This is a genomic window from Porphyromonas uenonis DSM 23387 = JCM 13868 (assembly GCF_000482365.1).
In the GTDB taxonomy this organism is placed as follows: domain Bacteria; phylum Bacteroidota; class Bacteroidia; order Bacteroidales; family Porphyromonadaceae; genus Porphyromonas; species Porphyromonas uenonis.
The window spans coordinates 12,343-70,013 of sequence record NZ_KI535308.1 but is presented as its reverse complement, the minus strand read 5'-3'; the positions used below and the strand labels follow the sequence as shown (position 1 = coordinate 70,013).

Annotated in this window: 54 protein-coding genes, 1 tRNA gene and 1 pseudogene (1 of these 56 running past the window's edge); 34 read left to right on the top strand and 22 right to left on the bottom strand. The window is 49.9% G+C overall.

What is annotated here, in order from left to right:
- The 5 genes from L215_RS09635 to L215_RS0106895 form a co-directional block, all read left to right on the top strand.
- A protein-coding gene (locus L215_RS09635) for a DUF7222 domain-containing protein (protein ID WP_025882737.1) crosses the window boundary here: on the top strand, positions 1–184 show its end. Its footprint begins 860 nt before the window's first position; only the last 184 of its 1,044 coding nucleotides appear in the window; its start codon lies off the left edge, out of view; its stop codon occupies positions 182–184.
- 11 nt (positions 185–195) lie between these two features.
- The gene (locus L215_RS0106905; RefSeq protein ID WP_027451537.1) at positions 196–1,647 is read left to right on the top strand and encodes a DUF3945 domain-containing protein; all 1,452 of its coding nucleotides are present in this window, start codon (positions 196–198) and stop codon (positions 1,645–1,647) included.
- 12 nt (positions 1,648–1,659) lie between these two features.
- Complete coding sequence (locus tag L215_RS0106900) at positions 1,660–2,625, top strand: hypothetical protein (protein WP_025882734.1); 966 nt, start codon at positions 1,660–1,662, stop codon at positions 2,623–2,625.
- Positions 2,626–3,037: 412 nt separating this feature from the next.
- Positions 3,038–3,367, top strand: coding sequence for a DUF6922 domain-containing protein (locus tag L215_RS10220; RefSeq protein ID WP_081780298.1), 330 nt, complete (start codon positions 3,038–3,040; stop codon positions 3,365–3,367).
- A complete protein-coding gene (locus tag L215_RS0106895; RefSeq protein WP_025882732.1) occupies positions 3,322–4,119 on the top strand; it encodes a nucleotidyl transferase AbiEii/AbiGii toxin family protein in 798 nt (265 codons plus the stop codon). Before L215_RS10220 ends, L215_RS0106895 begins: the two co-directional genes overlap by 46 nt.
- Positions 4,120–4,203: 84 nt before the next feature.
- Here L215_RS0106895 and mobC read toward each other — a convergent pair whose 3' ends face one another.
- The 3 genes from mobC to L215_RS0106880 are packed head-to-tail and all read right to left on the bottom strand — an operon-like array spanning position 4,204 to position 7,863.
- Positions 4,204–6,243: a conjugal transfer protein MobC gene (gene mobC / locus L215_RS0106890; RefSeq protein ID WP_025882730.1), complete on the bottom strand. Its 2,040-nt coding sequence runs from the start codon at positions 6,241–6,243 to the stop codon at positions 4,204–4,206.
- Between the two features lie 20 nt (positions 6,244–6,263).
- A complete protein-coding gene (locus L215_RS0106885) occupies positions 6,264–7,472 on the bottom strand; it encodes a relaxase/mobilization nuclease domain-containing protein (RefSeq protein WP_025882729.1) in 1,209 nt (402 codons plus the stop codon).
- Positions 7,447–7,863, bottom strand: coding sequence for a plasmid mobilization protein (locus L215_RS0106880; protein ID WP_025882727.1), 417 nt, complete (start codon positions 7,861–7,863; stop codon positions 7,447–7,449). The genes L215_RS0106885 and L215_RS0106880 overlap by 26 nt, the downstream gene beginning before the upstream one ends.
- A 795-nt stretch (positions 7,864–8,658) precedes the next feature.
- Here L215_RS0106880 and L215_RS0106870 point away from each other — a divergent pair.
- From L215_RS0106870 to L215_RS09620, 16 genes are all read left to right on the top strand, one after another.
- A complete protein-coding gene (locus L215_RS0106870) occupies positions 8,659–9,243 on the top strand; it encodes a DUF3575 domain-containing protein (RefSeq protein WP_025882725.1) in 585 nt (194 codons plus the stop codon).
- 23 nt (positions 9,244–9,266) lie between these two features.
- Positions 9,267–10,655: a DUF3868 domain-containing protein gene (locus L215_RS09425; RefSeq protein ID WP_025882723.1), complete on the top strand. Its 1,389-nt coding sequence runs from the start codon at positions 9,267–9,269 to the stop codon at positions 10,653–10,655.
- 11 nt (positions 10,656–10,666) lie between these two features.
- The gene (locus L215_RS10435) at positions 10,667–10,978 is read left to right on the top strand and encodes a DUF3408 domain-containing protein (protein WP_025882722.1); all 312 of its coding nucleotides are present in this window, start codon (positions 10,667–10,669) and stop codon (positions 10,976–10,978) included.
- A 4-nt stretch (positions 10,979–10,982) separates the two neighbouring features.
- On the top strand, positions 10,983–11,489 hold the full coding sequence (locus L215_RS09420) for a hypothetical protein (RefSeq protein ID WP_044111877.1): 507 nt from the start codon (positions 10,983–10,985) through the stop codon (positions 11,487–11,489).
- Between the two features lie 16 nt (positions 11,490–11,505).
- The gene (locus L215_RS0106855) at positions 11,506–11,844 is read left to right on the top strand and encodes a DUF4134 domain-containing protein (RefSeq protein WP_036871648.1); all 339 of its coding nucleotides are present in this window, start codon (positions 11,506–11,508) and stop codon (positions 11,842–11,844) included.
- Positions 11,841–12,164 carry a DUF4133 domain-containing protein gene (locus L215_RS0106850; protein ID WP_025882716.1) on the top strand — a complete coding sequence of 108 codons (324 nt, stop codon included), beginning with the start codon at positions 11,841–11,843 and terminating at the stop codon, positions 12,162–12,164. The genes L215_RS0106855 and L215_RS0106850 overlap by 4 nt, the downstream gene beginning before the upstream one ends.
- Positions 12,143–14,656 (top strand): TraG family conjugative transposon ATPase, encoded by a 2,514-nt coding sequence (locus tag L215_RS0106845; RefSeq protein ID WP_025882714.1) that lies wholly within the window; start codon positions 12,143–12,145, stop codon positions 14,654–14,656. Before L215_RS0106850 ends, L215_RS0106845 begins: the two co-directional genes overlap by 22 nt.
- A 15-nt stretch (positions 14,657–14,671) precedes the next feature.
- Positions 14,672–16,435: an InlB B-repeat-containing protein gene (locus L215_RS09630; RefSeq protein WP_027451536.1), complete on the top strand. Its 1,764-nt coding sequence runs from the start codon at positions 14,672–14,674 to the stop codon at positions 16,433–16,435.
- A gap of 46 nt (positions 16,436–16,481) precedes the next feature.
- The gene (locus L215_RS0106835) at positions 16,482–17,837 is read left to right on the top strand and encodes a hypothetical protein (protein WP_025882711.1); all 1,356 of its coding nucleotides are present in this window, start codon (positions 16,482–16,484) and stop codon (positions 17,835–17,837) included.
- A 103-nt stretch (positions 17,838–17,940) separates the two neighbouring features.
- The gene (locus L215_RS0106830; protein WP_027451535.1) at positions 17,941–18,543 is read left to right on the top strand and encodes a hypothetical protein; all 603 of its coding nucleotides are present in this window, start codon (positions 17,941–17,943) and stop codon (positions 18,541–18,543) included.
- Positions 18,543–19,556 carry a TraJ family protein gene (locus L215_RS0106825; RefSeq protein WP_025882708.1) on the top strand — a complete coding sequence of 338 codons (1,014 nt, stop codon included), beginning with the start codon at positions 18,543–18,545 and terminating at the stop codon, positions 19,554–19,556. The genes L215_RS0106830 and L215_RS0106825 overlap by 1 nt, the downstream gene beginning before the upstream one ends.
- 6 nt (positions 19,557–19,562) lie before the next feature.
- The gene (gene traK / locus L215_RS0106820; protein ID WP_025882707.1) at positions 19,563–20,186 is read left to right on the top strand and encodes a conjugative transposon protein TraK; all 624 of its coding nucleotides are present in this window, start codon (positions 19,563–19,565) and stop codon (positions 20,184–20,186) included.
- 176 nt (positions 20,187–20,362) lie between these two features.
- On the top strand, positions 20,363–21,613 hold the full coding sequence (gene traM / locus L215_RS09410) for a conjugative transposon protein TraM (RefSeq protein ID WP_025882705.1): 1,251 nt from the start codon (positions 20,363–20,365) through the stop codon (positions 21,611–21,613).
- 122 nt (positions 21,614–21,735) lie between these two features.
- Positions 21,736–22,665 (top strand): conjugative transposon protein TraN, encoded by a 930-nt coding sequence (traN, locus tag L215_RS0106805; protein WP_025882703.1) that lies wholly within the window; start codon positions 21,736–21,738, stop codon positions 22,663–22,665.
- 17 nt (positions 22,666–22,682) lie between these two features.
- Positions 22,683–23,309 (top strand): conjugal transfer protein TraO, encoded by a 627-nt coding sequence (locus tag L215_RS09890; RefSeq protein ID WP_244869677.1) that lies wholly within the window; start codon positions 22,683–22,685, stop codon positions 23,307–23,309.
- An 11-nt stretch (positions 23,310–23,320) separates the two neighbouring features.
- Positions 23,321–24,946: a TraQ conjugal transfer family protein gene (locus L215_RS09620; protein ID WP_052343477.1), complete on the top strand. Its 1,626-nt coding sequence runs from the start codon at positions 23,321–23,323 to the stop codon at positions 24,944–24,946.
- A 245-nt stretch (positions 24,947–25,191) separates the two neighbouring features.
- Here L215_RS09620 and L215_RS0106790 read toward each other — a convergent pair whose 3' ends face one another.
- The 12 genes from L215_RS0106790 to L215_RS10100 all read right to left on the bottom strand — a co-directional run bounded on the left by L215_RS0106790 (position 25,192) and on the right by L215_RS10100 (position 34,563).
- Positions 25,192–25,782, bottom strand: a complete 591-nt coding sequence (locus L215_RS0106790; protein WP_025882699.1) for a hypothetical protein — start codon at positions 25,780–25,782, stop codon at positions 25,192–25,194.
- A 31-nt stretch (positions 25,783–25,813) separates the two neighbouring features.
- Positions 25,814–26,377 (bottom strand): hypothetical protein, encoded by a 564-nt coding sequence (locus L215_RS0106785; RefSeq protein ID WP_025882698.1) that lies wholly within the window; start codon positions 26,375–26,377, stop codon positions 25,814–25,816.
- A gap of 9 nt (positions 26,378–26,386) precedes the next feature.
- Positions 26,387–26,584 carry a hypothetical protein gene (locus L215_RS10105; RefSeq protein ID WP_154657861.1) on the bottom strand — a complete coding sequence of 66 codons (198 nt, stop codon included), beginning with the start codon at positions 26,582–26,584 and terminating at the stop codon, positions 26,387–26,389.
- 665 nt (positions 26,585–27,249) lie between these two features.
- On the bottom strand, positions 27,250–28,434 hold the full coding sequence (locus L215_RS0106780; RefSeq protein ID WP_027451533.1) for a universal stress protein: 1,185 nt from the start codon (positions 28,432–28,434) through the stop codon (positions 27,250–27,252).
- Between the two features lie 121 nt (positions 28,435–28,555).
- Positions 28,556–28,816: a hypothetical protein gene (locus L215_RS0106775; protein WP_007365048.1), complete on the bottom strand. Its 261-nt coding sequence runs from the start codon at positions 28,814–28,816 to the stop codon at positions 28,556–28,558.
- 96 nt (positions 28,817–28,912) lie between these two features.
- A complete protein-coding gene (locus L215_RS0106770) occupies positions 28,913–30,859 on the bottom strand; it encodes a glycoside hydrolase domain-containing protein (protein WP_027451532.1) in 1,947 nt (648 codons plus the stop codon).
- On the bottom strand, positions 30,856–31,146 hold the full coding sequence (locus tag L215_RS0106765) for a DciA family protein (RefSeq protein WP_025882697.1): 291 nt from the start codon (positions 31,144–31,146) through the stop codon (positions 30,856–30,858). The genes L215_RS0106770 and L215_RS0106765 overlap by 4 nt, the downstream gene beginning before the upstream one ends.
- 142 nt (positions 31,147–31,288) lie before the next feature.
- Positions 31,289–31,372 (bottom strand) — tRNA-Leu (locus L215_RS0106760).
- Between the two features lie 44 nt (positions 31,373–31,416).
- Positions 31,417–31,770: a hypothetical protein gene (locus tag L215_RS0106755; protein ID WP_025882696.1), complete on the bottom strand. Its 354-nt coding sequence runs from the start codon at positions 31,768–31,770 to the stop codon at positions 31,417–31,419.
- A complete protein-coding gene (locus L215_RS0106750; protein WP_025882695.1) occupies positions 31,754–33,295 on the bottom strand; it encodes an AMP-binding protein in 1,542 nt (513 codons plus the stop codon). The genes L215_RS0106755 and L215_RS0106750 overlap by 17 nt, the downstream gene beginning before the upstream one ends.
- On the bottom strand, positions 33,292–34,143 hold the full coding sequence (locus L215_RS09400) for an SDR family NAD(P)-dependent oxidoreductase (RefSeq protein ID WP_238296162.1): 852 nt from the start codon (positions 34,141–34,143) through the stop codon (positions 33,292–33,294). Before L215_RS09400 ends, L215_RS0106750 begins: the two co-directional genes overlap by 4 nt.
- Before the next feature lie 222 nt (positions 34,144–34,365).
- Positions 34,366–34,563 carry a hypothetical protein gene (locus L215_RS10100; RefSeq protein ID WP_154657860.1) on the bottom strand — a complete coding sequence of 66 codons (198 nt, stop codon included), beginning with the start codon at positions 34,561–34,563 and terminating at the stop codon, positions 34,366–34,368.
- 17 nt (positions 34,564–34,580) lie between these two features.
- Between L215_RS10100 and L215_RS0106740 the strand changes: the two genes are divergently transcribed.
- From L215_RS0106740 to panC, 12 genes are all read left to right on the top strand, one after another.
- Positions 34,581–35,624, top strand: a complete 1,044-nt coding sequence (locus tag L215_RS0106740; protein WP_025882693.1) for a transcription antitermination protein NusB — start codon at positions 34,581–34,583, stop codon at positions 35,622–35,624.
- 27 nt (positions 35,625–35,651) lie between these two features.
- Positions 35,652–37,703: an LptF/LptG family permease gene (locus tag L215_RS0106735; RefSeq protein WP_238296161.1), complete on the top strand. Its 2,052-nt coding sequence runs from the start codon at positions 35,652–35,654 to the stop codon at positions 37,701–37,703.
- Between the two features lie 30 nt (positions 37,704–37,733).
- Entirely contained in the window at positions 37,734–38,954 is a 1,221-nt protein-coding gene (locus L215_RS0106730; RefSeq protein ID WP_025882691.1) for a bifunctional 3,4-dihydroxy-2-butanone-4-phosphate synthase/GTP cyclohydrolase II, read from the top strand.
- Positions 38,955–38,984: 30 nt separating this feature from the next.
- Positions 38,985–39,791: a hypothetical protein gene (locus L215_RS0106725; protein WP_025882690.1), complete on the top strand. Its 807-nt coding sequence runs from the start codon at positions 38,985–38,987 to the stop codon at positions 39,789–39,791.
- Positions 39,792–39,892: 101 nt separating this feature from the next.
- Positions 39,893–40,693, top strand: a complete 801-nt coding sequence (locus L215_RS0106720) for a DUF6263 family protein (protein WP_027451531.1) — start codon at positions 39,893–39,895, stop codon at positions 40,691–40,693.
- A 100-nt stretch (positions 40,694–40,793) separates the two neighbouring features.
- Positions 40,794–41,594 carry a DUF6263 family protein gene (locus L215_RS0106715; RefSeq protein WP_025882689.1) on the top strand — a complete coding sequence of 267 codons (801 nt, stop codon included), beginning with the start codon at positions 40,794–40,796 and terminating at the stop codon, positions 41,592–41,594.
- Between the two features lie 217 nt (positions 41,595–41,811).
- A complete protein-coding gene (ybeY, locus tag L215_RS0106705; protein WP_025882687.1) occupies positions 41,812–42,336 on the top strand; it encodes an rRNA maturation RNase YbeY in 525 nt (174 codons plus the stop codon).
- A gap of 21 nt (positions 42,337–42,357) precedes the next feature.
- Complete coding sequence (tsaD, locus tag L215_RS0106700) at positions 42,358–43,386, top strand: tRNA (adenosine(37)-N6)-threonylcarbamoyltransferase complex transferase subunit TsaD (RefSeq protein WP_025882686.1); 1,029 nt, start codon at positions 42,358–42,360, stop codon at positions 43,384–43,386.
- Positions 43,367–43,888, top strand: coding sequence for a CinA family protein (locus L215_RS0106695; protein WP_238296159.1), 522 nt, complete (start codon positions 43,367–43,369; stop codon positions 43,886–43,888). The genes tsaD and L215_RS0106695 overlap by 20 nt, the downstream gene beginning before the upstream one ends.
- Before the next feature lie 35 nt (positions 43,889–43,923).
- Complete coding sequence (locus L215_RS0106690) at positions 43,924–45,345, top strand: PDZ domain-containing protein (RefSeq protein ID WP_025882684.1); 1,422 nt, start codon at positions 43,924–43,926, stop codon at positions 45,343–45,345.
- A 30-nt stretch (positions 45,346–45,375) separates the two neighbouring features.
- Complete coding sequence (locus L215_RS0106685) at positions 45,376–46,653, top strand: S-adenosylmethionine:tRNA ribosyltransferase-isomerase (protein ID WP_027451530.1); 1,278 nt, start codon at positions 45,376–45,378, stop codon at positions 46,651–46,653.
- Positions 46,654–46,698: 45 nt separating this feature from the next.
- On the top strand, positions 46,699–47,559 hold the full coding sequence (gene panC / locus L215_RS0106680) for a pantoate--beta-alanine ligase (RefSeq protein ID WP_025882683.1): 861 nt from the start codon (positions 46,699–46,701) through the stop codon (positions 47,557–47,559).
- Positions 47,560–47,935: 376 nt separating this feature from the next.
- On the opposite strand, the gene L215_RS0106675 is transcribed toward panC, so the two are convergent.
- The 7 genes from L215_RS0106675 to L215_RS0106645 form a co-directional block, all read right to left on the bottom strand.
- Positions 47,936–49,594 (bottom strand): leucine-rich repeat domain-containing protein, encoded by a 1,659-nt coding sequence (locus L215_RS0106675; RefSeq protein ID WP_025882682.1) that lies wholly within the window; start codon positions 49,592–49,594, stop codon positions 47,936–47,938.
- A 154-nt stretch (positions 49,595–49,748) separates the two neighbouring features.
- Positions 49,749–50,963 carry a type IX secretion system ring subunit PorN/GldN gene (gene porN / locus L215_RS0106670; RefSeq protein WP_025882681.1) on the bottom strand — a complete coding sequence of 405 codons (1,215 nt, stop codon included), beginning with the start codon at positions 50,961–50,963 and terminating at the stop codon, positions 49,749–49,751.
- A 38-nt stretch (positions 50,964–51,001) separates the two neighbouring features.
- On the bottom strand, positions 51,002–52,552 hold the full coding sequence (porM, locus tag L215_RS0106665; RefSeq protein ID WP_025882680.1) for a type IX secretion system motor protein PorM/GldM: 1,551 nt from the start codon (positions 52,550–52,552) through the stop codon (positions 51,002–51,004).
- A 54-nt stretch (positions 52,553–52,606) separates the two neighbouring features.
- A complete protein-coding gene (porL, locus tag L215_RS0106660; protein ID WP_027451529.1) occupies positions 52,607–53,641 on the bottom strand; it encodes a type IX secretion system motor protein PorL/GldL in 1,035 nt (344 codons plus the stop codon).
- Between the two features lie 53 nt (positions 53,642–53,694).
- On the bottom strand, positions 53,695–55,059 hold the full coding sequence (gene porK, locus L215_RS0106655; RefSeq protein ID WP_373852449.1) for a T9SS ring complex lipoprotein PorK/GldK: 1,365 nt from the start codon (positions 55,057–55,059) through the stop codon (positions 53,695–53,697).
- A 197-nt stretch (positions 55,060–55,256) separates the two neighbouring features.
- A complete protein-coding gene (locus tag L215_RS0106650; protein WP_244869676.1) occupies positions 55,257–56,303 on the bottom strand; it encodes a PorP/SprF family type IX secretion system membrane protein in 1,047 nt (348 codons plus the stop codon).
- 89 nt (positions 56,304–56,392) lie between these two features.
- On the bottom strand, positions 56,393–56,614 hold the full coding sequence (locus L215_RS0106645) for a DUF2795 domain-containing protein (RefSeq protein WP_004331394.1): 222 nt from the start codon (positions 56,612–56,614) through the stop codon (positions 56,393–56,395).
- 726 nt (positions 56,615–57,340) lie between these two features.
- Here L215_RS0106645 and L215_RS10270 point away from each other — a divergent pair.
- A pseudogene (locus L215_RS10270) lies at positions 57,341–57,671 on the top strand (hypothetical protein); the annotation flags it as partial.

Sequence of the window (57,671 nt, the reverse complement as noted above, 5' to 3'; positions counted from 1 at the left end):
GAATCAAGACAACCAGCTTGATACAACCTCTGAAGCGCAAAAGACAAAAATCGTTGTCCCCAGCTCGCCTGTACAGGAGCAAGCACAAGCAATACTTGATGGGCGAGGCGAGCGCAATGACAAGACGCTCAAGAATGCTCAGGAGGAGCAGGTAGAGCGCAAATCCCAATCTCATAAACTATAAACATACTATCTATGTCTGCTATAGAAACTGATAATAGAGAGCTTATAGACTCTCCCGACAATCCGTCAACGCTTGACGAGCGAGCCGCAACGGAGCAGTTATCTTACGATGCTGACAACTATATCCTAGTTGCCGAAGACCGCTCACAGGTGTCTTTTGGCGATGACGTGGGCGAGATGCAAGTTGTTCGCTCTATTGCGGACGGTGGAAGCATTGATGGAGTGTCTGTATCGGACTTAACGGACGATACAGCACAGACTGTGCCTAAGTTTGAGAAAGAGCAGTTTGGTCAGTCTGCGAAGACGGGCAAATCAGGCAAGCCTAAGCCTACTATTGATAAAGACTACGACATACCGCTATTGGAGCCATTTTTACGCAACTTTGTGCGCTTTGCTAGGTCAGGCGACTACCGTTTGTGGCTTGTGCCTGTGCTATCTCAGGGCATTAAGGGCATATCTGCTGGCATAGATAATCTCCGTCAAGCTCTCCACGATCCAAAAAATCACGGGGAGTATATAAAGGATAGTAGGGTGCGTCCGCAAGACTATCTAGAAGCTCCTAAGGTTACAGATGGGCTAGAGGCTAAGCTGGCAAGCTTAGGGTTGTCTAAACAAATACTGGAGGAGCGAGGACAGCTGGAAAACCTCCTATCCTTTAAGCCTACCGACCTCTTACCTGTTCGCATCAAGACTGGCGACATTGATATTAGAACGGAGGGGCGACTAACCCTCCGTACTCAACCCGATGGTAGCGAGAGTCTCTCTGTTCGTTGCGTACGCAAGGAGTTGAATCTAGAAGCTCCCTATATGTGTTGTTCCTTTACCGAGCAGGATAAGGAGAGTTTGTTAGAGACAGGTCACTTGGGAAGAGTAGCACAACTTAAAGGAGCTGATGGGCGAGAGTTTTCTGCTTACGTCTCTGTCGATGAAGATACCAATACGCTTGTGTACGTTCCGACCGCTAGAGTTTATATACCTCAAACGATTAGTGGTGTAGACCTCTCTCCCGACCAGCGAGCCACACTACGTGCTGGCGAGCCTTTATCCTTCTCAGGTGTAAGTGCGAAGGGCAAAGAGTACACAGCCACTATACAGGTTGACGCTTGTAAGCGAGCTCTGTCGTTCACATTCCCGACAAACGAAGTGAAGCAAGTCTTAGGTACGAGGCAAGCCGATGGTGTTCCGACGATACTTAATGGTCAAGTGTTGACCAAGGAGGCGCAAGACAAGTTAGCTAAGGGCGAGACGCTCTATCTAGAGGGCTTGAAAAACTCTCGAACGAAGAAGAGCTTTAACAGCTATGTCTCTTACGATGCGTCTACTCAGAGAGTTCGATACAGTAAGTACGACCCGACCGATTTGACCAAGCAAGCTCAAAAGAGAGAGGTTCGGTTAGTCCCAAACGATAAAGAAGCTCCTAAGCAGAAGCTGTCTAGGGAGCAGACTAAAGGTCACAAAGTCTAATCAAGCTACATTATGGAGGAGAATATCCTATTGCCCTTTCCGTCCGATTACGACGAGAAATTGAAAGTCTCTAGCTTAGACCCTAATACTGAAGTTATGGTCGTACAAAGCAATCCCAATCTTGATATCAATTACTTTGATGCAAGGGATATGATTGCGGAATTGCCACGAATACTTCCCGAATCTGAAACTCCCGAAGGTGTTGGAGAAGTTCGGATTAGCAACAAGTCTAGAGACAAGCTATTCCATTCAATTAGCAACTACGAAATAGGACTTCAAAAGGCTTATATCAAAGCCATTCCTTATGTTGTTCCTCTAATAAAATCGTCGTTACTTTTAGAGGAACATCGTGATCGAAAAAAGGTAGAAGATAATAATCGAATAGCTACATCTCCAAGTGATCCTGCAATAGAGAAAGTTCAAAGGCTTTATGGGTGTTTGTCTATAAACTCTACTTTGTATCGAGTAAAAACCACAATTCAAGTCTTACGTCTTGAAAATATGATAGGCAAATACCATGGGTATGACATAACAGAAATAGAGCTACTAAGCCCAAAGCCACGAACCATAACGATGTCAGAGGATCACGTGGCGCTACTTAGTAGCTCTATCTCACTTGCAAAGTTACTAAAAGGAGTCGAATTGTCCTACGAGCCAAACGTCAAGCTCCTTGACGCTATGCAGACTTGCCATCAATTCGCTCTTACGGGCGATTATACAGAGCTAGTCAAAGTGTACGAAACGGCACGAAACAAGCGTCTATCAACTACACTTTCAGACCCACTACAGTCTGTCAAGCAAGCGCAAGCAGAGATGGTTGCTTTGACAAAACAAGCAACGCGAATCGTTGTCCCCAGCTCTCCCGTGCAAGAGCAGGCGGAAGCAACACTTGACGCACAAAGAGAGCGCAATGACAATACGCTCAAGAATGCTCAGGAGGAGCAGGTAGAGCGTAAAAACCAATCACATAAACTATAATCAGATTGAGTTAATGGAGACAATAAAATATAGTAACAATGGACAACCCTATACGGGTGTTTGTGAGAGCCGTTATTCTGACGGCACGCTCAGGGAGCGCTTGCCTTATAAAGACGGCTACCCCAATGGAGTTCACGAGGTATGGAACCCTGACGGCACCTTGCGCCAGCGAGTAAGCTATCAAGACGGTTTTAGAGAGGGCGAGTGTCTGCTCTTATACCCCAGTCGTCACATATATAGCGTTTATCATAGAGGCGAGTTGCAACTCTATAGAGAGTATGCTTTAGCTTCGAAATAGATTTTGTAGTAGTAAATAGCCACGGAGAGAATTTCAAGCTATCCAGTGGCGCAAATTCGTTTTGGTCTGATGAGAATTTAGTATATTTGCTATGTAGTAGTAAATCTCTAAGCAATGCTTTATCCTATTGAGCAATACATACCCTACGGTGATAGTCAAGCTATCTCTCCCAGCCTGCTTTGGGAGTATGACTTGACCAGCTTTGATTGGGATAAATCAAAGTGCATAGTTGTAGAGCGTATTATCGAGCGAGGTCGCCTAGAAGACTATCGTGGAGCTATAAACCGCTATGGAGGCATTGAGAATTTTCGAGAGATTATTAAGGCTGTTCGTCACCTCTCTCAAAAGGATATTGCCTTTGTCTGTTCCTTTTTCAAGCTAAATAAAGAAGAGTTATTATGTTACAGACGACAACAGTTGAGAAGCGAACGCTGGAACTCTTAAAGCAGTTACAGTCTCAGTCCGAATTTTCTAACTTTCATTTAGCTGGAGGCACCGCTCTAGCTCTTTATTTGGGGCATCGCAAGAGTATTGACTTAGACCTCTTTACTCCTTATCCCTTCAATACAGCCCGCTTAGAGCATTTCCTTGTTACAAAGTTTGGATTTCAAGGCGACTATAGTGAACAAAACACGCTCAAAGGTCGCATTGATGGAGTAAAGATAGACTGTATCACCCACCCTTACCCTCTCTTGCAAAATCCTCTAGAGGAAGAGGGAATACGCTTGTATAGTCAGCCTGATATTATAGCTATGAAGCTGTCAGCCATAGCAGATAATGGTTCTAGGCTCAAAGACTTTATAGACATCGCCTACCTCTCTACTCGGTACTCTTTTCAAGAGATGCTAGGATTTTACGTTCAGAAGTTTCCGACCTCTAGCCCTCTTCGTCCATTAAAGGGTATAACGTACTTTGATGACATTGATCACGAGGAGACTGTTGTGATGCTAGAGGGTACTTACTCTTGGCAGAAGATAGCGGACAGGCTTCAAGCTATGACTGCTCATCAGTCTAAGGTCTTTGCCTTGCCTCCTCTTTCACCTGCTAGAAAGTCTTCAAAGATAGTTGTCCCCAGCTCGCCTGTGCAGGAGGAAGCACAAGCGATACTTGATACTAGAAAAGATCAAGCGTCTCAAGCGTTAAAGACTGAGCAAGAAGTTCAGACAGAGGGCAAGTCTCGTCGACATAAGCTGTAGTCTTTCTGTTTGAGCTATCATTCAAAGACGTAGCCCCCTTAACGATGTTAAGAGGGCTACATCTTTGTAGTTTGAGTGCAACTGCTATGCCGTTGCCATTTCCTGTTCTTTAGCTATTCGAGCTTTCTCCACGATAACGATAGACAGGACATCCTTTTTGATTTTGGTGTAGTTGGCTTTGATTATTTGGTCAAGCTCATCGTCCGTGAGCTGTTCGCCACGAAGGTTATGCAGTAGCTGTGGCATCTCCTTGACGTACTCCTTCTCTTCCGCCTGTACTTTAGCCACATCAACCACAATCTGAGCGTTGAAAATCTTCTGCTCGATGCGTTGGTCAAACTCATCAGCCACGGCACCCACAAAGAACCCCTGTGTCAGTCCTGAGATTTTAGATGCAGGAATGATGCTCTCCAGCTGTGTAGAAATAGATGTAGAGGTGTCGTTGCGGTTAATAGAGATTGATTGACGCTGTTGTAGTACCTTGCCAAACCGCTCCGAAAGCCATTTAGCCGTTTCGCCAACAACCTGACCCGAGAAGATGTTACCCACCGTGTTTTGGATAACCTTTGCCTCCTTATCACCATAGTCTCTGACCAGCTGTGAGAAGTCCTGAAATCCTAGGCATACCGCCACACGATTAGATCGAGCTGTTGCAATCAAGTTGTCTAGTCCACGGAAATAGATTGTAGGTAACTCATCAATGATAACAGAGCTTTTGAGCGTTCGCTTTTCCTCCCCTGTCTCCTTGTTCTTAATCTTCTTCTTGTTAATCAGTTTGACGATACGGCTGTTGTATAGACCCAGTGCCGCAGAGTAGATATTCTGTCTGTCGGGGTTGTTGCCCACGACAAGCACCTTTGGGTCGTCAGGGTTATTAATGTCCAGTGTAAAGTCGTTACCCGTCATCACCCAGTAAAGCTGTGGTGAAATCATACGAGCGAGCGGGATTTTAGCTGAAGCGAGCTGACCTTGTAACTGGTCTTGCGCTCCCCCCTTCCAAGCGTCCATAAAGGGTGCTAAGTAGTTTGCCAGCTCATCATAGCTCATCAGTATCTCAAAGATGTCTGAGTACGGCTGGTTAAGGAACTCAATAGCGTGTGGAAACGAACAGTACAGTCCATTCTCGTAAATCTTGAGATACCAAATGATGGCCGCAAAAAGAATGATAGGTGACTCTACGAAGAAGTCTCCCTGCTTTTGAATCCACGTGCGGTTCAGGTTAAGCATAATCGTATAGGCACTCTCGTATGCGTCCGATATATCACTCATAAACTCAGGGGCAATAGGGTTGCACCGATGGCTCCTGCGCGGGTCGTCAAAGTTTATGATGTAGAATTGCGGTAGCTTATCATATTTACCAGCGTGCTTAAGCAAGTGGTTGTAAGCAATGATCGATAGGTCGGGAAACTTATAGTCGTATATGTACATTGAAAATCCCTTTTCAATCTGCTGTTTGATGTAGTTGTTCACTACTGCAAACGATTTACCAGATCCAGGTGTTCCAAGCACAATGGAAGCTCTATACGGGTTTACCACATTTATCCAACCATCGTTCCACTTCTGTTTGTAGTAAAACTTCGTAGGTATGTTGACTGAGTTCTCGTTGACCATCAGCTGACGCTCCTGCTCAAAGCTCTCGTTCTCCACGTTGAATACGTCGTCCATTACATTTTGCTTTAGAATGCGAGAAATCCACGTGCCTCCCAGCATCAGAAAAACATATCCAGCCGATATAACTAAGGTATATACCCCAGCTTTTGTTATCAGCGGGGTTATAGGCAGCTGTCGTATCAGCCACGACCCCGTAAACAAAACTAGTCCTAATAGTAGCGTGCTGTATATGCGCCCCCACGTGTATTTTTCGTTCTTGACCCCTCGTGTACCTAAGCAAGATAGTGCTAGTAGGAGGAGGCAAAAACCCTTAGTTACCCACGGTGAAGCGAAAAGGATTGTAGCCCTGTCAAACTGTTTCAGTAATCTGTCCACCAACCCCACAGTCCAGCCCATCTCCGCCCAAGCAGAGTAGCAGTACCAGTAGATATGTATTATGAGGAAAAGTATGGAAACGGCTCGTATGAAATCCATCACTTTAGCTAGTCCTCTTAGGTCGTCTTCTTGTCCCATATTTCTTGTTGTTCTATTTGTTATTTGATTTTGTTGTATTTGCGTCTCAGGTACTTCTGCCAGCTTATCTCCTTCCAGTCCTCCCCGCTTATATTTGGTCGGTGCGATGACGAGCTGTACCTCCGTCTCTGAGTTCTCTCGGTCTGTTTTTCTCTGTCTGTATTGCTCTCTTGAGTGGTTCCGAATAGTTCATTGAGCGTGTTAGCTGAAAAATCACTACCCAGTTTTGACCCGCTAATAGCAACCATATCGTTTCTGTCCACATAGGTAGCCCCATAGATACGTCCATTCTCGTTGCGCTTAGCCATTAGTTCCAGTCCATTTTCTTTGAGCTTGTCTGTAAACTCTTCCAGTGTCTTTGGCCGTGTAATCATCACGCTAGCGATAATAGCTCTCATCTCTTCCGCCTTCTCTTGGCACTTCTTACCCGACTTGTACATAGCCGTTTTGACCGCTGTATATCCTACACCTCTTCCTAAATCTTTAGAGGGTATTGGGGGAGCCACGGGCTTCCCTTCTTCCATAGGTATGTACACAATGCCGTCGTATTGCTTGCCTTTACGTTCGGACTTGGTGAACTTAGCCGACAAGTTATAGGGAGCCAGTAAAGCGTTTAGACCTCCAATAGAGGTAAAAGCTCCTTTCTGCACCACTTGTCGAGCCACATTGTATACTTGTTCTGTAACATTGCCCTCTTTGACATTGATAGGTTTTGCCTGTTTTAGTTCCACAGGCTTCTTTTTTGCTGTCTTTTCCTTGTCAGGCTTTGTTAGCTTAAGGTTGTATTTGCGCTCTAGAGCGTCAACGACCTTGCGAGCTTTTCGTCCTTCGTGCTTGTCTGAGATTTTTTTGCCCAGCTTATCTGCTCTCGTAGATACTATGTGGATATGTTGTCGAGCAATATCCCAGTGCTTGACCACAACAAAAGGTTGGCTACCATATCCCATACGTTCCATAAACTCTTGAGCTATCTGCACATATTGTTCATCAGATAGCGTCTCCGAGGGGTCAGGATTGAGCGAGCAAGAAAAAGCGATGTTCTTCACCCTCGTTTTAGAGGGTATCTGCATCATCATATCCTCGTAGATAGCCTGAGGAGACGGCACCTGTCCCATAGAATTGTATACCCCTTGGGTATAAAGAACCGCCCCAACACCACGTTCCACCTTATTAAGGTTGTAGGTTAAGACCCTTAATAGGGACTTAGGGGACTTCACTTTGACAATCATCTTTCAGTTCCTTTGTAAGGTTAATGACTTCGAGGAGCTTATCCATAAGCTCCATCTGTTGGTTGCTCACGTTGTTTAGCAACTGTTCAGCTTTTTCCTCTGAGTGATATTTGTTCATCGCCCTGACGGCTTGGTTGTATAACACTCCAATTTTGTTCACCGCAAAAATGAAATCTGTCAGTTTTGTGGTGAACTTAATAAGGTCTCCGTTGGTTTTGACTACCCGAAAGTCTTCTCTAAGTATCATTTTTCGGACAAAGTCCGACTTTGTGTCGCACCCTGACCGCTTAAAAGATTCAATAACTCTTATTTGATCTTCAGGGTTTGATAACCTAACGTCCCAGCGATTCCACTTGCTGGGGAGAGTTTTTGTTTTTCCCTCCTCGTTCATTTGCTTGACAGTTTGTTCTTAGTTGTTTTTTTTAATCTGTTTCTAGATGCGACTTTGGAGCTGGATTCCCGTGAGGGCAAGGTGTTTTTGGAGGCGAAATTTTGCGGAGCAAATTTCCCTTGTCCGACAAAAACACTTCTTGCCCATTTTCCGTTTTATAGCCACCCCTTGTCGGACAAAGTCCAACGGGGTGTGGTTCTCTCCGTTTTCGTTTTGTTTCATTCGTTAGTCTTCAGCTTGTTAAAAAGAGCTCCGCTTTTGGCTCTGTTTTTCCGCCTTGCTGTGCAAGAGTGCGGGTGTGCTGTTGCCGTGCTGTTTATTTGTTGTGTTGTGCTTTCCATTCGATTTTTCGTTTCCCGTTGTGTGTTCTCTTTTGTTCTATTCGCTTGTCCGAGTGGTTCGCTTTGTGGGTAAAGTCGTTTCGTCTCTATCCTTTTTGTGTGGTTTAAAGTGATTGTTTATAATCAAGTGAGAGTGTGCTGTTGTTTTTTTAGTTGTGTTTGCTCGTTTGTTTGAGCGAAAGTTTGCTCTTGATTGCTTGTTGCATTGCAAAGGTAGGGGCATTGTTTGTAAGAATCTAGTGGTTAGACTTACTAAGATTTACCGCAACTTACCGCAATTTACTCGTCCCTTGAAAAAGCTCACCGATCTTTGAACCTTTGCACTAGAAACAGAGGTGGAAAAGACCCTTCGGTGGAAATCTCTTCATCTTCTTCATCGCATTGTTTTGGTTATGCCGTTGCTCGTCTTTTCTACACTGTTTCTTTTCTCAGCAAGTAATCAACCCTATAATAAATGAGACGAAAGATTATCACTTTACTGCTTCTGTGCTTTGCAACGATCGGCATCTCGCACGCACAGAAAATCGCCATCAAGCACAACTTTGCTTATGATGCGCTACTAGCTCCTAACTTAGGGATAGAGTTTTCCTTGGGAGATCGAATAACGCTGGACACTCAGTACAGCAACAACACCTTTGTTTTTCGCAAGCAAGACCGTTTGCCTGAATGGTCTCACTGGCTAGCACAAAGTGAGGTTCGCTACTGGACGTGCGAATCCTTCAATGGACTCTTCTTTGGGTTACACGCTCTTGGAGGACAGTTTCGTATAGGACACGTTAATATCCCCTTTGTGTTAGAGAACAAGAACGCCATAATGAAGAACCAGCGATATATCGGATGGTTTTATGGAGGAGGTCTCAGTGTCGGTTATCAGTGGGTCTTATCTCCCCGCTCTTCTATTGAGTTGTCTGTTGGTGGAGGTTATGCTCGTGTCGACTACAACAAGTGTACAGCGTGTGGCTATAAGAATAGCGAGGCTTCAGCCAATTATGTTGGCCCGACTAAAGCCACGCTATCTTACATCTTCTTCTTCAAGTAACCTCTCTATCAATCAGAACAACAATGAAACACCTTCGTAATATATCTATATTTGTCACGCTCTTGTTTGGCAGTCTGTTTGTCTTGTCGGCTCAGGCTTATCCTTTGGAAGAGACCTCTCTAATCTCTCTATCACGGCATGACTACAAGATTGGCTATCAGCGTAACCTTAACGCTCTGACTATAGATGTAGACCTCACGTCTTACAGCAAGGTCAAGAGTCAGGAGCTTCTTTGCATCTATCCTATCTATCGTTCTAGTGATGGTAAGAAAGAGCAAAAGCTCGCACCCATCTACGTTGTAGGCGATCGTCGCCATAAGCAGATACAGCGCAACAAGCTCTTACGTAATGCTCAGGGTGTTGTCTATGAAATAGTCAACCGCCCTGTGGAGTCAATTTACGCCCGCAAGGGGGATATTATCGCACCTCATTACGAAATTGATTTTGAGCCGTGGATGCGTAATGGAGAGCTACGACTCTATATGCAGCGCTATGGTTGTGCTTCTTGCCCTTCAGCTCTCGTCTCTTATCAGAGCGAGCCTGTCCATCTAGACACTTACAATTTCGGCCGCTACGAGTATACCTTTATTCGTCCAGCCGACGAGCAGTCCAAAGAGTACAAGAAGAGCTTTGACAGCTATGTCCGCTTTCCCTACGATTCTAGCGAGTTGCTTTTTACTAGCGAGAACTCAGCAGAGCTAGAGCGTCTCAACCGCTTTATCATTGCCTCTCAGCAAGAGGAGGGAGTGCGACTGAGTTCGCTAGCTATTGTTGGCTATGCCTCACCAGAGGGAACTGCTAACTACAATCAGCGTTTGAGCGAGTATCGTGCGCAAGCTCTCTATGATTATGTTCAGGGTCGCTTCCCTAACCTCGTAGCCACTGTCAAGGTGTCAGGTGAAGGTGAGGACTGGTCTGGACTACGCCAGCTAGTCTCTGAGAGTACTCTTGACAACAAGTCTCAAGTGTTGCGCATCATAGACGATGTCCCCACAGATGTCAAGCGAGATAAGTCTATGTGCCAGCTAGGCAACTACAAACATCTGCTAGCAGATTACTATCCACAGTTGCGACGTACCACCTTTACGATGAGTTACGAGGTAGGAGCTTTTCGTACGGACGAGCTAGCGAGCGTCTATGCTAAGAACCCTCTCCTGCTCAAGCAGAACGAGTTGTTCTATCTAGCTGAGCAAGCGATGGAGCAAGGTGTTAGCCCCGTGCCTTATCTACGTTCTGCTTATGAGCAGTACCCCAAAGATCCTGTTGCTATTCTTAACTATGCTAATGCCCTGCTCAAGTACGAACACAACGCTGAGCTAGCTTACCAGCTACTCACACCCATTCGTACTGATGCACGTGCTAAGCTCCCCTTATCAGTAGCAACGGAAATGATGTCTTCTGCGAACCTTTAACCATTCGAGCTATGTCTACAGATTCGGAACAAAGAGACACCTCTACTGTCACCTTAGAGAACTTTTCAGAGTACTCTGCGGAATTTTTTCGACCTCCCGTACGTATGTCCCTCTCCAATCGCAAATGTAACGTCTCTCTTAATGAAGATGTCTACTTGATGATTAGGCGAACACTTAACTACCTAGGGGATGGTGAAAGCACCGTGGGTGGGTATGTGGAGAATATCCTTCTTAGTCACTTGACTCAGTATAAGGATATACTCAACACTGAGACTTCTAAGCGACTCAAGCAACCGCTCATACCCGACTGTATTAGTAGTTAGTGCTATGAATGCGCTTTTTGTTCTTGCTATAATAGGCTTTATCGGCTTGGCTGTTGTTTATGTCAGCCTCCGACTACCTGACGTAAACCCTCGTAAGCGTTTTGGTAAGCCCACAGCAGACCAGCCAAAGCCGTCTAAGCCGCTGCGTACGTCTACCTCTCGAACGAGAGGTAGATATATGGAGATTGTGGGGCAGCCCCACACAGACATCTCCATCTACTTTTCAGATGTTCCCCGTCAGCCAAACAAAAAGTGTCTAGCCTCTCGCCATCAAGTCGAGAAGCTAGTTGGCGATCAGCTAGGTATTACGTCCCCCTCCTCTCCTTTAGAGAATAGCTACGACCGCTCGCCATCAAGTGCTAATGAATTTAGCACCGATGAGCTTGACCGCTATCCATCGATGTCTCCATCAGAACAAAAGAACTGGAGGTCGGACAAGCTAGATGGGGTGTCTGAGAAACAACAAGCCGTCAATGCAGCTCTCAGCCAGTTGTCAAGTTATCCTGCTTAATATAAATCCAGTACTCATGAAACGAAACATTATATCTTGCCCCTCAAGAGCTGTCAAGGTCTTTTTAGCACCAATGCTCTATATACTCACCAGCTCTGTTTTATCAGCCCAAAAGTCCGCGACATCGGGAGTCGCAGCCTTCAAGCAAGCCTCAGATGCGTTGACCCAATACTTTGATCCGTTAGTGACCCTCATTTATGTTGTCGGAGCTGTCGTTGGTCTAATTGGAGCCATCAAAGTATATCAAAAGTTTAGTCAAGGAGACCCCGACACGGGCAAGACCGCTGCTTCGTGGTTTGGAGCCTGTATCTTCCTTGTTATCTCAGCTACCGTCTTGCGAGCTTTTTTCCTATGACCTACGAAGTCAATAAGGGCATTGGAGCTTCCATTGAGTTCAAGGGGCTCAAGTCTCAGTACCTCGTCATTTTTGCGTGTGGCTTGGGAGGAGTCTTCCTCGTGGCTGTTGTCCTTAACATCGTTGGCGTACCGTCTGTGCTTATGGTAGGTATCTCAGCTCTACTAGCGACAGTCTTGGTCTATACAGTATTCAAGATGAATAAAAAGTATGGCACTCACGGCTTGATGAAGCTCCGAGCGATTGCCAAGCACCCCGACTACCTAATCCATCGTCGTACAGTTAGAAGTTTGCTCAGATGCGCAACACTGCGAAAGTAAGAACTCTAGAGAGGCTCTTCCCGCTCCTTGCGGTGGAGAACGGTTGCATCATCTCTAAGGAGGCCGACCTGACGGTCGCCTTTAAGGTGGAGCTGCCCGAACTCTTCACCATCACAGAAGAGGAGTATGAGCAAATACATAGTACTTGGAGCAAGGCTATCAAGGTCTTGCCCGTCTATAGCATCGTGCATAAGCAGGATTGGTATACGACAGAGACCTATCGTGCTGAGCATCTAGGCGACGCTCAGATGAGCTTTCTAGACCGTTCTAGTGAGCGACACTTCAATGAGCGTCCCTATCTCAATCACGACTGTTATCTCTACCTGACCAAGACAACCCGTCAGCGTATGGCGCAGAAGAGCGACTTCTCCAGTCTTGTGCAGGGTCGACTAGTGCCAAAGGAGATGACTGACAAGGAGGGTATCAGTGCGTTCTTAGACGCTGTAGACCAGTTTGAGCGCATTGTCAACGATTCAGGCTTGTTTAGCATCGCCCGCCTCACCGAGGAGGAGCTTCTAGGCAAGGATAATGAGCGAGGTCTTTTAGACCGCTATCTAAGCTTAGAGCGCGACAAGTCCGCCTCGCTAGAGGACTTGTCACTACGTGCTAAAGAGGTGCGGATAGGCGACAAGATGCTCTGTCTGCACACCCTCTCTAGCACAGAGGACTTACCAACCAGTGTAAGTACTGATAGGGCTTATGAGAAATTATCGACCGACAAGAGTAGTTGTCGCTTGTCCTTTAGTAGTCCCGTAGGTCTCCTTCTCTCTTGCAATCACATTTACAACCAGTACCTCTTCATACCAGATGGTGAGGAGGCAAAAAAACGCTTTGAAAGTACCGCCCGCAATATGCACTCACTAGCTCGTTATTCACGAGCTAACGCTATCAATGAGGAGTGGATACACGATTATCTCAACACATCGGTAACTCTGGGCATAAGCCCCATACGAGCGCACTTTAATGTCTTGGCTTGGAGTGACAATGAGCGAGAGATGACCGACATCAAGAATATGGTGGGTAGTGCTATCTCATCGATGGATTGCACCCCACGGCACAATACGGTGGACACAGCCACACTTTACTGGGCTGGTATGCCTGGCAATGCAGGTGATTTCCCCTCTGAGGAGAGCTACTGGACGTTCATACCGCCAGCGCTGTGCCTATTCTCAGGCGAGACCAACTATAAGGACAGTCTCTCGCCCTTTGGTATCAAGATGTGTGATCGTTTGTCGGGCAAACCCATACACGTAGACATCAGCGACCTGCCGATGAAGAAAGGTATCACCACTAACCGCAACAAGTTCATCTTGGGGCCTTCGGGTAGTGGTAAGTCTTTCTTCTGTAACCATATGGTACGTCAGTATTATGAGCAGGGAACGCACATACTGTTGATTGATACAGGGAACTCTTACGAGGGCTTGTGTCAGTTTATCCATGCCAAGACCAAAGGTGAGGATGGGATCTACTATACCTATACAGAGGAGACACCCATTGCTTTCAACCCCTTCTATACCGACGACTACGTCTTCGATATAGAAAAGAAAGAGAGCTTGGCGACCCTTATCCTCACCTTGTGGAAGTCAGGAGATGAGAAAGTGACTAAGACTGAGGTCAGCGAGCTGTTCGCCTCCATTGGAGCTTATATCAATAAGATTACCGAGGATCGATCTATCGTCCCCAGCTTCAACACCTACTACGAATTTATGCTTGACGAGTATCGTCAAGATCTGCTCAGTAGGGAAATAAAGGTAACAAGGGAGGACTTCAACATCGACAACCTCTTGACCACACTCAAGCACTACTATCGAGGTGGCGAGTACGACTACCTACTCAACTCAACAGACAACATCGACCTGCTGAGCAAGCGATTCGTCGTCTTTGAGATTGACGCTATCAAGGATAACAAGATCCTCTTCCCAGTGGTGACCATCATCATTATGGAGAGTTTCATCAACAAGATGCGTCGCCTGAAGGACGAGCGCAAAATGATCGTGATTGAGGAGGCTTGGAAAGCTATCTCCAGTGCTAATATGGCTGAGTTCATCAAGTACCTCTACAAGACCGTGCGTAAGCACTTTGGAGAGGCAGTTGTGGTAACCCAAGACCCTGATGATATTCTGCGCTCTCCAATCGTGCGTGAGAGTATCATTAACAACTCCGACTGTAAGATACTGCTTGACCAGCGCAAGTATATGAACAAGTTTGACGCTATCCAAGATGCGTTAGGCTTGACCAATAAGGAGAAAGAGCAAATCCTCTCCATCAATCAGAACAACGATCCCAACCGTCTCTACAAAGAGGTTTGGTTTGGTTTAGGAGGTATGGTGAGTGCCGTCTATGCAACAGAGGTGAGCTTAGAGGAGTACTACGCCTATACAACCGAAGCAACAGAAAAAGTAGCCGTCCAGCGACTTGCAGAACAGCTCGGAGGAAACATTGAGTTAGCTATTCGCCAGATGGCTCAAGCACAACGTAAAAAGGACATATAATAAATATGATAGCCTATGAGAATGATAATTAAACCCCTGTGGCTCGCCTTAGCTACACTGTCAGCATTACTGACGGTTGTTAGCTGTGTAAAAGAGCTAGCCGTAAAAGAGCAGGCGGTGAACTTTGACTCGTCTCTGACTACTGAACAGTCTCAGATTGTGAAGGGCGACTCAACGGTCACGACCCAGCTCTTAATCAACGAGGAAGAAGTTGACTGTCCACGTCCGACAAAGTATAGCGTCAGCTTTACTTATGACGAAGAGGCAGGCACGCTCTTTTTCCTCGGAGATTCTATTCAGAGTGGAACCTCTATCCCGCTATCGTCACTCTCCGATTTATCCTTGACTTATCAAGCTAAAAAGCTTGTGGGTAACAAAGTCGATGTAACCGTTAGCAACGATGCTCCTAAGAAGCTCAGTAAAGAGCTTGTTTGGAACATTCTTGCGGATAAAACTTACTGGGTCAAGTCCGAGCAAGAGGGTGAGGGTGAAATCACCATCACAGGAGCCGACGACCTCGATGCGGTTGAGCCTGACACCAAGCTAGCGGTTACCGCTAAGCCAGCCGACGGCTGGGAGCTGGTGACGCTGACCGCCAACGAGGAGGACATACTCGAAGACAAGAGCTTCGAAGTCACAGAGAATACTATAGTACGAGCGACCTTTAAGGAGCTGACGCCAGAGACCTACAAGGTCACGCTCGTCAAAGAGGGCGAGGGCGATGCTAGCGTCTTGGTCGTTTTTCCTGATGGTGATAAAAAAGAGTTGGAAGTAGGTAAAGCCATTTCTGTACCAGCAGGCACTAAGCTAAGTGTTAAGGTTTACTTTAATTCAGCGGATTTCTACGTTCCCTCTATGACCGCTAATGGTGCTGACATACTCAAGAGCCGTAGTTTTGTGGTAACAGAGGATACAACTCTTAAGGTGGTTGGCGCGCGGACGCTTTCCACAAAGGTGTTTATGGATGGGCGAGGAAAAGTTTCTGTTACGGTTTATGATGCCAGAAAAAATAACGTTTACACTCTTCAAGACAAGCCTGAAAGACCTGACGATGCACAGTATGTTTTGTCTAGCATTCGTTATCTTGTTCCAGGCACTAAGCTGACGATCACCGCTGAGCCAGCCGACGGCTGGGAGCTAAAGTCTATAACAGCTAATGGTGTGGATATTACAGCCAGTAAGACCCTTACAGTGACGAGTAACACGGTCGTGAAGGTAGTCTTCAAGAAGCGACCTCCGATACCCGACGTTCCTACCCCCGATCACATTCCTAACGAATATGATTATCAGCGTAACTGCTCCATTAAGATTCTTATGGTAGATCAAGATACGGTGAAGCTTCCTATCCCTGTCAAGCAGTATAAGGAATACTTAAACATTGAGGCTGTTCACGTGAAAGAGAATGAGATTTATCGTCGAGTGAAATTTGATTTTTCGGAAGTTGCACTCTCCGAACAATCAGAGGGTCTTTTTCGTTGTGATTTCTTCTATATAGACTGGTCTCGGGTTATAAGACCTTTTCTTCAAGTACAACAAAAACAGCCATTGAGAGACTATATATTTTCTCATGCGACCGTTAATGCAGTAGGTAAAGCTATTGATGGGACATTCAGGAAAGACAAAATAGAAACGCTCGCTTCCAGTGATCCAATTCTAGCCAGCATCCCCGAACTAGCTGGCAGTTATGTGCTGACCCAACTTCCTCTTGCGCATTGTTCGGACCGCACCAATCCATTAGAGAACTATCTGGAAGTGATATGCTTCTTCAAGCGCAAGTAAGTAAACACTAAACACGTAAATAATTCACTCTTAAATAACATATACAATGATCCAAACAATCAAAACATTATTCTTCGTCCTAGCGTCTCTATCAGCTCTGCTGTTTGCGAGCAGTTGCCAGGACGACCTTAAGCCTCTAGAGCAAGAAATGGATTTTTCCGTGTCTTGCTCTCCCACGTACGCTCATATAGAGCGTGAGGAACAGCTGGTTAACACCCAGATCTTAGTCTCAGAACAAGAGGTCGAGTGTCCTCGTCCAACTAAGTATAGCGCTAGCTTTACTTATGACGAAACTCTCGGCACTCTTCACTTCCTTGGAAAGCGTGTTAAGACTGGTACCCCTATCCCGCTTTCGTCTCTAACGAACCTTAGCTTGACCTACCAAGCCAAGCAGCTTGTGGGCAATACAGTCAAAGTAACCATCACCAACGATGCCCCTAAAGCTGTAAGCAAAGAGGCAACGTGGACAATCAATGCCGATGACACCTACAACATTGAGACTTCACAAGAGGGTGAGGGCGAGCTAATCGTCCGTGGAGCCAAGGACCTCAAGCGAGTACCCGCAGGTACTGAGCTAACAGTATCGGCTACACCAGCCGATGGCTGGGAGCTAGTGGCACTGACGGCAAACAAAGTGGATATCCTGTCCAGTAAGAGTTTTGTAGTCTCAGAGAATACTGCTATACGGGTTACTTTTACAGAAGAGAATCCAATGCGTCGTATTCATTTTTTGCTTCAACGGAGTGATCTCGTTTCTCTATACCAAAGACACTCTAATTACACGTTATCGGATCTTGAGCTTTTTCAGAAGTTTCTCCCTAAAGTAGAGACTGAAAATGGTGAACTACTCACCCCTGAGTTAACATCACGAACCCCTCAAGGAGAATGGGATATATCCTATCCAGAAGTCCGAGTTGGCACATCAGTTCGCTTCATTCTAGATGAGGCTGCGATGAGTCCTTTAGTAGCTACTTTAACTTACGCTGGGACGAGTTATTCAAATCGTAGTTGGCAGGTAGATGGAGTCTCTCCTACATTTAATCTGCGCTACACTCTTGCAAATGGATTTGCGTACCTCGCATATCCTTCCCAAACGCAGACAAGCAGTGAGCATGGTTATATAAACGTCAAGCCTCCTTATCGCCCCTTTAGAGTACTCGCTCGCTATGGAGGTGAAAGCACAGATATACCTCCGTATGAGATTGTAGCTGTACCAACTCAGTCACAAGTAGAGATTACACCTATCGGGTTAGCTGGGTGGGCTTATAATGGACTTCGTTTAACCGAACTAGATGCGAAACAAGCCCCAGTTGATACAGACTACCCTGCGAATGTTCTTTCTATACCCATAAAGAATAAATCTTCGATTGTCACTTGTCGTTGGTATTATAAAGGTCAATAACAAAGTCCTTTCCAGCTCCGCTTTAGGAGCAGAGCTGGAAAGGACTTTGTCCTTGCAACTGATAATCAACACACCTTCTTTCAAATACTAATTCCTCAATTGTATGAAACGTAATCACGTCCGATGGCTTACAGCCGTCATAACTACAGCTCTGCTCCTCCTTGGAGCAGGGCTACCTGCTAAAGCTCAATTTGTCGTAAGCGACCCTGCAATTCTTGCGAAAACCATTGAGCAATCCTTGCAAGATCTCAAACAGTATAAGAAAGAGGCAGAAGAGCTTCTTGCTACATATGGTAAAATCAGGGATTTTTCAAAAGGTCTTAAGCAGGTCAAAGACGCAGGAAAAGCTCTAAAAGATATATCCCGACTTCCAGACATAGTACTACGTAAGTATCGCAACAACAAATATCTCTATGATTTCGAAAAGTTGAGTTGTTTTGATGCTTTGTCTTTGACTCTTAGTGAAGCTACTGATGTTCTTAGTGAAATTGGCAACTATGGAAGATATACCCCAAGCAAAGATGATGGCCGTCCTAATCTTACTGCTGAATCGAAGTTAATGATGATTGATCGCCTTTGCGACGAAGTAATCGCACTCCGTAATCAAGCTTATCGCATTGTGTACAAATACGATCGTATAAGCGAGTACAGAGCCAAAGAAGCAGGGACGCAACGCCTATTTGACAAGCTAAATGGTTATAAGTAATGAATGATAGCTTTGTAAATCTATATGAGCAGTTAGACAAGGTCAGAGAAGCTATTATAACTGCTAATCTAAATAACTATATGACACTAGCCACCTCGCTAGGTGCTTTAGGAGCCTTGCTCTATATTGCATATCGAGTGTGGCGGTCAATGGCTAATGCTGAACCAATAGATGTTTTTCCGCTCTTGCGTCCGTTCGTCATAGGATTACTTATTATGAACTTCTCTTGGGTAACCAGTTTTATGGATAGTGTTGTTGGAGCTATACAGCAAAGCACAGAGGCTGTTGCTGAGTCAAACCGCTCCGAACTAGAGCAAGCTCGTAAGTCTCTTGATGATGCCGAAAAGCAGGAGCTTGCTCGCAAGGAAGCCGAGCGACAAGCTGAACAATCCGAGAAAGGCTTTGTAGAGAAGACCGTAGATGCAATCAAAGATCCTACATCACTGATAGACTGGGAAACCGCTAAGTACGAAGTTAAAAGCTGGTTCATCAATCTTTTGCGAGACTTCCTCAAGTGGGTGATGGAGTGTGCTAAGCTTATCCTGTACACAGTTTCCTCCTTTATGATTTTGATCTTGACTATTCTCGGACCAATCGTGTTTGCTTTTGCCATTTTTGATGGCTTCCAGCAGGGATTAGTCTCGTGGATAGCACGCTATATCCATCTGTCTCTATGGTTGCCTGTCGCGAATATCTTACAAGTGATGCTCAACAGTATAGAAATACAAATGTGCAATGCTCAGACGCTAGCCATACAAAGTGGTGAGGGTGCAGACACATGGTTTATTATCATCTTCTACATCATCGGCTTAGTAGCCTTTACAACCGTTCCGACTGTCTCAGGGTGGATTGTAGAGGCTGGTGGTGGCGGTGGTGGCTTGACCCGTACCCTCACCTCAATGGGGTCTCGTGGAGCTGCTAAAGCTGGAGCTGTAGCAGGTGGAGCCGTCGCTCTAGGAGCTCAAGGCACTCAAAAGGCGGCCTCCTTTCTTCGTTCTAAGCTCAAAAAATAAAGCTGTATGGAGTTCAAGAGCCTACGCAATATAGAGAGTAGCTTCAAGCGCATACGTCTGTACACAATAGTCTTTGCACTATTGTGTATGGGCGTTGCTATAAGCTCTCTCGTAAGTGCTTATAGCTTTGCGAATAAGCAACGGGAGAAGATCTATGTCCTTGACCAAGGCAAGTCTCTAATCCTTGCGCTGTCGCAAGATGTAGAAGCTAATCGTCCTGTAGAGGCTCGTGAGCATCTCAGACGATTTCACGAATTGTTCTTTACACTGGCTCCTGAATCGCAAGCGATACAGAGCAATATCAGTCGTGCGTTGGATATGGCAGACGAATCTGCTTATAACTACTACACCGACTTGCAAGAGGAGAAGTATTATAATCGTCTCATCTCGACAAACACTTCTCAGGTGTTGACGGTGGATTCTATCTCCTGTGACTTTAATGTCTACCCCTATGAGGCTGTTGTCTACGGCACACAGACTATTTATCGTAGGAGCAATGTTACAGAGCGATCGCTTGTGACCGCCTGCTCCCTACTCAACACGGTACGTAGTGACCGCAACCCACAGGGCTTCCTAATCACTAAGTTTAGAGTAATCAACAATGAAACAAGACGTACCCTCCCCCGGTAGTGCCAGTACCATGCCTGAAAATGAAAAGTTTGGTTGGGTGAAAAAACAGATCAACCGACTCAAAGCGTGGTGTGACAAGCTAACGCCAGAAGAGCGTAAACGACTAACGTTTATCTCTATGGGTGTCTACCTAGCTGTTTTTCTTCTAGTAATCACAATCAACATCATTAAATGATATGGATACAAACAAGAAAGCTCCTGACAAGGCTAAGCTCAAGCAATGGCTAGTGATGGCCATTATCTCCGTCATCTTTGTCGGAGCATTGTATATGATACTTCGTCCTTACCTCAATAAGGAGGATAAAGGCGGTAATGGACAGCTCATCACCAATGTCCCTGACGCTGATGTAGCCAAGCTCCCTGAGGATAAGTTATCAGCCTATAAGGGATCAGACCTTGTCAGTCTTGATGAGGAGCAAGTCGATCCACGACTCCAACGGCTCTATGACGAGCAGGACAATGCCGATGATTCTATTGAATATACAAGTCGTCGCTATACCCGCAATGAGGAGTACGACCCTTACGATGATGAGGGGTATCAGTCTTCTCAAGAGATGTATGCTCAGTTTGCTCGTGAGCAAGAGGAGGAAGATCGTATATCTCGCCTCGAAGAGCAACTAGTTTCGCTAGAGCGTGAAAAACAAGACCTAGCCGAAGAGCGTGAGTATCTTACCCAGCTAGGTGAAATCAAGGATAGGCAGATCGCTGCAAACGATATATACAACAATGCTTATAAGCCAGCACCCCCTGCTCCCGCTCCTGAACCTCCAAAGGATCCCAATGCTCCAGTCAGCTTTGACGCTGTTGGTGCCAAGACTGTAGACACCTCAGTGGTCTCTACACTATCTCAATCAGGTAGAGATGCCTCTAGCCAGCAGGCGCACGAGGCTTTGCTACAGAACCGCTTTACCACATCTGTAGGCTCGTTGCGTAGTGAGGCTGTTGCCAAGAACACGATGCGAGCTATCATCGATGAGACCAAGACCATCAAGCTAGGCGATGATGTCAAAATGCGTCTTATGGAGGATATACAGATAGGCTCTGTGATGGTACCTAAAGGGACTATCATAGTGGCTAAGTCAAACCTCTCGGGTAATCGACTACAGCTCAAAGTCACCTCCATCGAGTATAAAGAGCGGATTATAGGAGTAGACTTATCCGCCTTTGATCTCAATGGGCAAGAGGGACTTTATGTCCCGCTAAGCACCGAAGCTGTAGGTCTTAAGGCTCTTGGAGAGGGACTAGCAGAGACTGCCACGGGAGGTATTTCTATACAGCAAAGTGGTAAGGATCAAATCTTAGCTAACGTCTCAAACGGTCTCATACGCTCAGGAGGCAATTATTTGCGTTCGAAGGCAGGTGAGGTGAAAATCAAGATTAAGGCTGGCTATCAGCTCTACCTCTATGACAAATCTCAGCAAGGCTAATCTCTTTCCCTCCGTGGAATGTGGAAATTCCTCGGGAGGAACTTTTTAGTTCCTCCGTTGGAACTCTTCGGTTCCTCGGTTGGAAGCATTCAATCGTCCAATATCCAAACATCAACAATACAATGAACAAGACTTTATTCTCTATCATTTTCGCCCTCCTGACACTAGGAGCTGGCGCCTTCTCCACCGCTCACGCTCAGTCGTCAGGCGACCTGTATCAAGGCTTGACTAGAGGTATGCCTGATGGTCGTACCGTTATCCCCTATGGACTAGAGGTTACCTTCGACAAGACCTCACATCTTATCTTCCCTGCGCCAATACGCTATGTAGACTTAGGGAGTGCTAACATAGTCGCTAGTAGGGCAGAAAGTGCAGAAAATGTTCTTCGCGTCAAAGCGTCTGTCAAGGACTTTGAGACAGAGACCAATCTGTCTGTAATTTGCAACGATGGCTCTTTTTATGTTTTTAACGTGAAGTATGCCAACGAGCCTGAGAAGCTGTCTCTAGAGATGGTGGACTTCCTGCACGCCAGTGAGGGTAATCTACCGTCGAATAAGGCGGATATATACTTCAAGGAGCTTGGCAATGAGACCCCAACATTGGTACGACTACTTATGTCTACGATACACAAGCAGAACAAGCGACTAGTCAAGCATATATCTGCCAAGCAGTTTGGTATGCAGTTTGGTCTCAAAGGGGTTTATACCCACAACGGCTTACTCTACTTCCACACCTCTATTCGCAACACAACCAATATGCGTTACCAGATTGACTACGTAACCTTCAAGGTAGTAGACAAGGCGGTGACAAAGCAGACAGCTATACAGGAAACTATCCTCCAGCCACTACGAGCTTACAACGACCTTGCTGTTGTTGCTCCTAAGAGCGAGTTGCGCTCGATATACGCTCTCGAAGCGTTTTCACTACCTGAGGGTAAAATCCTCGAAATATCCCTCCACGAGCTTAATGGAGGTCGCACCCTAACCTTTACAGTAGACAATAAAGACCTCGTAAGGGCTAGAGCTATTGATGACCTCGAACTACGCTTTTAGTCCCCTGATTTATGACTATGACAATCAATAATCCGATACGCTATGGGAGGCTGACTAGCCTTCCTGTAGCTTTGTTGTGCCTATTACTGTTGGCTCTGCCAAGTGTAAGCAAGGCACAACGTGCCATACCCCACCAAGATGGATTAATTCTATCGGGTGGGGTACCGCTAACCAACGAGACTCCATTTGTCCAATGGGGCAATTGGTCGGCTCGGATAGACTATACGCACTACTTCTTCCACGCTGACTACCTCGTGGTAGGAATGGAGTATAGTCACGACAAGAGATCCTATTCTGATGCTTTGACCAATAGCTACTCTATACCTGTAGAGGATTACCTCTTCAAAGCTGGCTATATGTACCCAATACTCTCTGACTACACCCACACCTTCCTGCTTTACGCTGGCTTGTCTGCGCTATGTGGCTACGAGGACGTTAATAGACGACAGTATGACCTAAGCAATGGAGCCACCATACGCTCTCGCTCCCACTTTGTCTATGGAGGCTCTGCTCATCTATCAGCAGAAATCTTTCTTACAGACAATTGGCTCCTGACGATACGTGGTGATGGAAACTTCTTAGTCGGCTCCCAGCTTAACCTATTTCGGCCTCTAGCCACAATGGGCTTCCGATTTAACTTCTAAAACTACAGACTATGAATAGATACTTTATCCTACCGATCCTGCTAGCAATGCTACTAGGAGCTTGCTCTAGAGAGGTTGATGTGCAGGAGGTCTACCCCTTTGAGGTAGAGCTGATGCCATACCATCAAGATGCGACTAAAGGGCAGGCAGTGGAGGTGAGATGTAAGCTCACTCCACAGAAGCTCTTTGTCACTCGCAAGTACTACATACGTAAGTTTCAACGTAGCGGCAAGGGATGCCTCCTACTGAATGTTGGTGGTGTTGAGCTTGCCGACAACGATAATTACGACTTAGCCGTAGGCGACTTCCGCCTATATTATACTCCTAAAGAGGGTAATCAGCACACCATCGAATTGGTCGTGTCTGATGACGCTGGTCAGGAGCAAAATCTAGTATTAGAGTTTAACTTGTCTGATAATTCAGTTGGGGGAGGAGACAGCCCTTCTGATTCATCGGCAGTTGTTACTCACGGAGAAAATGGTAATTACTATATCAATGGCTTTGACACCGGCATTGCTATTACAGACCCTAATCACACGCCTGTAGTGACTATAGTTGACGGGTACTACTACCTTGATGGAGTAAAAACCTCCGTACCTGTCCACCCCCAACCTGACGAGAGCAGTATTCCACCAATAGGAGACGTAGCTCTCGGAGAAAATGGTAATTACTATATCAATGGGGCGGACACTGGTATTGTTATCAAGCCTGGACATAAACCTGTGGTAACTATAGTTGATGGGTACTACTACATCGACGGGGTAAAAACTCCAGTCCCAGCACCTCCTGCTCCTATTACTCCCCAATATCCCGACGGAGTTCTTGTCCCAGCCCTCAAAAAGCAAGGCAAGTACGAAGTATTACTCATTAGCAAGTCTCCAGAGGTGACTTATACTGATCCCACAACAAACGAAAAGAAAACGGTGGTCGCCAATGGCGTACGTATAGAAGATGGAGCTTGTCTCTATCAGTGTCTCTCCCCCGATTCTGTGCCAGTTCCCTTCGCCACTATTAGTGGCTTACCCCGTATACCTGACAAGAGATACCAGACCGACAAGAATGGTTGCTTTGTCGTACCTGCCTCTGACTTACCTGTCAAAGGGCTACCTGAGACTGGTGTCACCAAGTCTATCATTATCAATGGGAAGCAGTACTCTTCTGACAAGACCACCTACGTACCCTCACGTATGATTGTCAAATTGATTTACAGCCACAATGAGGGTTCTAAGTTTTTCTTCCGTCTGACACAGTGGGATTCGGAAAAAGGCGATGGCAAGTTTGTCCCGCTAGTCACCCCTCTAGATGGAGCCGTTTATGGCGACCGTCAGAATTTCGTCCTTTGGGCTATGCGAGACAAGGCTAAAGGGCGTGGGGTTAAGGCTGACTATACAGCTCTATCTCACTCAGTCGCCTATGGCACGTCCGATGGCTTTATTGTTGTCGTCTTACCAAACGTTAGTATATCAGATCCCAGCTCTCCTGACTATGGTCGCACCGACCGCAAGCCTCTATTTCTTATGCTCGCTATGATGCGTGCCCCTTATTCAGATCAACCTATTCGCACTTTGCAACTTCTAGGTATGGCTGAAAAATCGTTTTGGAATAGCTTCACGGACTTCTTTACTGTCCTTGAGTAGGTCTTTATATAGTATAGAAGATCTCTGTTGATTTCATATAAGAGAATGTCAGGAGTTGGGAAAATAGGCTCGTTGGGTATGTGGTTTGTCGGTTTTAAGCGTTGAGCCTTTGTGTCCCAGCTCCTGTTCTCACTAACTGCGAGTCAAGTGCGTCTCCATCTCGTAAAGAGATAAAACACAAAACACGAGCGATAGAGGTTTTCTACCGCCCGTGTTTATTCTATTTTCTATTTCTATGGTTGCGTTTACTTTGACTTTGTACTGTATTCTCTGCTTTTATAGCTCCACCCATTATCTTCAGAAAGGATTATAGTCTTACTTTCCTCTCTTGTCACCTTTTTGTTTATCTTTTCTTGCCAAGTAAATGTGACCGTAGTCTCAATAGGTTGCGGTAAGTCGAAAGGTTTGTTAGGGTCTTTAAAACGTTGGTCTTTAGCTTCAAAGCTAAAATTCAAGGTTAGCTCCATTGGTGTACTTGGACTATATGGGTGTGGAGCAGTTGTGAAGTGATACGTTTTTAGTGTATTCGCTGGAACAACCAAGTTCCCCTCTTCTGAATCTCGCTCATCAGACGAAATATACGATGTCCCTTTGTCAACACCATTTACATAGAGCGTAAAGACCCCAAATGCAAAGCAGTCAAACATTATAGGTCTATCGGACTTTAATGTTAGTGTTTGCTCAATAGGAATGACCTCCTCGTTTTCGTTATTCGTTTCATTACCCTTATTAGGGTTTGGCTCATTGCGCGTACCACCGCCACAAGCGGTTAGAAGAGTTATTGTGAACAGTCCACATAACACTGCCAAAAGGCTCCATTTCTTTGTCGTATTCATATCCCTCTATTTGGGTTTATCTACTTTCTTGCTAGAATTTGACATTAGAAACGATATTCACGACATTACTGCTATTGTCGTAATCAAGGACGATTGTTTTGCTTTCCTTTTTTATTGTTTCCCCATCAATTCTTTCCTCTATCGTGTACGTAAGAGAATTTTTTGTCTTATTCAGCAGATAGTCACTATCTGCATCGCCTGGTATATGTATCTGAAAAATGGACTCCAATGTTCCTTCTTCAGAAATGTTTTGTCCATCGTCTTGTAGTTTTGCAGTCACAACGTAATGTCCGTGTGTTATGTCTTCTTCTGAAATTTCTGAAGCTAATGCGTATCCGACTTCTTTTCCATTAAATCGCAGGTCTATTTTGTAAGCAAATGCTCCACCTCGCCACGTAAAATCAACAGGACTATTTGCCTCAAACATAAAAACATGCTCAATGGTGTGTTCGGTAACTTTATCTGCATTGTTGTGATTACCCTTATTATTAGGGTTTGGCTCATTGCGCGTACCACCGCCACAAGCGGTTAGGAGAGTTATCGTGAACAGTCCACATAACACTGCTACAAGGCTCCATTTCTTTGTCGTATTCATATCTCTATTTCAGTTTGTTGGTTGTCTAAATTGCTGTCTCTCTTGCTGTTTGTAATCAAGAGATTTCTCTTCATCTCTATTACAAAGATACCAAAAACATCTGACACACCAAATTTTTCCACCTTTATTTTCCGCTTTCTCAGTTCTGCCGTTTTCCCCTATAGGTAGCCCTAAAATTCTGGTCTTTAACCCAATCTTTTTAGACATATTATTCTGTCTCTTTGGAGCTTACGTATATAATGGACTCAAAGTATTCGAAAATAAGAGCGTCAGGTATCACATCTCCCCACTTGAAGTTGTCAGTTCTTCATCGCAAAGGTACGCATAGTCGCTGTAATAAACTGTAGATGCCCCAAGATTAAGGGGGAACCTCTTGTCTATTTGGAAAATAAGTTGTATATTTGCCCTTGTGATGAAGAGATAGTTTCTACCTCCTTCCACCGAGGTCTTTGAAAGTGCCTGTTTGGCTACAAAATGGCTACACGATGTTTCACAACATTCGCATCGCTCTATAAACGAGACGTTTATAAAAACACTTTCGCTTCCTCCGAAGTTTCATTTGATTCCTCCGAAGTATTTTTTATTTCCTACGTAGGAAATGGGCAAATTCCTAGGTACTTATTTGGCAAATTCCTAGGTAGGAATTCCATTCTTCGGGGAGAAGGTGTAATCAGCGAGGTCCTGTAGCCACTCTGTAGCGATATTCAAACCACGTATCCCCTAGTTATCGTCATGTGTGGCTTCTAAAGGGCTGATTATGATGCGTCAGCCCTGTCTGCTATCCGAGGACTTCGTACACAAAGAGAGCTCCGCAAGTTAGACTTACGGAGCTCTCATTGTATCTATAGCTGTCCTCCAGCTAGTAGGGTCTTTTACCTAGATGAATTGCTGTGCATCACGAGGATAGGTGTCCCAGCGTGGAAGAGCATGCGCCGAGCCATCGTCGGATTAAAGAGCTTGGCGAGTACACGTCGCTTGTAGGTATTGACCACAATGAGCTCGACTTGATGCTTTGCGACAAACTCCTCTAGAGCGGCATAGAGCTCTCCTTCGTTTAGCTTGGTCCACTCGATGTGCGCCTCGGGGTACTGCTGCTTATTGTACCCTTGAATGGCTTGTAGCTGTACGTCTCCCCACTTACCCTCAGAGCGTGACACGTTGAAGAGTCTATACTCTGGCGCTAGGGGCTTCATCAGTTGCATCATCTGATCGAAGAGTACGAGGTCTCTCTGGTCGAAGCTGGTCGCCACGCCTACATGCTTGACCTGCATGAGGTCGTCGATAGCAACCTTCTCAGGGACTACCAGGACGGGAGCTTGTGCTCGATCAATGATTTCGGCAGCGACACTACCGACGATGTAGTCGCTATCCTCTGTTTTGCCTCGTGTACCCATGATGATGATGGCGGGGAGGTTACGCTTAGCATAGCGTAGGATCTCGTCGGCAGGGATGCCGTCACGGATGGTGGTGCGGTAGGTGACCTGGGGTAGTGAGCCGTCAGCCATCTTGGCATCGATCTCCTTCGAGAGCTCAGTCATCTGACGCTCAGCTTTTCCTGCCTCCTGTTGCGAAGCTTCCTGTATCTGTGGTAGCAGTGCGGTAAAGTCACCATAGGGGAAGTTCATCTGAGGCATTGTGCCCGTATATACGTGCATGAGTAGCACGTGTAGCTCTCGGCGTGCTGCAAAGTGGAAGCCGAGCTTGACGATCTTGTCCGTATAAGAGCTGAAGTCCACAGGGATGAGCACATACCCTTTGTATGCAGCGACGTGAGCCGTGTCGGGTGATTCGTTGGCTAGGTCGGACTTCTCCTGCAGGACATCGTATGCCTCGTCTAGATCCCACTTGAGATCCTCTATGTAGGCTAGTGCGCGAGGCAGGTCACGCTCTGCGATACGTACTCGTACCCCTGTCGAGAATACAGGCTGTACCGTATTGACATTGTGTAGTGTAGCTGGTATGCCTTGACTTTCGAGCAGGCTCTGGAGGATCTGCGCCTTCTCGTAGGTGTGTATAGCTACAGTCACCAGCTTGGACTGGTCTTTGTCTTGTGGCATAGATGTGGTGATAATGGTTAATGTAATCGTGTGGTGTCGCTCGGGTGGCGACAACTTTGTGATAGGGTGTGAGAAGAGCAGTCAGTGACTGGTAGGCCACTGACTGTTGCAAGCTTTTTCTTTAGAGGACAGGCTCCTCGCCTATGATGGTACGAGCCTGATTGAGGATGGTGTTGTCATCAATGACTACGATACCACCATCGGGACCTGCCTCGATGTGTACTCCAGCACCACGACCATCTTCGTAGTTAGCCCCTCCGAAGTAGTTTCTGACGGTGTCTACACGGAGACCTAGTTGCTCTGCAATCTTGTGCATCGAGCCATCAGGTAGGCTATCCTTGATGCGACGCAGTTCGTTGAATGAGATTGTTTCCTTTGCCATAACTGTATGCACTTAATGATTTGTATGTGTTTCCTTAATTCGCCACTAACTTACAACATTTCTATCAGATATGCAAGGGGTCGAAGGTTGAAGTGGTCAATTGTCCGCATCGGAGAGGAACATTGAGATGGTACCACCGCCGGCTATCTGGCTGTGCTTGACCCAGTAAACGGTATGGGGTCGCCCTCCGATGGTGAGATCTGAGATATACTTATTGACTTGAGAGGCCCCCTTCGCTTTGATCGTGAGGTGGCGCCCACCACCCATATCAATGTTGATCTCATTGAAGACAGGTGCGACAATCGAGTAGCCGTCGATGCCTGGTGCTACAGGGTATAAGCCCATCATAGCGAAGACCAGCGATGCGCTCAGAGAGCCGTAGTCGTCAGGACCTGGATAGCCGAAAGAACCGACCCCAAAGAAGTAGTCGATGGTGTGACGGACGAACTTCTGCGCATCGTGTGGACGACCCATCAAGTTGTAGGTAAAGAGGAAAGCGAAGAGATCGGGATTGACATTGAGCGAGTGTAGCGAACTGCTGAAGAGACTATCGATATTGATCTGTCCCTCGGGTAGTAGTATAGGTGCCGAGTCACTCGGATGCTCTAGGATGGAGGCGACTTGCTGCGCCGAGAGCCTGCCAGTCACTGGCACATAGGTATCGCTCAGCTCTGAGTACTCTCGAGCGAGAGCCGTGTATCCGAGACTATTGGCAAGCTGTGAGAGGCTCCAGAGCTTGTAGCCAGAGCGTCGCTCAGGGTCGGCATCGATGGCGGTGCGGAGTACCTCAAAGGCTTGTCTGATATCTTCGTCGAGGAGCCCCTTGGCGAGTGCATCCGTGAGCAGGAAGAGGAGTGGTGACTCCTCCGTGTAGATCACACTACCTAGATCGAGCGTCTTCAGGAGCCGTCCCCCTGAATCACGTATAGCTCGTAGGTAGGAGACGATAACTGCATGCATCATATCTGGCTCATAGAGCATCAGCAGGGGATAGTTGGTCTCGTAGGTGTAGCTCAGGTCATCTTGGCTGTACTGTGTGATCCCTTCATCGCTATGCACCGAGTCATCAATAGGGGAGTAGTACTGTCCATCCTCGGAGATGCTGACGGGCCATAGGTGCGAGCGGTATAGAGCGGTGTAAAACTTACGCATGTCCACCTCCGTGCCACCAGAGACCTCCACTTTGCGCAGGCTCTTCTGCCATTCGTTACGGGCAGCCTTGACCAGTGGAGAGTACTCGAAGCTTTGGATCTGTGTGGTTAAGTTTCGCTTAGCTTGCTCGCAACTGATGAGCGATATACCGTACTTGGCTACGATTCGCTTATTGGGCTTCTGTAGTCGTAGTGTGAGGCACTCATAGCTTGTGTCGCTGGGGGATATGGTACTCGTCATCTGCTCGATATTCGTATTGAGCTGAAAGTATAGGTAGATGCGTGTCGGCGTGGTGCCCCCGTAGGAGACCTCAGCCGTGAGTGCATCATCGGCCACTTGCTCCCAGGTGGTTGAGTCGCGACGGTCTATATATAAGGAGAGCTGGTGCGCATCGCTACCATTGTAGTCGCGTGAGGAGAGATCATAGAGACCACTCATAGAGGTAAGCGAAAAGTCCACATTGACCTGCAGCTCATCGAGGTAAAGGTGATAGCTGTACGGGGTAATCTCCTGAAAGTCGAAGCTGAGCCTCCCCGAAGGGTCTTGATTGGCATGGGCACTCTCGGGGATTAGGTAGAAGAGCGGGCGACCATCTATATCTGGCGTGTAGAGCGGTAGACCCTTGATCCGAGCCGATCGCAAGCTCTCCTTGAACGGGATGATACGCAACAGACTATGAGGGAGCTGTACGATGGGAAATATCTCTTCGCTATGCTCGGCATCCCACGTACCCTGATGCACATCCACATAGTCTACAAGTAGTGGGGTAGAGCCAAAGACCCCCTCTCGGACCTTGCTACAACTACTGCTGAGGAGTAGCGGGAGCAAAAGTAACGTAGTCAGGAGCGTCTGTTTGCCAGTGTGAAAGAAGTAAGCGAGTCTCTGCTTCATCGGATTATGATTTCGTCTATAAGGTCGTACTGTAGGTGCGCATTGATCTGCTCTATGAGCTGATGCTGCGTGAGCTGTATCTCTTGTCGCAGGCTAGCCGAGGTGATGCGCATCCGCAGTGTATGGTCTGAGATTGATAGCTCACGTATCTGTCGTCTGAGCGGGTAGAAGCGTGTGCGCAAGTATTGGAGCGCCTTGAGCTCGAGGAGCCCTTGGTCTACCTCTGGGCTCTCGGAGAGCCAGTCGGATATGATTTCCCCTAGAGGCTTAGGATCTTTGCGCTGCATGTGAGTTGTCTATCGTTTGCTAGGTGCAAATATAAGAAGAAAGCTAGAGATTAGACTTTAGAGGTTAGACTTTAGAGATTAGAAATTAGAGAGCGAAGGCTAAGTGGTTGACTTGACCGCTTAGCCTTCGCTCTTATTTTTGTGCCCAGAGCCGGGATCGAACCGGCACAGGTTTAACCCCATCGGTGTTTGAGACCGACGCGTCTACCAATTCCGCCATCTGGGCGATGCTTCTCTCGCTAGACGGTTGCAAAGGTACGAAAAAAGAATTTAGGACCGCCAGTACCGTAGGAAGGCATAAGGCCTCCTCCGCTGGCCGTACGTCGGGTCGTCCTGGTGGTCGTAAGCCTCCTGCTCGAACGAGATAGAGCGGTAGGCTCGATCGGCATTGCGACAGATAGCGAGACGCACCAGCCACTCCATTATATATAGGAGGTAAAAAGGAAGCACCAGTAGCTCCAGCATCTGACGGGTGTGGATACGCTCATGACGCACGATGGTCTCCAGCCAACGCGTATTCGTCAGGTACTCCTCGGGGAGATCTTTGCGAACGAAGATGACCCCGAAGAGATTGATCGCTGTGAAGCCCCTAAAGGGGATCCACCTACTACGCACGACCTTCATAACGCTCCTCTGCTTGTGCTGTTATCTCCATCATCTCTCTGAGTGTACCCTCTGCCACCTTACCATTCTCCAGTCGTGGCAGCACTGCTAAGCGTATGATCCTTCCAGGCATTTGGTAGCGAGGAAGCTTTGCTGAGAGTAGAAGCCGTAGATCCTCCTCCTCTGAGGTAGAGCTATAACCCTCCTTTAGTACAACGAATGCTGCCAGCCGTGCACCAAACTCTAGATCTGGATAGGCTATCACAGCCACATCCTTCACCGCATCAAGGGCTGCTAAAGCTTCGCGGAGTACCTCTGGGTAAGCATTTTCGCCACCCGACAGAATCATTGAGTCGGCTCGTCCTCGCAGGAAGAGCACTCCGCTCTCGTCCATCCATGCTAGATCGCCAGTCTCCTGCCAGTTACCCTTGCGGTCGTCCATAGCCCAGCCACTACGGACGGCTAGCACACCTACCCCTTGGCTATCAGGTCTGACGATCTTGCATCGCACACCACGTATAGGCTTGCCCAGCGCTAGGGGTGCTTCGTGCAGGATCTCAGGCGTCGCCAGTATAAAGAAGCCAGCCTCGCTCGTACCATATAGATTGTAGAGCACAGCTCCCCAATGCTGCTCTACAGCTCTCACTAGTGGTGCATCGAGCGGAGCCCCACCCGAGAGGATACGTTGTAACGATTGTATTTCGCTTGGCGACTCGTTGATCAGTCGTCGTAGCATCAGTGGTACTGCTATGAGTACTTCGATGGAGTGCTCCGAGAGTAGTCGTGTAGCAGACTGAGGGTCGAAGCGTTTGCTTAGATAAACGCTCCGCCCCATCACCAGAGCTACAATCAGCGAAGCTAAGCCAAAGCCGTGGTACAGTGGTGGGGCGATGTAAACCGATCGACACTCATCTAGTCGGATCTCTCTGAGCAAGGCAAAGAAAGGATGCAGGAAAGCGGTCACACTAGGCTTACGTGCAGCCACCTTGTAGTGACCCGAGGAGCCACCTGTTAGGACGATGATACGTCCTCCGCGACCTTTCGGGATGCGCCCTTTACAGAGACTTTCATCGCTCTCGCTCAAGTCTTCCAGTAGCTTGACAGCTAGCTCGCTAGGCATTCGGTCGGCATACTCCTCCTGCACGAGAGCCGTCTCTATCTGTCGCTCTTGACACAGTTGCTTTACCTGTTCTTTGCTTAGATCAGTACTCATATAATATATGTGTACCCCGAGACGAGAGAGAGCTAGAGAGGCGATCACCATCTCTGACGAGTTGCGTCCTAGCAGTGCGCAGCGCATGCCTCGTCGCCAACCTCGCTCGTAGAGGACTCCAGCCCAAGCTCTAGCTTTGACATGAAGCTTCTGGTAAGTGTAGCTTTGCCTCTCATCAGCGACAGCTAGCATAGAGGGATAGTAGTGTGCGGCAAAGCGAGTCACTGCCATCAGGTTGACGCCCTCACGCCATAGCGCATGGAGCAAGCGCGCGATCCCGCTCGGTGAGAGCAGGTGCAGGCGATATAGTTTGTGCAGTAAGCTTCGACTCATAGATGACGCATAGCAATAGACTGAACAACTGGACGCAAGAGAGGCATAAACGGACGAGCTAACCGTACCCACCACGGGATAAAGCTAGCTTGTCGACTACAGAGTAGGCTAGCTATACGCTCGGCCGCCTCTTCGGGCGTGAGTGCTGGCGCAGAGCGGTACATCTCAGTCGGTGCGATCATCCGCGTGCGTACTAGGGGCAGGTAAAGCAGTGATACCACGACCCCTCTCTGTCGTAGCTCTGGACGAATAGCTCGTAGATAGCTGTCTAAAGCGCTCTTGGAGGCTTGATAAGCAGACCACCCTGGAGCTGGAGGCATCAAGGTGCTAGCCGCATTAGAAGCGATGATCTGACCGCTACCATGGGGTAAGAGCGTGGCCAGACCCATGATGAGTTGTGCGGAGCTGGTGTAGTTCGTTGTGATCGTTCTAGTCACATCGTGATACCTATCTAGTGAGTCGTAGAAGGCACGGTGTATCGACTTCCCCGCATTGAGTATTAGCGCATCTAGCTGTGAATAGTTCCCTCGTACCCATGCGATCAGATCTGCGACCTCTTCTTCAACTCTCAGATCCACGCTCCGCCACCGCACAGAGGCTGCCGTCGTCGTCAGGTCATCTGCTAGAGCCTTCAGTCGCTCAGCCGTACGTGCCACAAGAATCAAGTGTGCACCAGTCTCAGCGAGACGATGCGCTAGAGCCTCCCCGATACCGTACGAAGCCCCCGTGATGAGGATCGTCTTACCCTGCACCGCCTCGGCGAGCGCATCGGTAGAGAGATGTCTCGGTGGAAACAGAAAGTTATGTACTAGTGTGGCGGTCGTTATGGGCATTGGGCGAAGTTTCATTCGTTCGTGTGAGAAGAGTCTACAGCCTCGTGACGCTTTCACTGCACGAAGGTAGCGCTTTTCGCTCAACCCATTGACCTTTTGCCCCCTACCCACAGGATCGATAAGAGTTTCCTCCGTATGAAACTGGAGTTTCCTCCGTATGAAACTGGAGTTTCTTCCGTATGAAACTGGAGTTTCCTCCGTATGAAACTGGAGTTTCACCCGTATGAAAATCCTTTGCTAGCCCGAGTTCCATCCGATTACTAGGGAAAGCGCTGGTCGCAAGGAGCATGGATGACCGTCTCCGATACCTTTTTTGTACCTTTGTGGCGGATCTAGGGTGGTCAGCAGGGCGGAGGCCTTGACTTTGTCCATCGTAGGCCGCACACAGAGTAGGGTAGTGCCCTCCTCGTAACCATTTGCTCCTAGTATATTCATCTATTCCATAGAGTGATATGATCAATCGGTCTATCGTACGCATCCGCGTCTTCCAGCAACTTTACCAGTCTATCTCTAGCGGTCGTCTAGATGTGGCTCTAGCGGACCAGTCGCTCACGACCTCCCTACGTCACACCTACTACCTCTACTACTATTTACTAGATCTGATACGTGCGCTTGCAGCCTATCAGAGGGAGCTCTTGGAGATACGTGAGCGGCGCTTCCTCAAGTCATCGGACGAGGTGACTCCTCGTAGGCTCTCGGATATGACCCTCGTCAAGGAGATAGCTCGCTGCACGGAGATACAGAATCCGCTAGACGAGATGCAGAGGCGCTGGGAGCAGGACGAGCAGTTGCTCCGTACGCTCTACAATATGGTTGAGACAGACCCCTCCTACAGCGCTCTACCTGAGGATGTCTCCACGCTCTCTATGCAGGAGCAATGTGACTATTGGGGTAATCTACTCAAGCAACTCTTTCGCACAGCGGAGCTCAATGAGCATCTCGCAGCAAACTCCTTCTACTGGGCCGATGCGACCGCTATCTGCGAGCGCCTAGAGGTCGAGGAGATGCCTACTGTGGATCAGGTGGAGGCAACGGTAGAGCGTCTCAAGGGATCGGACGATTATCGTGTTATCCCCTTCACCAATCAGCCTGTGGTGACGATACAAGACTTTGCGCTGAAGACCTTGCGCCGTGGTGCTAAGGATGGTTTAGAGCTCCCAGGCGACCTGCTACCGATGTTTCACAGTGATCGGGATCGTCTCTATGCGCATCAGCTACTCTCGGAGACGCTCCTACATCGTGAGGAGTATGACGCCATGCTGACGCCACGACTAGATAACTGGGAGCAGGATCGTGTGGCGCTGGTCGATATGATCCTGATGGAGATGGCTGTCGCGGAGGCGCTTAGTTGCCCTGATATAGCGCTTGTCGTGACGATCAATGAGTACATCGAACTGGCTAAGGTGTATGACAACGCTAAGAGTGCCTCCTTTATCAATGCTGTGCTAGACAGACTCTTTACAGACCTGAAGGGCGAGGGCAAGCTCCTAAAGTAAAGCTTACAGCTACCTAATCCTACGATCATGCAAGTAAGAGGTATGCGTCTGCGACCGAAGATCATGTACATCTTTATGGTGAGGTCTTTCTTGCCTCTCCTACTGATGACCATCTTGATCTGTTGGTTTGTCGTCTTGATGCAGTTCCTCTGGCAGCATATTGACGACTTGGTCGGCAAGGGTATGGATGTGGGGGTGCTACTGGAGGTGATCTTCTACGCAGGGCTCTATGTCTTGCCTACGGCCGTCCCGCTGGGAGTCTTGCTGGCATCGCTGATGACCTTCGGCAATCTAGGCGAGCGACTGGAGCTCCTCGCGATGAAGTCGGCGGGAGTGCCTCTGAGCAAGATCATGAAGCCACTGGTGATCCTCGTGACCTGCATCGCTCTGGGGCTCTTCGTCTATCTAGATAGGGGCGTGCAGAAGGCTAGTGTGCGAGTTTATCAGATACTCTTCTCGGCACGCTATGCGCGTCCAGAGCTAGAGCTACCGAAGGGGATCTTCTTCAACGGTATCGATGGCTACAGTATCTACGTAGGGGACAAAGATGTGGCAACGAGCACGCTATACAATGTGATGATCTATGACCTCTCGGAGCAGCGTGCACCGCGTATCATCCTGGCCGATACGGGACGCCTGCTGATGGACGACAGCAAGCTCTACCTTATTATGTCGCTCCGAAGTGGTGAGAGCTTCGAGCAGCTCAGTAGTCAGACGACGCTGATCCCCGGCAGCCAAGCTTCGGATGAGCGTCCCGCCTCCTACATTAAGGAGCACTTTACGGAAAAGGTGATCTTCATCCCCTTTGATGCCAACTTTGAGATGATGGGCGATGACTACCTCAAGTCTCAGTTCGTCGGCAAGAACCTTCGAGAGCTCATTAACTACAGCGATAGTACCCGCATGGCGACCGATAGTGTGGGGCGTCAGGTGGGGAGCGACGTACTCTTTGATATACATAGCAAGCTTCAGCCACCTGGACAAGCAGATCTAGGCACGATGATGCCAGGCGCTAATCTGCAAGCTGCTGCTTGGCTAAAGCAGGATCAACTCTCGCATCTTCCCTTTGCGATTGTCTCCGCACGTCGACTAGACCACGACGAGCTGCTGGTGTCAGGGTATAGCGACGCTGCGCCAACGCACTACACGCTGGATACGCTAATGGATAGAGCCTCCGACCAGAATAAGTTGATGGGCTACAAGCAAGCCCTAGAGTGGCTCGACAACCTCTCCTCGTCGGTGCAGATAGCCGACACTTACTATGACGATGCCGCCTCGGACTACCGTGTCAATGCGCAGGAGATGCACCGCAAGTTTACCTTCCCGGTGGCTTGTCTGCTCTTCTTCTTTGTGGGCGCTCCGCTAGGAGCCATCGTACGCAAGGGAGGCGTGGGTACGCCGATGGTCTTAGCGGTGCTGATCTTCATTATCTACTACGTCATCGATACCTTCGGGCTCAAGATGATCAATAGCGGACAGATCCCTGTCTGGGCGGGTATGTGGCTATCGAGTGCCGTGATCCTACCGCTGGGAGCTTTCCTCACCTACAAGGCTTCGCGAGACTCAGCTACGCTCAATGCCGATGCCTACGTGGTCTTCTTCCGTCGCTTCTTCCACCCGAACTACGCTAGACAGCTGGAGTACAAGGAGATTATCATGCAGCCCGCCACCTCTGAGGAGGTGCTACGTGAGATAGGGCAGCTACAAAGTCAGATGGACGCACTGCTCGGTATGACTTATGCCCAGAGTAAGGGGCTAAGACTGGACTGCCTGCCCGACTTTGCCACAGCGTATCAGCAGCTTTACGAGCAGCTAGAGGAGACAGTCGAGACGCTCCACAACTATCCCGACAAGTATGTCTTCGCACAGCTCATCAACATCCCTCTCCTAGGGAAAACATTGGCAAGTAGCCTCTGGCAGCGCAAGCTATATGTCTGGATTTGTATACCTTTGCTACCAGTCTCCCTGCCTGTGATGCTATACTTAGCCATCGCTCTACGGCGCAACGAGAGGCAACTGAGGCAGATGCCTCCTATACTGAACCATATTGTCAAGCAGATCGAGTTACAGACAGAGTGATCTGCTCCTTATATATAGTATTCCTAGAATATGAACCAAGACTTCAAACTAAACTCCATCGAGGAGGCTATCGAAGATTTCAAAGTGGGCAAGTTTGTCATCGTTGTCGATGACGAGGATCGTGAGAACGAAGGCGACTTCATCACGGCTGCCGAACTGATAACGCCCGAGAAGGTCAACTTTATGATGCGCTACGGGCGGGGTGTCCTCTGCACACCTATCACCGAGGACCGTGCAGCCCAGCTCGAACTCAATATGCAGGTGCATGAGAATACATCGCTACACGAGACCCCCTTTACCGTGACGGTCGACCTCATCGGTCACGGCTGTACGACGGGTGTCTCGATGTATGATCGTGCCATGACCATCAAGGCGCTAGCAGATCCCAATACCAAGCCCACAGACCTAGCTCGTCCAGGTCACGTCAACCCGCTGCGTGCGCGCAATCGTGGTGTGCTACGTCGTGCTGGCCACACAGAGGCGGCTATTGACCTAGCGCGTCTCGCTGGTCTCCAGCCTGTAGGCGCACTCATTGAGATCATCAACGAGGATGGTACGATGGCTCGTCTTCCTCAGCTCGTGGAGATTGCTAAGCAGTGGAATATGAAGATCATCTCCATCGAGGATCTCATCGCTTACCGCCTCAAGACGGACTGCATTGTTGAGGAGGGCGTGAGAGCCAAGCTCCCGACAGAGTGGGGCATGTTTGACATCATACCATTTCGCCAGAAGAGCAACGGATTAGAGCACATTGCCCTCATCAAGGGTGACATTTCAACCACTAAGCCCACCCTCGTACGTATGCACAGTAGTTGCGCTACGGGAGATATCTTCGGTAGTCTGCGCTGCGAGTGCGGAGAGCAACTGCACAAAGCTATGGAGACTATCGAGCAGGAGGGTGCTGGTGTCATCGTTTACCTCAACCAAGAGGGTCGTGGCATCGGTCTGATGGACAAGATCAAGGCATACAAGCTCCAAGACGAGGGGCTCGACACGGTCGATGCTAATCTACACCTCGGGCACAAGGTTGACGAGCGTGACTATGGTGTCGGTGCTCAGATACTTCGTGCTATTGGCGTGACCGAGATGCGCCTGATGACCAATAATCCGGTCAAGCGCGTCGGTCTCGAGGCTTACGGGCTGAAGGTCGTGGAGACCGTTCCCCTAGAGATCAAGCCTAATCAGTACAATGCCCACTATCTGCATACCAAGAAGGTGCGTATGGGGCATGATCTGCACAACGTCAAGTAAACAACGTAACAATCAAGCCACAACAGAACTATGAAGAAACTCATCCTATCCACCCTGCTACTCCTCGGTGTGATGACCTCGGTCTTCGCTCAGGAGAAGTATGATCTACGTCTGAACCTAGAGAAGGGACAGACTTTCACCTATCAGGTGACGGCCAACAATCCTATGACCATCTCTATGATGGGTCAGCAGATGGAGATGAAACAAACCCAAACTATCACCTATACCTATAAAGTGCTTGATGTCAAGGATGGAAACTACCTGATGGAGATCAACATCAATCGTGTCCAAGCAACTTCAAGTACTACGGGAGAGGCGATGAATATGAATGTGGATACAGACTCAGACGATAAGGACGAGATGACCAATCAGCTACGTAAGATGGTCAATCAGAAGGTTACTCAGTGGGTGGACGCTAAGCTTAAGCCCCTAGGTGAGCCTGAGGGCGAGGCTGTAGATGACCTAGTCAAGAAGGGCGTCATCACTATGGCGATGGTTCCAGCATTCTTCCCTGCAGAGCCGATAGCACAGGGTGAGTCCTTCACGGTCAATAGTCCGCTCTTCTCTGGTGAAGATGCTAGTACAAAGTATGAGGGTGTCGTCACGCTGGTAGCTGTATCTGACACAGACTATACATTCCGTGCTAATGGTAAGACGACCGCTTCTTTTGAGGGCTTGGTCATAGAGGGCAATGGCATAGACAATATCGTACTCGATCGCAAGACGGGTATGATCAAGAATACCTTCGGTACGATGGCTCTCAAGGGTAGTGGCAACGTGCAGGGTGTCCAGGCAGAGGCCGCCTCAAATACGATCACCTCAATCCGCCTACTCTAACGCTGCCGTATAATGCCCACTAGCCGTATACTAAGAAGGGTTTGTCTAGGGCATACTGTACACGACGTTAAGCAATCATAGACAGTCCACACTCATACGCGATGAAGAAGTTTATTCTATCCACCCTGCTCCTTCTTGGTGTGATGACCTCCGTCTTCGCACAGGAGAAGTACGATCTGCGTCTGAACCTGGAGAAGGGGCAGACCTTCACCTATCAGATGACGCTCAACTATCCTATGACCATCTCTGTGATGGGTCAGCAGATGGAGATCAAGCAAGCCCAGACCATCAACTATACCAATAAGGTACTAGACGTCAAGGATGGTAACTACCTGATGGAGATCAATATTGATCGCATACAAGTCTCTACCAGCTCTATGGGACAAGAGATGAATCTGGATACAGACTCAGACGCTAAGGACGATGCAACCAGCCAGCTACGTAAGATGGTCAATCAGAAGGTCACTCAGTGGATGGACGCTAAGCTTAAGCCTCTAGGTGAGCCTGAGGGAGAACTTGTGGATGACCTAGTCAAGAAGGGCGTCATCTCTATGTCGATGTTTCCTTCATTTTACCCCGCAGAGCCGATAGCACCGGGTGAGTCCTTTACGGTCAATAGTCCTCTCTTCACAGGGGAGAATGCTGATACGCAGTATGAGGGTGTCGTCACACTGGTAGCTGTATCTGATACAGACTATACGCTTCGTGCCAATGGCAAGACGACGACAACTGTAGAGGGCTTGGTCTTAGAGGGCAATGGCATAAACAACATCGTCCTCGACCGCAAGACGGGTATGGTAAAGAACACCTTCGGTACGATGGCTCTGAAGGGTAGTGGCAACGTACAGGGTGTCCAGGCAGAGGTCTCCTCAAACGCGATCACCTCGATCCGCCTACTCTAACGCTTCCGTATAATGCCCACTAGCCGTATACTAAGATGGTTTGTATAGGGCATACTGCATACAGCGTTAAGCAATCACAGACAGTCCACACTCATACGCGATGAAGAAGTTTATTCTACACACGCTACTACTCCTAGGTGTGATGACCTCGGTCTTCGCACAGGAGAAGTATGATATACGTCTGAACCTCAAGAAGGGACAGACCTTCACCTATCAGGTGACGCTCAACAATCCTATGACCTTCTCTATGATGGGTCAGCAGGTGGAGCTCAAGCAAGCCCAGACCATCAACTATACCTATAAGGTACTGGACATCAAGGATGGTAACTACCTAATGGAGATCAACATCGATCGCATGCAAGCCTCCTCCAGCTCTATGGGGCAAGAGATGAATATAGATACAGACTCAGACGCTAAGGACGAGATGACCACTCAGCTACGTAAGATCGTCAATCAGAAGGTTACTCTGTGGGTGGACGCTAAGTTTCAGCCCCTAGATAAGCCTGAGGAAGAGATGGCAGATGACTTCGTCAGGAAGGGTGTTGCCTCTCTGGCGAAGGCTCCAGCATTCTTCCCTGCAGAGCCGATAGCACTGGGAGAGTCCTTCACGGTCAATGAGCCTCTCTTCTCTGGCGAAGATGCTAGTACAGATTACGAGGGTGTCGTCACGCTGGTAGCTGTATCTGATACAGACTATACGCTCCGTACCAACGGTAAGACGACCGCCCCTGTAGATGGCTTGGTCATTGAGGGTAATGCCATAGACAACATCGTCCTCGACCGCAAGACGGGTATGATCAAGAATACCTTCGGTACAGTCGCTCTCAAGGGTAGTGGCAACGTGCGGGGTGTCCAGACTGAGATCTCTGCCAATACGACCACCTCGGCTCGCCTACTCTAACGCTACGCCACAAGCTACGGGCGTCGACGCCCCTCGTGGCATACCTATATAATAAGGAAGGCATCAGCTCCTCGTCTGGGGCAGGTGCCTTCTCGCGTTACGCTGTGTAAGTCTAAAGAAAACATTACCTTTGCAATACCATATGAGGCTGTTACAGTCAATAGCCTCACAAGATTGCAAGCCAAGCCTGCACGCAGATAGATTTAAGAGACGAGATATGCAATTTAACTACTATTCGGACAACGATGTGCTGATGCCTCCCATTAGGCGACAGATTGCTAACCGTTGGATGCGTCGTGTATGCGACGAGATGAATCGGACGGTCGGGGAGATCAACTTCCAGTACACTGACGATGAGGGTATTCTGAAGGCAAATAGAGCATTTCTCCAGCATGATTACTATACAGATGTCATAACCTTCCCCAGAGAGAGTGAGCAGGAGGGAGATGATGCAATCTATGGAGATATACTCATCAGCATCGACACCGTTGCGACGAATGCGCAGGAGCTGGGCGTGCCGTTCAAGCAGGAGCTGTACCGTGTGATGATACATGGCATCCTGCACCTCTTGGGCATTGATGACCAGACCAAGTCGGAGCGGGAGCTGATGCGCATGGCCGAGGATAGAGCGCTCATGCAGCTCGTTGAGATGCTGGAGGGGCGAGACTACTTCCTTGAGCAGGGCGGATCGAAGTTCTTCAAGCATGTCGACAAGGTCTGCGCTGAGGACAAGGCTCGCTAACTAATCTCACGACACAGCATCATGACATCTTCATCTTCTCTCATCTTAGGTATCGAGAGCTCGTGCGACGATACCTCGGCAGCTGTGCTACGCGGTGGGCTCCTCTGTAGCAATGTGATCGCAAGTCAAGAGGTACACAGCAAGTATGGAGGCGTGGTGCCTGAGCTGGCGTCACGAGCCCATCTGCAAAACATCGTTCCTGTCGTACAGCAGGCGGTAGCGCGTGCCGGCGTCACGCTGGCCGACCTTGATGCGATCGCCTACACACGTGGTCCTGGGCTTCTCGGTTCGCTTATCGTCGGGACCAACTTTGCCAAGGGGCTGAGCTTAGCACTCCACATCCCTCTCGTTGAGGTCAATCACCTGCAGGCTCACGTCCTCGCACACTTCATCGCTAAGCCTGAGGAGCCACACACGCCACCCCCATTTCCCTATCTCTGTCTACTCGTCTCGGGCGGTAACTCACAGATCGTGCAGGTCAATGCGCCTGATGATATGCGCATATTGGGTCAGACGATCGACGATGCGGCTGGCGAAGCCTTTGACAAGTGCGCCAAGGTGATGGGACTCGGCTATCCTGGTGGCCCGATCGTCAATAAGCTCGCCAATGAGGGCGATGCTGAGCGCTTTCACTTTAGCAAGCCTCAGGTACCAGGGCTGGACTACAGCTTTAGCGGGCTGAAGACCTCGTTCCTCTATACGTTACGGGATGAGCTTGCCAAGGATGCTGACTTTGTTGCTAAAAACAAAGCGGATCTCTGTGCCTCACTCCAAAAGACGGTCATCGACATCCTCATGAGCAAGCTACTACGCGCCAGCAAGGAGACAGGCATCAAGCACATCGCTGTGGCTGGTGGCGTCTCGGCCAATACGGGTCTGCGTGATGCTTACCACACTTATGCCGAGCGATACGGCTGGCAGGTCTACATACCTCCCTTTGCCTTTACAACAGACAATGCCGCTATGGTTGCCATGGCGGGAACCTTTGCCTATGAGCGAGGAGCCTACGGATCGATAGATGCCGTTCCCTTTGCCAAGACAACGATCTAACCTACGCTTTATGCCCACCCCTCAGACGACAGAAGAGCAGCTACAGCGTCTCATAGCGCACTGGCTAGAGCAGCACGAGAGCGTCTCGACCTGCGAGAGCTGTACGGGTGGCTATATAGCGAGCCAGATGACGTCGCATGCGGGTAGTTCTCACTGGTTCCAGGGAGCCCTCGTGACTTATCAGATAGAGCTCAAGGAGCGACTAGCCTACGTGCCAGCTGCCACCATCGAGCAGTATGGCGTCGTGAGCCGAGAGGTTGCTGAGGCGATGGCTAGTGGAGCGTGTCAAGCTTGTCGTAGCACCATCGGCATAGCGACCACAGGCGTGGCTGGACCAGCTGGCGGTACGGCAGAGACACCCGTCGGGACTGTCTGCATCGCTATAGCGACACCTCAGGGCATCTACTCGGAGCGCTTGCAGCTCACAGGCTCACGGCAAGAGATCATACGGCAGACCTATTGCGAGATTATCAATCGGCTCTATCACTTGGAGCTGGAGTAAACCATTTCACCAACACACTCAAAGAACAGACTACAATGAAGCGACTATACCACACCACTTTGCTAGTTATCCTAGCACTCTGCTCCTTCGCCCTGACAGTGCAAGCTCAGAAAGCTTACGTCGGGCTGGAGTACCAGATGAGCTACAACGACAACTGGGGCGCTAATCGCCCCGTCATCCTGACCGTCTATCCCAATAGCCCCGCAGCACAGGCTGGCCTGCGTGAGGGCGACATCATCGAGGCGATCAATGGACACGAAACCATTAAGATGTCCGAGGAGGATATGATTCGCGAGTTGCAAGGCGAGGGGGAAGTCTCTGACGACTTACTCCTAGTTGTTTCCAACTTTGCCTACCACCGTGTGGTGCGTCATCTCAAGCCTACGGCTCAGCCTGCCGATGTGCTCACGGAGCGGGACATGGCTCGTGCCTTTGGCATGTACAGCCTAGAGGACGAGTCCGATATATTGATCTCTTACCCCATCAGCTCGGGCACAGAGGGTAAGACGGACTTGATCAACTATGAGACCTTTGGCTTCGTGCGAACCAACAAGCAGCACACCAATCGAGACGTCCTCATCGAGCAGCAGATTACCGAGGCTCTACAAGCTAAGGGGTTGACCTACGATCCGAAGAATCCTGACCTACTCGTAGATACCTATTATAGCATCACCGAAAACAGCGCTTACGACGCCGCTGTCGCTCGTCGCTCTGCCGTGCAAACGTCGCTACGCATTGACCCCAAGGCGCATAAGCTCATCGAGCTGCCGATCCTACCGATGGGGAGCGACAAGACGCTGGCTCGCTTCTACTTGAAGTTTGGCGTTACTATATATAGTGGTGTCAACGAGCGCAAGATGCTATGGACGAGCGAAGCCGAGGAGCTACTCTCTGACGACTATACGCTGACCGACTACACCGCTCTGACGGTGCCAGTGATGCTCTTGCAGTTCCCCTTCACACGCTACTTCAATTCGCTCGTCGTTCGCTTCGCCACCCACAGGTATCTATCGCTGGGGATCAACTATCAGGCAAATAAAACTTCGACGATCCACTCGTTGTCACTACACTCACCAGCTGCCGAGGCGGGGCTACGTGCTGGAGATAATATTGTTGCCATCAATGGTCGCCCTCTAGGCACTGCCGATGAGCTCTCTAAGGGTTATCTGGCCTTTGTCAAGAAGAGCATGTCTTGCCGTAAGCACGACCATCCCTTTGCGATCAAAGATGGACCAACCAATTGCCGCTATTGGGACTCGGAGGACTACGCTCGAGTCGCTAAGCTCCTGGACAAGGATAAGTACTTCGGAGGCTTTAGCTACCTCTTTGCCTTCAATCCCTGGATCACGACAACACCTCGTACAGGTGTTACCATCGACTACCTGCGTGACGGCGTGATGCAGCGCGTCGTCGTAGAGCCTAAGCTACAGGAGGCTTGCTACGTGACGCTTGAGTAGTCCTGCAGAGCTAATCAAAGGATCAAGAGTATGTGTGACAAGCCTCATACGCAGCACTGGGTCGATATAGATATCAACGACTACGACTACCCGCTCCCCGACGAGCGTATCGCAGCGCATCCGCTGGCGGAGCGTGACCAGTGCCGGCTCCTCCTGAGCGATGCTACGGGGAGGCTAGAGGACCACACCTTTGCCGAGCTACCACAGCTACTCCCGCCCCATGCGCTCCTTATTCGCAACAATACGCGGGTCATCAAGGCGCGCATCTTCTTTGTCAAAGCCACGGGTGCCCGCATCGAGATACTCTGCTTAGATCCCTACAAACCTGTCAGCTACGAGGAGAGTCTTGCCTCGCTCGGCTCATGCTCGTGGCACTGCCTCGTGGGCAACTCGAAGAAGTGGCGTCCCGAGCAAACTATCTCCTGTACGCTCCCATTAGCTGGCGGACAAGCTATCACGCTACAAGCGAGTAGGGCGGTGGAAACTCCAGACGTAGTCACCTTCAGCTGGAGCGATGAGACTAAGAGCTTTGGCGAGATACTAGAGCTGTGCGGTCAGCTACCCATCCCTCCTTACCTCAATCGAGAGACCGAGAGCAGTGACCTCACCGACTATCAGACCGTCTATGCTCGCATCGAGGGCTCCGTGGCAGCGCCGACAGCGGGTCTACACTTCACGCCAGAGCTAGATGACAGGCTCCTAGCCGAGGGGCACCGCATCACCGAGCTAACGCTCCATGTCGGTGCAGGCACCTTCCTACCAGTCAAGGGGCGTCAGGTCGCTGATCATCAGATGCACAGCGAGTATTGCAGTGTGCCGACAGCAACACTGGAGACGCTCATAGAGCATATCGACAGCCCCTTTGTACCCATTGGGACAACCTCTGTACGCACCTTGGAGAGCCTCTATTGGTTTGCCGTAGCGCTGCAGCAAGCAGAGCAAGAGGGTAGGGACGTGGCAGAGCCCTTTCACCTAGATCAGTGGTATAGCTACCGAATGCGTCAGAGCTGTGGCGCAAGCTTGCCGTCACGCCGTGAGGCTCTAGAGATATTGCTCCGCTATGCGCACCACAAAGGGCTTGATCGGCTCACTTTCTCCACAGCGCTACTCATTGCTCCTGGCTATCAGTATCAGATGGTAGACATCTTGGTGACCAACTTTCACCAGCCGAAGAGCACGCTCCTGCTACTCGTCTCGGCACTCATCGGACCCCACTGGCGCGCGCTCTATGAGCACGCTCTTGCTGATGAGCACTATCGCTTCCTCAGCTATGGCGACGCCTGCCTGCTCTACCGGCAAGAGCTATAAATCGAAATCAAATCATACACACCCTTTTCAGCATATCACACACAAATGAAAGTCATTACAACGGTTGCTGCACTACAGCAAGAACTCTCTAAGCTACGCCAAGAGAACCCCTCAGCCCGTGTCGGGCTAGTGCCTACGATGGGTGCCCTGCATGCGGGACACCTGAGTCTAGTGGCTGCTGCTAGAAAGCAGTACGACATCGTCGTCGTGTCAGTATTTGTCAATCCCACGCAGTTCAACAATCCCGAAGACCTGCGCACCTATCCCCGCAAGCCTGAGGAGGACCTAGCACGTCTGCGTGACGGTCAGGTAGACATAGCCTTCCTGCCCACCGTCGAGGAGATGTATCCCGAGGCGGACACCCGTCAGTTTGACTTCGGCTTCCTCGGAGAGACTATGGAGGGAGCGCATCGCCCAGGCCACTTCAACGGTGTAGCGCAGATCGTGAGCAAGCTCTTTATGCTCGTGCAGCCCGATGGCGCTTTCTTTGGCGAGAAGGACTTCCAGCAGATAGCCATCGTACGAGAGATGGTTCGCCAGCTCGCTCTGCCCGTAGAGATACACAGCTGTCCCATCATCCGCGAGGCTGACGGACTAGCGCTGAGCAGTCGCAATCTCCTTCTCACCAGCGAGCAGCGTGACGTAGCACCACGTATCCACGACACGCTGGTAGCCAGCCAAGCGCTCATCCCTGAGCACTCGCCACGAGAAGTCGTTGACTTCGTCGTCTCACGTCTCGCAGAGCATCCGCTCCTGCGTCCTGAGTACTATCAGATCGTCGACGGCAAGACGCTTCGTCCCCTCGAGTCGTGGAGCGATAGTAGCGATCCCGTCGGTTGCATCGTCTGCTACTGTGGCGATGTTCGCCTCATCGACAACATCCACTACAAAACCTCAGCCAACTAGCTGACTAACCTACAAACGTATAGTTAGGGGCGAACCTCACGGGGTCCGCCCCTTTTTCTGCTCTTTTTGGAGCTAACCATCAGTGCCACTAGGGTGAAACTTTTGTTCCACCTAGGTGAAACTACAGTTTCATACGGGTGAAACTCCAGTTTCATAGGTAAGAAACTCTAGTTTCATAGGTAAGAAACTCTAGTTTCATAGGGAGAAACTGATCTGCCACCCGTAAGAGTGAGTCAGAAGAGTCTTGCTGGTAAAGCTTAGCGTAGGGGAGAGAGAAATAAGCGAGGCATCCACACCATAACGTGTAGATGCCTCGCATTGTATGATCTCCTTTTACGGACGCTTTATCGTGCAGAGACGATAAGCTTGACGCTCCTTATAGTATGATGCGCTCAGCGCGGGTCCCGTGAATAGAGGTGCTGCGGAGTAGGTAGACGCCAGCTGTGGGGAGGGCAACCTGTGCCGTAGCGTGAGGCGCTAGCTCTAGTGTGGCAAGGCGTACACCGTCCGTGCTGTAGAGCGTTACCTCCATCGTGGCTTCGCTTAGGCTCTCAAGGTGTAGCGTACCATCGTGCTGATAGCTCCAGCTGAGCTGTGTGGTCTGTAGCTCAGGCGTTGCGATAGCTCTTGGCTCCTCTCCAGTGAGGTCGTCTCCATGTAGGATGAGCTGCCAGTAGGGAGCGTTCATATACTTTTGCATAGCCCCTGGGTAAACGTGTAGACGTACGGAGGGGAGGTCGAGACCCATGAGAGACTCCTCAGTGAGGACGGGAGGCTCTATGGCGTAGCTGTAAATGTTCTTCAGCTCCTTGCAGTCGCTGAGTACGAAGGCACCCATACCGAGGAGCGTCGAGGGTAGACGTAGTGAGCTGATCTTGTGACAGCCTGCGAGTGCGTAGTCTGATACGAAGCTGGTGCCGTAGGTGACGATGGCCTCGCCCTCAGCCCCTGAGGGGTGTGCCATAAAGACTGTCTGCTCGCCATCTTTTGTGGTTGCCTTGTAGTAGAGCGAACCATTTGCGAGCCAATACTTATCATTGCCAGGGAAGGTGAACTGACGCATTCCGTTGTTGACAAGAGCGGCCACGCCGATGCGCTTGATCGTCTGAGGTATGGTGATACCCTGGACATCGGGACACTCGTAGAAGGCGTAGTGGTAGATGGTTTCTGTCTCTGCGGGCACCTTGTAGTCCTCACTCTTGAACTTGGCGGGAGCCTCATAAAGCGTCTTCAGATCGGCTGAGTAGAGTATGCCATCACGAGAGATGAAGTGCTTGCTCCCAGAGGCGACGGAGATAGCTGTGAGCTCGGGGCAGCGGCGGAAGAGCTTAGCGCCCACACGCTCTAGGCTGGCTGGTAGGGTGACGGTCTCGAGGTTTTCGCAGCGCATGAAGGCACTGTCAGCGATCGAGCGTACGCCCTCGGGGATGGTTAGGGAGAGCAGTCCGAGGTTCTTATAGAATGCTTTTGTCGCGATGGAGTCGAGGGTGGTCGGGAGCTTCACCTGCATCAGGTTTTCGCAGCCTGCGAATGCGTTCTCGGAGATGACCTTCATACCCTCGGGCAGGCTCATCTTGCGCAGTGCAGTACAGCTTTGGAAGCAGTACTTGGGTAGTGTGTCGAGGGTCGTGGGGAGTGTGATCTGCTTGAGCGACTCATTGAGCCAGAAGGTGCGGACGCCCATTCGCTTGAGCCCCTCGGGGAGTGCTATCGTGGCCAACTTAGGACAGTCAGAGAAAACGTCATCACCGATGCGCTGGAGTTTGGAGCCTGTGGCAAAGGTGACACTCTCGAGGTTCATACAGTTTTGAAAGGCTGAGTTGCCTATCTCCTGGACATTCTTGCCAATTACTACCTCTGTGACACTCGCTGTAAAGAATGCGTGGTCGGCAATCTTGGTCACTTCGTCAGGTACGACATATCGTCCGGAGAGACCTTCACATTTAGATAGTACGCCGTCCTGGATGGTCTGAGCTGAGAGGGTGAGGGGAAAGAGTAGCACTCCAATGAGTGCGAGTAAGTAATAGTGTCTCATAAGCAATTGCTGATTATAGGTAAAGTTTTTGAACTACCAGCAAAGATAAGCTTTTGTTCTTACTTGGACTACAAATGGAAAAATAGACAAAGAGAGAGGGCTGAGTCCGTTATGATGGACCCAGCCCTCTTGTGTTTGGTTGGCGACTTAGTCGCTAGAAGCGGTTGCGTACAGAGCGTGTGGTAGTGCTCTTCGACTGCTTCGGTTGCTCTGCCTTGGCAGCTTTGGGAGTAGTCTTCTTGGTGGGACGACTCTTCTTCTTTGACTTGGTCGCTTTTGCTGCTTTGCGCTGGTTGCTCTTGCCCTCGCGGAGCTCTTGTGAGCGACGTGCACGGGCTGTGTCGAGCTGATCGTCGTTCTCCCCGTCACGCTCCTCCTGAAGGTCGCTATCGCTAGCCTCTGAGCTGGTGTACTCGGTGCCGTAGAGGCTCTCCTCAAACTGCTGTAGCTCACCCTCGATCTGGTTGCTAAAGGCTTGACGAGCCGCCATGGCTGTTGAGTCGCTCATCTCGCTATTGAGCTCAGCGGTCTCACCGCCTAGCGTCATCGAGATCTGTCCGCGGTACAGGTTGAGACTGAAGAAGTCGTCCATCGTGGCGGTCGTGGCGTTATTCTTGGTCGAGAGCATGACTGGCTGCTGCGAGAGGTAGGGCTGCAGGTCGGAGTACTTGACCCAGAAGAGCGGTATGCGCACGCTACCTTCCATCGATATCTCGTCGTCCATCACGGGGCAGATTGCTACGATCTGACTGCTCACGTCGCTGGTCTTGACATCGTAGTAGTACTCCTCCTTGACATAGTAGCTGCGGATGGACTGAGTAGGGATGTCTACGGGGAGAATCTTGAAGGCACGGTTGCCCGTCTGGCTGGGGTCTTTGTCATATACGATGCCAAAGCGGTCGAGGAAGTCTTCGAAGCGCAGCTGTCGCTCTGGAGTTAGGTTTTCGTAGCCCAGGTCTTCGTATTCATAGACCGTGATGCTCCCCTCATTGAAGCGCTTGAAGAGGAGCGAGAAGAGGCTCTGCAAGCGTCCCGACGGACGTACAGGACGGAAGATGGGGGCATTGGCGAGGCTGTCTATCGAGAGCTGTCGGTAGACGACTCGGCGCCAGGGAGCTGTCTCGGTCTCCTTAACCTGCTGATCAGCGTAGTTCTTGGCGCGTACGGAGACGCCATTGGCCTGTGTCTCCTGCTCCTGCTCTTTCTGAGCGCGTCGCTGACGTGCCGTGGGTCGCTGCCGTGGTAGCTCCGTGGCGACTCGTGTTGAGTCGGTCGGGGTGGCAGAGAGTGGGTCAAAGTTTTGCGCCTCAGCGGTCAGTGTGAGCGTGAGGACCAGGAGCACTATGAGTATAGACTGGATGCGTTGCATAGTATAATGGGATGGGTCTATTCTTAAAGCTGTGAAGACTATCGTACGATTACTTCGATGGCTGGGATCTGTCGCTCGATCCCGTCGGGACCACGAGCTGTCACTTCGCTCACGAAGAAGCGCTTACCCTTTGCCATATTGCGGATCTTGTCTCGCTGTCTAGCGGAGAAAGTGGGTCCATTGGACACCTCGGGGATAACGCCACCTACAGAGTCAAAGAAGAGGAGCTGGAAGCGCACTACTTGGTAAGGTACGTCTAGCAGATCGTCATCGATAGCAGCTCCGATACCGTTGGCAGTGAGGAGGTCACGCTTGGCGATGCGCCCGCCCTTAAAGCGTTTGGTCGCTCCATTGGCATCGGTGTACTGTATATAAGGAAGCGGATCGGGGAGAGCTCGCACACGTAGCGAGGTCTCGGCCATCTTGGTGGTTCGTCCATCAGCCTGCTTGGCCATGACGGTGATGACAGCGGGAGTGCCGATCTTAGCGGGCTTAGCATTCCAGCTGTTGCCATTGCGGGTGAGCGTTCCGTTGGTCATCGTGGCGGTCACGTTTTGCGAGGGAACACCAGGCACCGCAATGCTGATCGGGTTGTTGATACCCGCATAGAGGACGTTCATCATGGTAGGAGCGACCGTCGCAAAAGGCTCAGTGACATAGTACTCCGACTGGAAAGGTTGCTTGACAGCGGTGCCGTCGGGGAGTTCTGTCTCGATGTATCCCGAGATGGGGAAGGTACCGGCCTTGGACGCTGTGACACGGTAAACGCCCCCAGCGCTCTCGGGAAGGGTGGTGCCATTGACCACAATCTTGGGGATGCGTGTCGAGTCGTAGCTGGAGAGGACGATGCTCGCCTCGTATTGGCTGCCCTGCATGACGAGCTGACTGCGTGGGATCACTTGCGCAGCAATCTTATTAACGCGGAGGTCGCCACTGTCGATGTTTTGGACAAGGTCATTCAGTACATCGCCCTCGACGGAGCGTATGTCGCTCTGAAGCTTCGTGAGCATCGTGAGCGAGGCAATGGTGGGGATATTCTCAAAAATCTGCTGCTCCCAGTTGAGCCCGCCCGAACGCTCCGTGCTGAGCATCTCAGAGATATGCTCACGACGGCTGTCGCTACGAACCATCTGCGTGGTGTACGTACGGAATGCCTCGATCGACTCGCGCAGCTTAGCGCCTCGCCGAGTGATGGGATTGAGCATGACGGTGGTGGGGGCGTTCATATCGTCTTTGCGAGCCACATCGTTGGGATTGGCATCCTTACCGTCAGCCTCTTGAGCTATGAGGAGGCGCAACTGGTCTATCTCGTTGTAGAGCGAGTCGGCATAGGCGGTGAGCGCTAGCCCTTTGCGATACCAGGGCTCTGCTTTGCTAGGGTTTTTGGCATAAGCAGCTGAGAGCCCCTTCATGATATTGTCATTGCTCTGCTGAGCTCCCTCGATGGTGTTCGTCAGACTGCGCTCCACGAGGACAAAGCCCGAGAGTACCTCCGAGGAGACATTGAGTGCTACCATCGCAATGAAGACGAGGTACATCAGATTGATCATCTTCTGCCTATTGCGGTTACCACTGCTTCCTGCTGCCATAATGCCTAGATTGTATTAGATGAATAGCTATCGAGTAGGTGAGGGGAAAGTGATCTACTCTTGTGGCTCCTGTGGTGCGCCCGCATTGCGTGGTGCTTGGTAAGGCTGAGAGGCGTAGTAGTCGGGACGTGCCGAGGGGTACTCCTGCCGTGGAGCGTAGTAACTAGGCTCGTAGCCTCCCTGATAAGGACGGCCCGCCATGCCAGGGGCTCCCATATTGACCGTCAGCGCCTCCAGGATGCGAGCGTAGACACGGTTTAGCTCAGAGAGCTGCATGGTCAAGCGCTCATTTTGCGTGCGGAAGGTAGTACTGTCGATAGCGGAGTCTTGGTACATATTCTTAATGTGCTCCAGTCCTTGGTTGATCTGGTTAATGGTAGCGACCTGTCCTGTGATGCTTGCCAGCTGCGACTCGTAGATCTGGTTGAGACGAGCTAGGTGCTGCGAGGTGGTGTCCATCTGCGTCTGATACTCGACGGCACTCTCACCGAGGGTGCGACCGTCTTGCTGCATAGCGACCCACTGATCGGTCATCTGCTGAGATAGCTCGCCCAGTCGGCTAAGCTGCGAAGCGGCATTGGCTAGCTGATCAATGGCTGAGGAGAGACGCTCCACCTGAACTTCCGAAGCTGGCGCACCGTAACCACCCTCAGGGGCAACGTAACCCGCCTGAGCTTGTGGCTGAGGTGCGTAGCCGCTAGGCTGCTCGTGATGCTGACCCTCAGGATAGGCATAAGTGGGCGCAGGCGCTGCGGCTGCCTCCTGAGCTTTGCGGAGAAGGTACTGTCGGCGAGCCTCCATCTCCTGCTTGTCCATCGGGTTCTTAGAGTCTAGCTCGGGGAAGACCTGCTCCCACTGGTAATGCTCCTCAGGCTGCTCAAAGCCTGAGATGAAGAAGACGAAGAACTCGGTGATCATACCGATGAAAAGCATCTCATTGCCGAAGGGTAGGTGGAGCAACTTAAAGAGAGCTCCTAGGATCACCACTGCGGCACCCCAGCTGTATGCGAAGTTGAGCACTCTGCGCCCTTTCTTGCTGGAGAGATACATCTCCAGTCCATTCTTGTAGCGTCTATATTTCTTTGCCATGAGTCTATCTATCTGAAGGGTAAAGCCGTCGTTAGGGCTGTCTGTTGCGTTGCTTATTTGGAGTTGTTGATGATGCTGCGCACACAGCGGAAGCCGATGTAAGAGTGCGCCTCATCTTGTGGAGCGTAGATGCGTCGTGTGGACTTGATGAAGCGGAGGACGTCCTTCCACGAGCCACCCTTGGCGACCTTGCGCCGTAGCATCGTGTTGTCCTCGCGCGCTGCGTTATAGCGCATCTGCGGATTGACATCGTCCATCATCTCGTAGCTCGAGACGAAGTAGCTCGAGCTAGTCCACTCTGCCACGTTGCCCGCCATGTCGTAGAGCCCGTAGTCATTTGGCGAGAAAGTGCTCACCTGCGAAGTGATCACCTGTCCGTCGGCTGCGTAGTCTCCCTCGAAGGGTTTGAAGTTTGCCAAGAAGCAGACATCCTCCGAATCTAGGTCTTCGCTATTCCACGGGAACTTCGTGTTCGTCCGTCCAGCACGCGCTGCGTACTCCCACTCCGCCTCAGTGGGCAGTCTAAACTCAGGAACGATCGCTCCGTCGGGAAGGTTCAGTCCCTTCCGATAGTTGTCCGTACGCCAGTGACAGAAAGCAGTTGCTTGCTCCCAGGAGACACCCACCACGGGGTGGTTGTCGTAGCGAGGATGGTTGAAGTAAGTGCGGGTGTAGATCTCATTCTTAGAGTTGGGGTAGTCGTTGACCCAGACCGTCTCGTCGGGATAGATCGCCACGATGTAAGTATTGAGGAAGTCGTACTCACTAGCGAGCTGACGTGTGATCGTCTCACGGATCACCTCGCCACGGTCATTGACGTAAGCCGTGTCCTTAGAGATCATCACTGGCTCCTGAACACCCTTGCTGGCGCGCACATCCTTTTGTAAGTTGTTGCGGTAGAGCGCCGCTGCGTGGTAGTCGTAGACCTCATATTTATAGAGCATCTGCTTAGGATCGAGCTTGCGCTCGCCCGTCACAGGGTTCGTGTAGTAGACACTCTCCATCGCCTCCAGCTCCTGCTCTAGCGCACGCTTAGGATTGGGCAGAGGCTGAGACCAGTCGAGGTAGGGTTTGACGGGATCCCCATACTTGTCTGTGGTAATCTTGTAAAGCGGGTTACCTCCGTAAAGTGGGTCAGCGAGACGCTCACGAATGATCGAGTCGCGTACATAGTAGACGAACTGTCTCCACTGCGCATTCGTCACCTCCGTCTGATCCATCCAGAAAGCATCTACCGAGATGGCCCGGTACTCAGCGGGGAGTCCCCACACCGTGTCAGCCTCACGCTCGCCCAGTACGATATGTCCTTGCGGTACTTGCACCATGCCATAGGGAGCAGGCTCGCTCCACGAGGAGAGTCCCACGCCCACCAGCTCGGCACTCACGCCAGAGCCACGCTTGGGAGCGCAGCCCACCATGCTCAGCACGGAGATGAAGAGTAAGAGTAGTGCCAGAGCACCTAGTAGGGGCAAGGCTCCAGCTCTGATTCTGGTCCTAAGCCTTTGTGCGGAACGTGCGTCATGCGCGCTCTCGGACGGACTGCAGTATGTCGGCAAAGCTTCTTTCATAGCTTCTAAGTTGTTTCAGAGTTCTATTTAATAGTGAGACGTACGGGCTAGAGGAGTCGGATACTCTTGTAGCTGTTGGTCCCTTTCTTGTGACTAGACATCGGGAGTGCATAGGTTATCACCAGCTCGTGACTGCCCCAGTTGCCCCTCGCCAATTGACTCGTAGGCATCTCAAAGAGGTAACCCACGTGACACTTGCCAAAGAGCGCTCCCAGCCGTAGCCCCGCAGCTTGCAAAGGTCGGTACATCAGACCAGCCTCCCATCGCTGAGCTAGGCGTACGTCTAGGTTGACATCCACCCGCCACGATGTCAAGTTTGTCGAGGCAAATAGTGAGGGGTGCCACGATAATAACGCACCCCGAGGTGTAATATTGTACCCACAGACCGCATTGATATGTATCGGCACCTTCTGATAGTAGAGCCTGTCGAGTGTGATGCGAGGCACCGTGAGGTGACGCCCCGAGAAGCCGATGAAGTACCGAGGCGTGTGCCATAGGACTCCCGCTGAGAGGTCAAAGGTGCGTCCCGATACGGGTGTCTGTGGTAGCGAAGGGTCATTTGGCGTCATCGCTCCTCCGTCTGGTATGTGCGCCTTGGTGCCGTCGTATAGAAGGTTGATCATGCCCAGGCCCGTGCCGATGGAGAGGATTTTGTCTCCCTTCCAGCGAAGCTGAAAAGCGTACTCCGCCTGCGCCTCTGTGCGGGTGAAGAGTCCAGCACGCTGCGCCACGACCACCAGCCCCACGCCGTGGTAGCTCTTGCCCCACTGCTGCTCCGTATGAGCCGAGACAAAAAGGTTAGCAGGCGCCCCCTCTATACCAATCCACTGCTGATGATAGGCAGCCGTCAGGAGCAGATCTTTCTGCAAGCCGATCGCTGCTGGATTGTAGTAGTTCTGCAGTCGTCGGTAGTCTGAGAAGATCGGATCCACCTGCGCCAGCGAACGCATCGGGAGCCAGCAAGCCACGATAAGCAGACATAGCAACAGCCTCCCGAGAGACTTACGCGCCCACCTCTCCGTAGCGCATACGCCCCCCTCCGACTGGTGCTCTCTTGGCGCAAGCCGTATAGCGCAGATCCGAAGTGGGCGCATTTCTTTCATCCTAGGTGGTGTGTATTCATAAGCTAATAGCTATGCGGAGAGTCACACTGATTATAAGTCAGCGTCTCTATAGTGGCGAGCTAGTACTCCTCCTCGTTGAAGAAGAAGTCCTCCTTGCTAGGGTAGTCTGGCCAGATATCCTCGATGGTCTCGTACTCCTCGCCCTCGTCCTCGATCTCCTCGAGGTTTTCGATCACTTCGATGGGCGCACCCGAGCGCTGAGCATAGTCGATGAGCTCATCTTTGGTAGCAGGCCAGGGAGCATCCTCCAGCTTTGAGGCCAATTCTAACGTCCAGTACATAGTCAGTCTATTTCAGTGGTTATATAATAAGGAGTATCCTATCGGACAAAACGGCCGTGTCGCTAGATTATTGCGCACTTCTGCCGACTTGCTCCAATAGGTCGTCTCCTACGAGCGTGCAAATATAGACAACCTAGACCACATTTACAACTCTTCAAACTCCTAGGCCTGCGAATCTCACGACCAGCCCTCCGTAAAGACGCACGCCCGTGCCTCACGACAACGGTTATCCGTCTGATGCTCTCCGACACCTCTGATCACCCTATTATCGAATATCCATGGATATGCGCGTTTCCCACGTAAGAATCGAAAAGTTCCTCCGCTGGAACTGAAAAGTTCCTCCGTTGGAACTAAAGAGTTCCTCCGTTGGAACTAAAAAGTTCCAAAAGGGGAATTGTTTTTGGAACTCGTATGTGGCATAAATAGAGTGCGATAGCAAGCAGGTTGCTATGTTAATGCGAGACGTGTAGCCCTTTGTAGGGACGCACGGTCGTGCGTCCGTTGTCGAACGAAAGTTACAGCATCGTGGCCTTGACGGGGACGGACGCACGACCGTGCGTCCCTACAACCGCTACTCGTCTAATCTCTAATTTCTAACCTCTTGCACAACTCAAAGTAAAGGCATAACTTCGCAGGAGACATCATTCACACGGCAAAAGCCATCACAGCTCCCCATCACGCTACAACTGAACACTATCCACTAATCACTATCTACTTAGCCACACTATGGGTAAACAACTTTGTATCTGGTTCTTCGTCCTCCTCAGCACGCTCCTCACGAGCAGCACGCTCCTCGCCCAAGGCGTCATCACTATGACCACCTCCCGAACTGTCGGAGAGGAAATTGGACTGGAGATTGAGGCGAATGGTAACGTCAACATCGAGGGGGCTCAAGAGGCTGGACAAGCGAACGAGTACGGTCGAAAGTATTACACAATTGAAAGTCAAACAATCACCATCCGAGGCGATGTGACAGAACTTAATTGCTCATGGAATCAACTGACCAGCTTGGACGTGTCGGGTAGTTCCTCCTTGAGAACGCTTGACTGCTCCTACA

Bases quoted from the DNA above. Each gene is read 5' to 3' on its own strand.
- L215_RS0106905 (WP_027451537.1), top strand. From the start codon at position 196: ATGTCTGCTATAGAAACTGATAATAGAGAGCTTATAGACTCTCCCGAC.
- L215_RS0106900 (WP_025882734.1), top strand. From the start codon at position 1,660: ATGGAGGAGAATATCCTATTGCCCTTTCCGTCCGATTACGACGAGAAA.
- L215_RS10220 (WP_081780298.1), top strand. From the start codon at position 3,038: ATGCTTTATCCTATTGAGCAATACATACCCTACGGTGATAGTCAAGCT.
- L215_RS0106895 (WP_025882732.1), top strand. From the start codon at position 3,322: ATGTTACAGACGACAACAGTTGAGAAGCGAACGCTGGAACTCTTAAAG.
- mobC (WP_025882730.1), bottom strand. From the start codon at position 6,243: ATGGGACAAGAAGACGACCTAAGAGGACTAGCTAAAGTGATGGATTTC.
- L215_RS0106885 (WP_025882729.1), bottom strand. From the start codon at position 7,472: ATGATTGTCAAAGTGAAGTCCCCTAAGTCCCTATTAAGGGTCTTAACC.
- L215_RS0106880 (WP_025882727.1), bottom strand. From the start codon at position 7,863: ATGAACGAGGAGGGAAAAACAAAAACTCTCCCCAGCAAGTGGAATCGC.
- L215_RS0106870 (WP_025882725.1), top strand. From the start codon at position 8,659: ATGAGACGAAAGATTATCACTTTACTGCTTCTGTGCTTTGCAACGATC.
- L215_RS09425 (WP_025882723.1), top strand. From the start codon at position 9,267: ATGAAACACCTTCGTAATATATCTATATTTGTCACGCTCTTGTTTGGC.
- L215_RS10435 (WP_025882722.1), top strand. From the start codon at position 10,667: ATGTCTACAGATTCGGAACAAAGAGACACCTCTACTGTCACCTTAGAG.
- L215_RS09420 (WP_044111877.1), top strand. From the start codon at position 10,983: ATGAATGCGCTTTTTGTTCTTGCTATAATAGGCTTTATCGGCTTGGCT.
- L215_RS0106855 (WP_036871648.1), top strand. From the start codon at position 11,506: ATGAAACGAAACATTATATCTTGCCCCTCAAGAGCTGTCAAGGTCTTT.
- L215_RS0106850 (WP_025882716.1), top strand. From the start codon at position 11,841: ATGACCTACGAAGTCAATAAGGGCATTGGAGCTTCCATTGAGTTCAAG.
- L215_RS0106845 (WP_025882714.1), top strand. From the start codon at position 12,143: ATGCGCAACACTGCGAAAGTAAGAACTCTAGAGAGGCTCTTCCCGCTC.
- L215_RS09630 (WP_027451536.1), top strand. From the start codon at position 14,672: ATGAGAATGATAATTAAACCCCTGTGGCTCGCCTTAGCTACACTGTCA.
- L215_RS0106835 (WP_025882711.1), top strand. From the start codon at position 16,482: ATGATCCAAACAATCAAAACATTATTCTTCGTCCTAGCGTCTCTATCA.
- L215_RS0106830 (WP_027451535.1), top strand. From the start codon at position 17,941: ATGAAACGTAATCACGTCCGATGGCTTACAGCCGTCATAACTACAGCT.
- L215_RS0106825 (WP_025882708.1), top strand. From the start codon at position 18,543: ATGAATGATAGCTTTGTAAATCTATATGAGCAGTTAGACAAGGTCAGA.
- traK (WP_025882707.1), top strand. From the start codon at position 19,563: ATGGAGTTCAAGAGCCTACGCAATATAGAGAGTAGCTTCAAGCGCATA.
- traM (WP_025882705.1), top strand. From the start codon at position 20,363: ATGGATACAAACAAGAAAGCTCCTGACAAGGCTAAGCTCAAGCAATGG.
- traN (WP_025882703.1), top strand. From the start codon at position 21,736: ATGAACAAGACTTTATTCTCTATCATTTTCGCCCTCCTGACACTAGGA.
- L215_RS09890 (WP_244869677.1), top strand. From the start codon at position 22,683: ATGACAATCAATAATCCGATACGCTATGGGAGGCTGACTAGCCTTCCT.
- L215_RS09620 (WP_052343477.1), top strand. From the start codon at position 23,321: ATGAATAGATACTTTATCCTACCGATCCTGCTAGCAATGCTACTAGGA.
- L215_RS0106790 (WP_025882699.1), bottom strand. From the start codon at position 25,782: ATGAATACGACAAAGAAATGGAGCCTTTTGGCAGTGTTATGTGGACTG.
- L215_RS0106785 (WP_025882698.1), bottom strand. From the start codon at position 26,377: ATGAATACGACAAAGAAATGGAGCCTTGTAGCAGTGTTATGTGGACTG.
- L215_RS10105 (WP_154657861.1), bottom strand. From the start codon at position 26,584: ATGTCTAAAAAGATTGGGTTAAAGACCAGAATTTTAGGGCTACCTATA.
- L215_RS0106780 (WP_027451533.1), bottom strand. From the start codon at position 28,434: ATGCCACAAGACAAAGACCAGTCCAAGCTGGTGACTGTAGCTATACAC.
- L215_RS0106775 (WP_007365048.1), bottom strand. From the start codon at position 28,816: ATGGCAAAGGAAACAATCTCATTCAACGAACTGCGTCGCATCAAGGAT.
- L215_RS0106770 (WP_027451532.1), bottom strand. From the start codon at position 30,859: ATGAAGCAGAGACTCGCTTACTTCTTTCACACTGGCAAACAGACGCTC.
- L215_RS0106765 (WP_025882697.1), bottom strand. From the start codon at position 31,146: ATGCAGCGCAAAGATCCTAAGCCTCTAGGGGAAATCATATCCGACTGG.
- L215_RS0106755 (WP_025882696.1), bottom strand. From the start codon at position 31,770: ATGAAGGTCGTGCGTAGTAGGTGGATCCCCTTTAGGGGCTTCACAGCG.
- L215_RS0106750 (WP_025882695.1), bottom strand. From the start codon at position 33,295: ATGAGTCGAAGCTTACTGCACAAACTATATCGCCTGCACCTGCTCTCA.
- L215_RS09400 (WP_238296162.1), bottom strand. From the start codon at position 34,143: ATGAAACTTCGCCCAATGCCCATAACGACCGCCACACTAGTACATAAC.
- L215_RS10100 (WP_154657860.1), bottom strand. From the start codon at position 34,563: ATGAATATACTAGGAGCAAATGGTTACGAGGAGGGCACTACCCTACTC.
- L215_RS0106740 (WP_025882693.1), top strand. From the start codon at position 34,581: ATGATCAATCGGTCTATCGTACGCATCCGCGTCTTCCAGCAACTTTAC.
- L215_RS0106735 (WP_238296161.1), top strand. From the start codon at position 35,652: ATGCAAGTAAGAGGTATGCGTCTGCGACCGAAGATCATGTACATCTTT.
- L215_RS0106730 (WP_025882691.1), top strand. From the start codon at position 37,734: ATGAACCAAGACTTCAAACTAAACTCCATCGAGGAGGCTATCGAAGAT.
- L215_RS0106725 (WP_025882690.1), top strand. From the start codon at position 38,985: ATGAAGAAACTCATCCTATCCACCCTGCTACTCCTCGGTGTGATGACC.
- L215_RS0106720 (WP_027451531.1), top strand. From the start codon at position 39,893: ATGAAGAAGTTTATTCTATCCACCCTGCTCCTTCTTGGTGTGATGACC.
- L215_RS0106715 (WP_025882689.1), top strand. From the start codon at position 40,794: ATGAAGAAGTTTATTCTACACACGCTACTACTCCTAGGTGTGATGACC.
- ybeY (WP_025882687.1), top strand. From the start codon at position 41,812: ATGCAATTTAACTACTATTCGGACAACGATGTGCTGATGCCTCCCATT.
- tsaD (WP_025882686.1), top strand. From the start codon at position 42,358: ATGACATCTTCATCTTCTCTCATCTTAGGTATCGAGAGCTCGTGCGAC.
- L215_RS0106690 (WP_025882684.1), top strand. From the start codon at position 43,924: ATGAAGCGACTATACCACACCACTTTGCTAGTTATCCTAGCACTCTGC.
- L215_RS0106685 (WP_027451530.1), top strand. From the start codon at position 45,376: ATGTGTGACAAGCCTCATACGCAGCACTGGGTCGATATAGATATCAAC.
- panC (WP_025882683.1), top strand. From the start codon at position 46,699: ATGAAAGTCATTACAACGGTTGCTGCACTACAGCAAGAACTCTCTAAG.
- L215_RS0106675 (WP_025882682.1), bottom strand. From the start codon at position 49,594: ATGAGACACTATTACTTACTCGCACTCATTGGAGTGCTACTCTTTCCC.
- porN (WP_025882681.1), bottom strand. From the start codon at position 50,963: ATGCAACGCATCCAGTCTATACTCATAGTGCTCCTGGTCCTCACGCTC.
- porM (WP_025882680.1), bottom strand. From the start codon at position 52,552: ATGGCAGCAGGAAGCAGTGGTAACCGCAATAGGCAGAAGATGATCAAT.
- porL (WP_027451529.1), bottom strand. From the start codon at position 53,641: ATGGCAAAGAAATATAGACGCTACAAGAATGGACTGGAGATGTATCTC.
- porK (WP_373852449.1), bottom strand. From the start codon at position 55,059: ATGGTGGGCTGCGCTCCCAAGCGTGGCTCTGGCGTGAGTGCCGAGCTG.
- L215_RS0106650 (WP_244869676.1), bottom strand. From the start codon at position 56,303: ATGCGCCCACTTCGGATCTGCGCTATACGGCTTGCGCCAAGAGAGCAC.
- L215_RS0106645 (WP_004331394.1), bottom strand. From the start codon at position 56,614: ATGTACTGGACGTTAGAATTGGCCTCAAAGCTGGAGGATGCTCCCTGG.